Below are 56,033 nucleotides of genomic sequence, written 5' to 3'. Positions count from 1 at the left end.
CGGATGCGTGATGAGATAATGTGGGCAGTTTAACCGTTTGTGGGACGCCGAGCCGATGCCGGACCTTCCCCCGCTGCCGATGCGCCTCGTGCACACGCTGCTGGACGCGTTCTTGCCCTCGTGCTGCGCACTGTGCGGCGGGCATGCGCGGGCGGCGGTGTGCGCCGATTGCGAGCAGGCGTATGTGGCGCCGACGCCGCGCTGCCCCTGTTGCGCCAATCCGACCGGCGCGCTGGACAGCACGCGGCATTGCGGCGCCTGCCTGGCGCAGGCGCCGCCCTTCGACGCCACCTGGGCAGCCTGCGACTACGCCGCGCCTCTCGACAGCCTGGTGCTGCAGCTGAAATTTGGCGCGCAACTGGCGCTGGCGCCATGGATGGCGCGCGTGTTGCATGGAGCGATTTCGTCCATCATGCATCCGGCGCCGGTCTTGCCCGACGTGCTGTGCCCCGTGCCGCTGGGCCCGACCCGCCTGATCGAGCGCGGCTACAACCAGGCGCTCGAAGTCGCGCGTCCGCTGGCCCGTGCGCTGGGCGTGCCGGTCGTCCCGCAACTGCTGCACCGGCTGCGCGAGACTGCGCCACAATCGGGCGCCGCGCCCGGCGACCGGCGCAGGAATGTGCGGGGCGCGTTCGGCGTGGCCGGCACGTTCGATGTACGTGGCCGGCATGTGGGCGTAGTCGACGATGTCATGTCGAGCGGCCACACGCTGGCAGAAATTGCCGCCGTACTGAAACAGGCGGGCGCCGCGCGCGTGACGAACATCGTCTTCGCGCGCACCCCGCCGCATGGATAAGCCTCATCATCAAGGAGAAGCACATTGTTCCACGTCGTCCTGGTCGAACCAGAAATCCCGCCGAATACCGGTAATGTGATCCGCCTGTGCGCCAACACTGGCGTGCAACTGCACCTGATCGAGCCGCTCGGCTTTCCGCTGGACGACGCCAAGATGCGCCGCGCCGGCCTCGATTACCACGACTACGCGACGATGAAGGTGCACAAGGACTGGGATGCGTTCCTGGCGGACGCCCAGCCCGATCCGGCGCGCATGTTCGCCCTGACCACACACGGCTCGGCGCCCTTTGCCGACGCCCGGTTCCAGCCGGGCGACGTGTTCGTGTTCGGCCCGGAATCGCGCGGCCTGCCCCCCGCCCTGCGCGAGACCTTCCCGCCCGCCCAGCGCATCCGCCTGCCAATGCGACCCGACAACCGCAGCCTGAACCTGTCGAATACGGTAGCAGTCGTCGTCTACGAAGCCTGGCGCCAGAACGGCTACGCCGGCGGCACCTGAACCGACGCTACAACTCAAACAGCCGTCGTGTCAAAAGCCGGGGTCAGGTCTGACATTCGGACACGGCCTCGACTGCTCGGAGGGGTACGGCCGCTGGATCACAGTAGAGCTTGTGTCCAAATGTCAGACCTGACCCCGGCTTGTTATCCTTGCCTGTGTGCCAGGCAACGGCGCCACTCACCCGAAGGCGTCGAGCAGACCGGCGCGGGCCAGCAGGTCGATGGCCTCGTCGACCTGGCGGGGTGCGATGGCCTTGAGTTCTGCGCGGTCGTCGCCAACCAGGGCGCGCATCTGCTGCGGCACGATTACCAGGTCGATGAAACGCTGCGCGATGGCCGTGGCCGCTGCAATCTGATCAGCCGACGGCGCAGCCCCGGCCAGCGCATCCACCACGCACGCTATGCCGCTACCGCGCCCAGCCTGATCCACCAGTCGCGACAATTCGGGCAGCCGGGGCGCCGTTGTCAAACTTACGCGCAGCAACGCCACTGATTCTTCCGTGAGCGCTTGCTGCAGTAGATGCAGCCCAACTGCGTGCAGGCGATCCCGCACTGGCATGGCAGGCGGCAAGTCGGGCGCAGGCGGCGCTGCGCGCTCCAGAGCGCGGTGCACGACCGCGCTGAACAACTCGTCCTTGTTGGCATAACGTGCGTACAGCGTCGCCTTGCCGGCGCCTGCCATGGCGACGACCTGGTCGCAGCTCGTCGCATCGAAACCCGCGCGCAGGAACAGTGTCGTTGCCGCATCGAGGATGCGGCGGTCTACTTCACCGGCATGCTCGGCAGACGGCCGCCCACCCCGCTTGCGCGTGGTGGGCGTTTGGTCCGGTTCAGGCAGGTTTGATGTCACGTGCATAGCAAAATAGTCATCATAATAAACTGAACTGAATGGTATAGTTCAGTTTCTGGACTCTCAATCAAAGGTGAAGCGATGGACATGCGTTTGAAATTTCTATCTGACAATATGAGGGCAATTGATTTTGGCATGCTCTCGACCCGCACCGAAGGCGGCGCCTTCGCCAGCCGGCCCATGAGCAACAACGGCGAGGTCGATTATGACGGGGACAGCTATTTTTTCACCTACGACCAGGCCCGTACCGTGGCTGATATCGAGGGCGACGCAGCGGTCGGCCTGACCTTCACTGGTGCTCCCGGCCCCCACGGGCAGCCACCGCTGTTCATCGCGGTACACGGCAACGCGGAACTGATTCGCGACAAGGCCATGTTTGCAGCGCACTGGACGGCCGGGCTCGATCACTGGTTCGAGCAGGGCGTCGACACGCCGGGATTGGTGATGATACGCGTTCGCGCCGCCCGAATCCACTACTGGAATGGCGCCGACCAGGGCGAGATCGTTCTGTAAAACCCAAAAGGACCTGGGCCACGCTGGCCCCAGCCCCATCACCGACTTGACAGGCCCGCCATGCACACTGCAATCGACGCATTTCCCATCCATATTCCAGACGCCGACCTGACCGACCTCGCCGACCGCCTGGCGCGCACGCGCTGGCCCGATGCCGAGACCGTGAACGACACCTCGCAAGGGCCGCAACTGGCGCGCATCCGCGCACTGGTGAAACGCTGGCAGGACGGTTACGACTGGCGCAGCACGGAAGCCGCACTCAACAACTGGGGCAGCAGCCGCACAGTCATCGATGGGCTGGGGATTCACTTCCTGCATATCCGCTCACCGGAACCGAATGCGACCCCACTGCTGCTGACGCATGGATGGCCGGGCTCCGTGCTCGAATTTCGCGAGCTGATCGGTCCCCTGACGCAGCCACAGGCGCATGGCGGCCTCGCGTCCGATGCATTCCATCTGGTCATTCCAGCCTTGCCCGGCTTCGGCTTTTCCGACAAGCCAACCGAGCCAGGCTGGGGCGTGGGCCGCACAGCGCAGGCCTTCGCGGAACTGATGCGCCGCCTCGGCTACGGCGAGCGCTGGGTCGCGCAAGGCGGCGACTGGGGCGCGGCGGTCACGAGCGCCATGGCGCACATGCGCGTGCCGGGCCTGGCGGGCATCCACCTGAACATGGTGATGTTCCATCCAACCGAGCAGGAAATCGCCGACGCGACACCAGAAGAGCAACAGATGCTGGACGACGCCGCGCGCTACGATAAGGAATACTCGGGCTACATGAAGCTGCAATGCACGCGCCCGCAATCTGTCGCATTTGCGCTGGCGGACTCACCGGTGGGCCTGGCCAGCTGGCTGTACGCGCTGTTCCAGGATGTGTCCGATACCGGCGGCCAGCCGGAGCGCACGATCGCACCGGACCGCCTGATCGACGACGTGATGATGTACTGGCTGACCAATACCGGCCCCAGCTCGGCACGTTTTTACTGGGAAGGCGCGCGCGAGATGGCGCGCGGCATGCCCACCGCCCCCCTGCCCCTGCCCGCCGGCATCAGCATGTTTCCAGGCGAGCAGATGCGGCTGTCGAAGCGCTGGGCCGCAGCACGCTTCGCCGACCTGCGCTTCTTTGGCGAAGCGGAGCGCGGCGGCCATTTCGCGGCGATGGAAAACCCGGCCGTACTCATCGAGCATCTGCGCGCGACATTCCGCACGATGCGCTGATCAAATCAGCCCCGATGGCCGAACACGCCATCGGCAAATACCTGCGCATGAAAGCGCTCGCCGATCAGCCGGTGCGTGGCGGCGTCCGGATGCAGCGCATCGGGCAGCGGCAGGTGCGCGTTGTCCTCGGCGCCATACAGCGCGCTGCCATCGAGGTAGTGGATGTGCGCATCGGTCCCGGCCCGCTGCGCGACGATCCTCTGCAACTGCTCGCGGATGACGCCCAGCGTCAGCTTGCCCTGGCGCCGCTCGGCATCATTGCCCATCGCACGGAACAGCAACCGGCCCTGCTCCATCGCCTTGCCATCGAACATGGTCGGCCCCGGCGTCGTTTCGTGGATCGGGCACCAGGTCGGCGAGATCACCAGCAGCGGCGTGCTCCGGTGCCGTCCTTCGCGGATCGTGTCGAGAAACCCGTGCACAGCCGGCCCGAACGCGCGCACGCGCATCAGGTCGGTGTTGACGAGATTGATGCCCAGCTTCAGGCTGATCAGGTCCGCCGGCAGGTCGCGGATCGTGCGCGCCGTGAACGGATCGAGCAAGGCATTGCCGCCGAAACCAAGATTGAACAGATCGACGCCGGCCAGACCGGCAGCCACCGCAGGCCAGATGCCGGTTGGATGCGTCGCATTCGAGCCCTGGCTGATCGAACTGCCGTGATGGAGCCAGCGGCGCTGGCCGCCTGCCAACAGCGGCGACACCGGCGCATCCGCGCACAAGCTCACCAGCTCGGTGGTCTCGTCATGGGGCAGCCAGAGTTCGACGGTCTTGTCGCCCGCCGGCAGATCGGCAAAGCGCAGCCAGTGCGGCTCGCCGGGATGCACCCGCGTTGCGCCGCTGATCATGTCGATGTCAAGGCGCTTGCCGCCCGGCGCGCTCGCCTGGGCAAGCAGCTTCCCATCGACCATCAGATCATAGATACCGTCGGGCCGCGGCGCCATCTTGCCGTAGCGGCGCTTCGTCGGCAGCACCAGCACTTCGACGACACGGGCCGTCGTCCGGAACGCCAGGCGCACGCCGGATGGCTGTGCTGCGGCCAGCGCCAGTTGCACATCCAGGTGCTGCGCGAGCGCCCAGGCCGGCAAACGTTGCGGCAGCAGGCCGGCATCGGTGCGCTCGAGCTCAACCGCGCCATGGATCAGGTCTGCGGGAATCGGCGACAGCGTGTACATGGACGTGCCCGTCATCAGGCACCCGCCGCTTCGCGGGTCAGCACCGTGAGTCCCTCGACCAGGCGATCGAGTTCTTCCACCGTCGTCGTCAGCGCCACCGTGGCGCGCACGAGGCTGGCGTCGCCCACCGGCCGCTCCACCGTGAACACGCCGAAGCGATCCAGCAGCGCCGCCTGCACGTCACGCGCGCGCATGCCGTCGATCGTGAACGCCGCCAGCGCCGTGTCGCCCACCAGCGGGCTCATCAACTGCAGGCCCGGCAGGTCCGCTACGCGCTGCACCCAGTAATTTCTGAGCCACGCGAGCCGTGCGCCTTTGGCTGCCGAGCCGCCCAGCTGCGCATGCACGTCGAGCGCCACCGGCGCAGCCATGATTGCGCTCATCGGCGGCATGCCCGCATGCAGGCGCCCGCGGATATCGTCCGCCGGATAATCGCGGTCGCCGAAGTGCGGCTCGATGCGGTCCAGGCGCGAAGACCGGATGTACGCAAAGCCCAGCCCCGGCGGCGCACCGATCCATTTGTGCAGGTTGAAGCCAGCGAAGTCGATGCCCATGGCCTGCACGTCGACGTCCAGCTGGCCCAGCGCATGCGCGCTGTCGACCAGCACGTCGACGCCGCGCGCCCGCGCCAGTGCGGCGATCTCGCGCACCGGCACCGACTGGCCATTGGCCGGAAATACTTGCGAGAGCAAAAGCAATTTCAGGCCCGGCGTATCGCGGATCGCCGTCGCATACTGTTCCAGCAGCGCGTCGCCGGACAAGGGCAGTGTCAGTTGCAGTTCGGTCGGCACCACGCCACGCCGCCCTTCCAGCCACGCCATCGCATAGCGCATCGCCGGATAATCGAGATTAGTCCACAGAACGCCATCGCCCGGCGCCAGCCGGTGGTACTGGCCGATCAGCACCTGCATCGATTCACTCGCGCTGCGCGTGAGCAGGATCTCGTGCGGTTCGGCATTGATCAGTCTGGCCAGCCGCGTGCACAGCACCGCGCCATACTCAAGGGCTTGCGCGCCCCGCAGGAACGGGCTCAGATGACGATTCAGATAATCAACCGATTCGACCAGCGCCGCCTGCACCGGCTGCGCCATCGCGCCAAAGTAGCCGTGCTCGAGATTGACGATGCCGTCGGGCGCTCGCGGATACAGGCCGGCCAAAGCCGGCATCACAGGGAGCTTGGCCATGCCGGTCAGCCCCGGATCCGCGCCACTAATTTCGTGGTCGAGCGGTCATGCTCGAAGTCGATCGCCACCGCGCGCCCGCCATACGCCAGCACGGCCTGCCCTTCGGGAATCTGGTCCATCACGTAGTCGCCGCCCTTGGCATAGATATCGGGCCGGCCTTCCTGGACCACTTCGAGCGCCGTCTGTTCGTCGAACTCGACCACCAGGCTGACCGATTCCAGCGAGGCCAGCACCGCCATGCGATCGGCCAGGGTGTTGTGCGGGCGATCGTCACCCTTGCCCAACCGCTTGACGGACGCGTCCGTGTTGACTGCCACCACGAGCGAGGCACCCAGCTCGCGCGCCTGCGCCAGATAGGTCACGTGGCCGCGGTGCAGGATGTCGAACACGCCGTTGGTCAGCACCACCGGCTTGGGCAGTGCGGCGATCCGCGCAGCCAGGTCGGCGCGCTTGCAGAGCTTGTTTTCAAATGAAGGCATGGGTATTTTAGTGTCAGTGTTTGGGCGGTTCGTCGTCAGGCTCTTCGTCGAGCGCCATCGACAGTTCGGAGGGCCGCGCCGCGCCGGCCGGCAGCCCCGGCTCCTTGCGCTCGCCCGACAGCTTGACCTGCAGGCGCAGGCCGTTGGCCGAGTCGGCATTGCGGATCGCTTCGTCGTAGCTGATGAAGCCCTTGTTGTACAGCTCGAACAAGGCCTGGTCGAACGTGCACATGCCCAGCTCGCGCGACTTGTGCATGATCTCCTTGATGCTCTGGAAGTTCCCTTTCAGGATCATCTCGGCAATCGTCGGCGTGTTGAGCAGGATTTCAATGGCGGCCTTGCGGCCCTTGCCGTCCTCGGTGCGTACCAGGCGCTGCGAGACAATGGCGCGCAGGTTCGACGACAGGTCCATCAGCAGCTGGTTGCGCCGCTCTTCGGGGAAGAAGTTGATGATCCGGTCCATCGTCTGGTTGGCATTGTTCGCGTGCAGCGTGCCCAGGCACAGGTGGCCCGTTTCAGCGAACGCGATCGCATGTTCCATCGTTTCGGTGTCGCGGATCTCGCCGATCAGGATCACGTCCGGCGCCTGGCGCAGCGTGTTTTTCAGCGCGTTGTGCCACGACAGCGTGTCGACGCCCACTTCGCGGTGCGTGATCAGGCAGTTCTTGTTCTTGTGAACGTACTCGACCGGGTCTTCCACCGTGATGATGTGGCCAGCCGAATTGTTGTTGCGGTAATCGATCATCGCCGCCAGCGTCGTCGACTTGCCCGAGCCCGTGCCGCCCACGACCAGCACCAGGCCGCGCTTGGTCATCACGACATCCTTGAGCACCTCGGGCAGGTCGAGCTTTTCAAAGTTGGGAATCTCGGACGAGATGGTGCGCACGACCATGCCGACGCTCTGCTGCTGCACGTAGACATTCACGCGGAAGCGGCACACGTTGGGCAGCGAGATCGCGAAATTGCACTCCATTTCTGTCTCGAACTCGGCGCGCTGGCGCTCGTTCATCAGCGACACCGCGAGCGCGCGCGTGACTTCGCCGCTCAGGCGCTGCTGGCTGAGGGCTTTCATGGCGCCCTGGTACTTCATGCTCGGCGGGAAATCAGCCGAGATGAAGAGGTCGGAACCGCCCTGGTGATGCATCACCGTGAGCAGTTTATGGATATAGACCTGGGCTTCCGCCGGGCCAAACGTGGTGGACATGCGGGCCTTTCACAAAAGATGCATAGGCGGGGCCTATCAAGAGATTATATCGACTATCATTCTCGCTACACCATTATTTCATGGCGCGCGCCCTGCTGCCCCGCTCTCGCGAGGCACCGGCAGCGCGCCTTGTCGAGACGCCTACCATGACCCTGACCGAGTTGAAATACATTGTCGCCGTCGCCCGCGCCAAGCACTTCGGCCACGCAGCCGAAGCCTGTTTCGTGGCCCAGCCCACGCTGTCGGTCGCCATCAAGAAACTGGAAGACGAGCTGGGCGTGCTGCTGTTCGAGCGCGGCGGCTCCGAAGTGTCCGTCACGCCCCTGGGCGCCCAGATCGTGGCGCAGGCCGAGCGCGTGCTGGAGCAGACCGCTGCCATCAAGGAATTAGCCAAGCAGAACAAGGATCCGCTGGCCGGCCCGCTGCGCCTGGGCGTGATCTACACCATCGGCCCGTACCTGCTGCCGCCGCTGGTCAAAAACCTGATCGACAACGTGCCGCAAATGCCGCTGGTGCTGCAAGAGAATTTCACGCACAAGCTGCTGGAATTGCTGCGCCAGGGCGAGCTCGACGCCGCGATCATGGCGCTGCCCTTGCCCGACCATGGGATGGCGGTGCAGCCGCTGTACGACGAGCCGTTCATCGTGGCGATGCCGAAACACCACCCGTGGGCCAAGCGCAAGGAAATTTCGGCCGAAGACCTGAAAAGCGAAACGATGCTGCTGCTCGGTGCCGGCCACTGCTTCCGCGACCAGGTGCTGGAAGTGTGTCCGGAAATGGCGCGCTTCTCGGCGCCGGGCGGCGGCACCGGCATGCAGCGCACGTTCGAAGGCTCGTCGCTGGAAACGATCCGCCACATGGTTGCCAGCGGCATCGGCCTGACGGTGCTGCCGCGTGCGTCGGTCACCGACCTGAGCGAGTCGAACGGCTTGCTGGCGTATGTGCCGTTTACCAGGCCGGCGCCGTCGCGCCGCGTCGTGATCGCCTGGCGCAAGAGCTTCACCCGCCGCGCCGCGATCGATGCGGTGATGCAGGCGGTGAGTGAATGTCATCTGCCTGGCGTGGAAATGATCACGTACGAGGCGGCGGCGTAGCGTCGGTCCACACGGCTGGCGGCGCTGTAGCGACGGCGTTGTCGGTCTTGTCGGCATCGCTGCTGGCCGCAGCCCCGCCCCTGACTGCCTCGAGCTGCGACGGCGAGAACACGATGGTCTGGGTCGGGAACGCCAGGCTGATGTCAGCCGCTTCCAGCCGCTCGAAGATCGTCAGCAGCAGCTTTTCGCGAATGATCACCTGCGTGTCGAACTCGTGCACATCGATGTGGGAAAACACCTCGATGTTAAAGGCGCGCTCGCTGATGCTGCCCAGGCGCGCGCGGTGCCCTTCTGCCATATTCTTTTCTTCGGCGAGGACTTGCTGGACGATGGAAATCGCTTCCTTCAGCTTGGCCGACGAGTTGCCATAAGCGATCGCGATCACCGGATTGAACAGGAACCGGTCGCGCGCAGCGTAGTTTTCGATCTGGCGCGCCGACAGGTCGCCATTGGGAATCGTCACGACCGTGCGCTCGTTGGTGCGGATGCGGGTCGAGCGGATACCGACGTCTTCCACGGTGCCCACCACGTCGCCGACCTTGATGAAGTCGCCCACCTGCATCGGGCGGTCGGCAATCACGGTCACGCTGCCGACCAGGTTTTCCACCGTCTTCTGGGCGCCCAGCGCCAGCGCGATACCACCGATACCGAGCGCCGCAATCCCCGTCGTGACGTCGATGCCGAAGGTGCTCAGGATCGCAATGCACGAAAACGCCAGCAGGATGACCTTGGCGGCGCGGCGCGCCAGCGTGATGACCGAAATGACCTGGCGCCGCTGGCTGCGCTGCATGCGGGCAATCGCCAGTTCCGAGATCGCATCGACCAGCCGCAGGCCGAACCACACCAGCGCGATGACGGAAACGATGCCGGTGTAGCGCAGCAAGGTCTGGCGCGCCACGATCGACACCGGCAGCTGCTCGGCCCAGTTGTAGAACACCCCGACAGCGATCAACAGGCTCACCGGCGGCAGTGCCGCCTCGAAGAAGCGGTACAGGCCATTGGCTTCCGGATCGGGCACGAGTTTGCGCATGCAGAACACGATCAGCGCCGACAGCATCCACAAGCCGCCGAACACCAGCACGCCAAGGCCCAGCAGCAGCGCCCAGTCCTTCAGCGGCGCGCCGGCGACGACGACCTGGTCGGCCGCAGGTTCCGTGACCACAGGCGCGCGCTTGGTGGCCGCAGTGATCTGGGTCAGCGTCTCGCGCGAGACGCGCCACACCTGATGCTCGCCGTCCTGCCCTTTCGTGAGCAGCACCGGGATTTTCTTGTCCTGGATGGCGATCTCGCCCACGCGCTCCTGATCGACCGGCAAGTCGTCACTCACCTTGCCGTTGGGGTCGTTGGAGAGCGTAATGAAGGTGTCGAGCGTGCCGCCATCGTCCAGCACCGCATGGAACGCGCGCGCCTGCTCCACCGCGTTGGTGCGCTGGCGTGAGCTGGTTGCTGGCGGCAAGTCGAAGTACAGCGCGGTGCGATCGTAGTCGGATTGACCAAGGGCGCCGAGCAGGCCGGAAACCATGGAGCGCGGTGTCTCGCGCTTGAGCGGATCGGGGACGGCAGGTTCGGTGGCAGCGGTTACCTCGGCATCCTGGCCGGCGGCAAACGCCGATGGTTGGGTGAGCCCCAGCAGCAATGCCAGGGACAGTGAGACCAGTAATCTCATCGACAATATTCTATTCAAAACGACTCCTTGCACGTGTTTGATCGCATGACGCATGACGCATGGCGCGGCCCGGGCGGGAGTGACGGTGCGGACACCGCGACATCCGCGGGATGGCAAGCGACTGGTGCGTCGCAATCCTGGCAAGCGCGCACGGGTAATGGCATGCCTGCGGACGCGCAGCGATGGACATGCCGTGCCGGGGCAAACGCGCTGGCCCGGACCTGCGATGCGATCGGTCTGGATGGCCGGGCAGTGGCGCCCGGGAACCAAAGTCTAGCATCCTGCCGATGTCACGCCCGCACTATTGCTGCGATCGCTGGACCAGTCACTGGACGCCTTCGCCATAAGCTGCCTCACGCTGTCGCATCACGCCGTCCAATGCGTGAGATGGTCTGGACGGTTGGCGTTGTTTCTCTGCAGCCGTGATTCTCAACCCGTTCTGGTGCGCCCGGACACGCCCTCGATCACGCCTTCGGCGGAGGCGATCAGTGTCAACGGCTGCTGCGCCAAGGCCGCAATCAGCTTGCGCGCCGTTGTGCTGCGCGTGCTGTCGCGTTCGTCAGCTTCTTCGATCCGACGGATCGTTGAAATCGACACATCGGCCACGTCGGCAAGCTTGCTGGCCGACCAGCCGAGCATCGCGCGTGCTGCACGCAAGGCGCCGGGCGTGATGTCGACGTACGGTGCCGTGGTGCCGTAGGACTCAGGCACAGGCTGCCTGAACCGGTTCAATCCGGCGATGGGGAGCAGGACGCCAATCCATTGCTGGATGTCTCCCTCGACATCCAGGATTGGCACTCCCCGCGCATTGAACCAACGATAAACGCCATCGGCACATCGCACCCGATAGTCGGTGTTGTAATGCGAGCCATGCGCGACGGCTGTCATCCAGGCGGAGCGGACGCGCTCCAGGTCTTCGCCATGGATTGCATTCATCCATCCCTCGCCTTTTATTTCCTCGACGCTCTGGCCGGTCAGGGCAGTCCACTCCGGAATATCGACCACGTATCCGTCCGCGCCAACCGTCCAGGTCGCGGCGCTCGTCTCAACGATCAACGCCAATAGTTGAGGACTGTAAAGATTTTTCATGCGCATATTTTACATTTGGGCATGCATAAAAAGAGTTATTTTTACTCTTTAAGCATGGAATTTACTTAAATTCTGATTCTTTATGATTCATTTGATATGCTCATTGTCCCGGCTTCACCATTGACACTAAAGGAAGCTATTCCATGGGCACTCATCTAGACGGACGACAAATCGCACCGGCGCCGTGTGAAAGTGAACGGATTGCATTTCTGGGTCAGATTCAGCCACATGGCTTCCTGCTCGAGGTATCGCCGGACTGGAACGTCGTTCGCTGTTCCGACAACCTCGGAAATTATCTGCCAACCGAAGTCAGCCAGGCAAGCGGGCGCCCACTCCATGAGCTGATAGGACGGCGCGCGCTGCACGATATCCGCGGTGAATTGCAGGTCATTGGCATGAAAGGTGGCGTGCGACACCTGCTCGATGTCCCGGTCGGTGCCGATGGAATCGACACGCGATTGTTCGATCTGTCGGTGTCGCGTACCGGTGAATCGATCATCATCGAATGCGAACCATCGGTTGCCTCAGGTGACGACGCCTCAGGGCGCATGATTTCATTGCTCAACCAGTTGCGTGATGCAAGCGATATCGACCGCTTCTGCGATGTGCTGGCAGCACAGACGCGCGTACTGAGTGGGTACGATAGAACAATGGTCTACAAGTTTCACGAAGACCTCAGTGGCGAGGTCGTTGCCGAACGCAGCGGTGCAGGCATGGACAGCTTCCTGGGTCTGCGCTACCCCGCCAGCGATATCCCGGCGCAGGCGCGTGCGCTGTATCTGGTCAACCCGCTGCGCGTCGTCGCCAACGTAGGGGCGCAGAACGCGTTCCTGGTGCCGCTCCTCGACTACAAAGGCGACATGCTCGATCTGTCGATGGCGTCCCTGCGCGCCGTCTCACCGGTACACATCGAATACCTGAACAATATGGGTGTGTGCTCCTCGATGTCGGTATCGCTGATCGTCGACGGCAAATTGTGGGGCTTGCTCGTATGTCACCATAATAGTCCCCGCTATCTGGCGGCGACATTGCGGATGGCCCTTGAGTTCTACGGCCAGATGGCCTCGTCCATCATCGAGAACTTTGTCCGCCGTGCGCAGGAGCGCGGCCGCGCGGTGTCCCGCGACACGCACATGCGCATGTTGTCGATGGTGTCACCCAACGCCGTTGGCGAAGATAATCTGTTCGCAATGCTGTCAGACTTGCGAACAAGCCTGAATGCCAGCGGCATGGCCACGTATGTCGACGGCCTCGTGCGAAGGGTTGGATCGACACCTGGCCTGCCCGCCATGATGCGGCTGGTGAAATTCCTGAACGGCGCCACGACCAGCGAAATTTTCACCACGCATTGCCTGGCACAGACTTGCCCGGAAGCGGTGGCCGATTGCCCGGGCGTAGCGGGATTACTGGCAGTTCCCATCTCACGCAGCCCGCGTGACTTCGTGCTGTTTTTCCGCGATGAACTCGTCGCAGAGGTGAAGTGGGCGGGCAAGCCCGACAAAGTCGTTCGTGCCGATGCAGGGGTCTTGCGCTATTCGCCACGCGCCAGTTTCGCGCTGTGGAAAGAACGTGTGCACGAGCAATCGGCGCAATGGAGCGATGCCGACCGTGACAAAGGCGAGTCACTACGGGTTTCTTTGCTTGAAGTCATGCTCAGAATGACCGATACAGCGGAGAAGATGCGCAAGCAAAGTAACGATCAGCAAGACACACTAATCGCCGAGCTCAACCACCGCGTTCGCAATATTCTCAATCTCATTGTCGGGCTGGTACGCCAATGCGGCAACAGCGCGACCTCCGTCACGCAGTTTACCGAAGATATCAGTTCGCGCATCCATGCTCTGGCACGTGCTCACGACCAATTGACCAGTAGCGGATGGCGACCAAAATCGCTGAGCGATATGGTACGCATCGAGGCTGCTGCCTACCTCGGCAACAATGCTGCCAGCGTCATCATCATCGGCAGCGACTGGGCCATTGAGCCGGAGGCGTTCGCCACACTGGCGCTGGTGTTCCATGAACTGATTACCAATTCAGCGAAATATGGCGCATTCAAGCACGAGGGCGGCCATGCCAAATTGCTCCTGGAGCGTGGCGATACGGGTGATCTCTCGGTCCAATGGTCCGAACACGGCGGCAGCAGCGTCGTGCCGCCTACGCGGCGCGGCTTCGGTTCGACCATTATCGAGCGTGCGATTCCCCACGAACTGGGGGGTAAAGCGGCGATCGAATTTGCGCCAGATGGCTTGATAGCGCGCTTCGAGATTCCAGCGCGTTATATTTCAAGCAATGACGACGCACCAGCCACGTCGTACCCAATCATCGCGCACACACCGTCTCCCCTGCTGCCACCGCCTATCGGAAACATCCTGCTGGTCGAGGATAATTTGCTGATTGCAATCGAAACCGAGTCTACGCTGCTGTCGATGGGTGCCGAAAGTGTGCAGGTCGTCTCTACAGTCGCCGCAGCCCTCGAGACACTTCGCCAGTTCACGCCGGACTTCGCCGTACTCGATTACAACCTGGGCCGCGAAACCAGCCTGGCAGTTGCGGAATATCTCAGCGAGCAGAACATACCATTCATGTTTGTCACCGGCTACGGCGACACGGCAATCATTCACCAGCGATTCCGTGGACGCCCCGTCGTCTCGAAGCCGTATGATGCCAGCGCGTTGATTTTGCACATCGCATTGGGCGCGAAGCGGACGTGACTACCGAGGTAATTGAACGACAGGCGAAAACAAGAAGGCTATCGGTCGCTAATCCGGATCTTTTACGCTGATGCCATTCAGGAACAAGTCCACCAGGTGGCCGATACGCGATGTCGATGAACGGTCAGCGTCGATCGCGATCGAAATGGCAGTGACCACACAGATCAAGTCCTCGTAAGTGACATCGCTGCGGATGGCGCCCGCTTCCTGTGCGCGCTGAAGCAAGCGCTGCCCTTCAGCCGTGATCGCATTGCATCCTGGCGTCCCGCATTGGATCACCGTCCCGATCGACGCAGCAAGGCTCTGATAAATGCTGGTGTTGCTGGCAAGTTCTTCAAGATAAGCGCGTACCGCGGCGCCTGGCGTGAGGTCTGCGTCGCGCGCAAGGCTGGTCTGGGCCAGCGACAAGAAACGCTCATTGCTGGTAGCGGCCAACAGCGCTTCACGCGTGGGAAAACGGCGATACAGCGTACCGATACCGACGCCTGCGCGCTTGGCAACATCCTCCAGTGGAACATTCGCGCCTTTTTCAAGGAATAGCGCCTCGGCGGCAACGAGGATCAGTTCGCGGTTTTTTTGCGCATCAGCCCTGAGGGCAGGTTCATCGCTCACTATTTTGCTCTTTCGCTTGTTAAGTGGAGGAACCCTCCGTATTATAAGTGGGGCGATCCTCCACTTTTAAAAAGGGTACCAGAAAATGACGAAGCGTTTTGAAAACAAGGTTGTGGTGATCACAGGCGGAAGCGATGGCATCGGTCTCGCAACGGCGAAACTGTTCGCCATCGAAGGTGCGCACGTGTACATCACAGGGCGCCGGCAAGCATTGCTGGACGACGCCATAAACGAGATCGGGCACGGCGCGGTCGGCGTACAAGGTGACGTCACCAACGCTGCCGACGTCGCCCGGCTGTACGAACGGATCGAACGCGACCACCAACGCGTCGATGTCGTGTTCGCCAATGCAGGCATGTACGAGGTCAAACCACTCGATGCGATCGACGATGCCCATTTCGATTCCATCTTCGACATCAATGTGAAAGGCGTGGTGTTGACTGTGCAGAAAGCACTGCCTTTGATGACGGCGGGAAGTGCGGTCGTCCTCAACGGCTCCATCGCTGGCAGTAAAGGCTTGCCAGGCCAGTCGCTCTATAACGCGAGCAAGGCGGCGGTGCGCTCCTTCGCCCGAAGCTGGACGAATGACCTCAAGCAGCAGGGTATCCGTGTGAATGTGGTCTCGCCCGGTGGCACGGAAACACGCCTGATACGCAGCTATCTCGACGCGCAGCCGGCTGTTGAAGAGGCGCTGAATAAAAGCGTTCCGCTTGGGCGGCTGGCGGAACCGAACGAGGTCGCACGGGCAGTGCTCTTCCTGGCATCAAGCGACAGTAGCTTTGTCGCTGGACATGAACTCTTTGTCGATGGCGGTGTCGCGGCAGTGTAGGCCAGGGGCGAGCGATCCGCGATAGCGAATCGACGGCTTGTCTGAAAGGTGCTATTTTCACCGATGATTTATTTTCGGAAACAACCATGCTGACGACACCGGGCAGGCGTCCCCGCCTCTTCACCTCCCCTACCCTCTGGCTCGTCCTGATGAATATCGGTGCGTGGGTGTATCTGGGTATGCACGGCGTCGACTGGATGTCGCCCAACCCGAGAGACCTGACCGCCTGGGGTGCCAATCTTGGCCCCTACACCCTCACCGGCGACTGGCAGCGGCTCGTGACGTCGATGTTCCTGCACCACGGCGCACTGCACCTGGGCCTGAACATGCTCATGCTGTCGCTGATCGGGCCGTTGTGCGAGGCGGCCTGGGGCCGGATCCGTTTCACACTGATCTATCTGTTGTCCGGCTTGTTCAGTGGACTGGCCAGCGCCTGGTGGTTTGCGAGTCTGGCCGTGCGCAATATGGGCTACGACCTGGTGCCATCGGCGATGGGCTTCACGCCGCACTTCGCGACCACGGTCAGCGCCGGCGCATCTGGCGCGCTGCTTGGCGCGTCCGGCGCCCTCCTGGTGCATGCGCTGTGCGCTGGCAACGCAGCGAAAATCGAATTGAAAGTCATCTTCCAGGTGGTCGCGCTGAATATCGGCATGGGCTTTCTGGTAGCCGGCACCGATAACGCCGGGCACATCGGTGGCGCGCTTGCCGGGATCGCCATCGGCGCCCTGCTGATGCTGCCGGGGCGCGTGTTGCGGATCGGCCCTGCGGTGCAGTCGGCGGTCGTGTTCGCCGTCAGCCTGGGCGTGCTGGTGGTGCTGGTCAGGCAGCCGCCATCCGACCAGGTCAGCCGGATCGCGCAGATCCTGCGCGCATCGGAGGTGCTCGCCGCGCAGCGGGAAGCGGCGCGGGCCGTGCATCCTCAACGCCCGTAATGCCGTCCACGCGGCGCAACATTGGGTTGAACGCGTCGGAGGCATAGCCGGCTCGGCGCCCCCTCCCACCCTACGGATTTGCCGTAGGGTGGGCGGGTACCCCGCCCACGCGTTCAACGCAACCTGCCCGATCAGCCTTGGCGGCGACGGGCCACCATCAGCCCACCCAGCAGCAACGGCAGCATCAGCGCGATCGTCGATGGCTCCGGCACTTCGGCCATGATCGAGAACGTGTCGCCGGCGCGCATGCCGGTGGTATCGAGCAGCCAGTCGCTGCGGCCATTGACGAGCGTCGGGTTCCCGAACTGGAACTCGGCCGGTTCGCCATTGGCGAACGTGATCGCCGCGTTGTAGAACGAGTTGTTGACGCTGAGCGCTTGCGAGAATGCGGACACCGTGCCCGGCGCAGCAAAACGGATGCCCTGCAAGCCAAAGTTAAACTGCGGGAACGACATGCCGCTCAGGTTGAACACCATCGCGCTCAGGCTCAGCGGGCCGCCGATATCGGCTTCCTCGAGCACGAAGTTGAGCGTGGTGCCGCTGAAATTGGCCAGCGCCAGATCGAACGACACGGCGCCGGCGGCGCTGTAGTCGGTCACGGCATTGCCTGCCGCGCTGTTCGAGCTGACCAGCAGCGCAGCGTGAGCCGGCGCCAGGGACGAGAAGGCCAGCGCAGCCAGGCCGGCGGTGATGAATTTGTTGATGGTCATGATGATGATCCTTGAATGAATGCGGTGAGAATTACAGCGGACCCTTGGCCCATGGACCCGAGATCGCGAAGGTGATGCCTGGCGTCTGGATATTGACGAACAGGTAGCGGCCGGTCGGATCGAAGCAGGCACCGGCAAATTCATTGCCGCGGCCATCGCCGGCCAGGGTCGGCGCCTTGCCGGCGGCGGTCAGCTGGGCCGCCGTCAGATTCACATTGTTTTTTGCAAAGATGTACGCGTCACCGGCGCCCGTCAGGCCCATCAGGCGCTGGCCGAAACCGAAGGTGTCGGTAATCGGGCTGGACGAGTCTTCGCAGATCAGCAGGCCATCGCGCGGGCTGACCGCCAGGTTGTCGCCCATATTGCCGATCAGCGGGCTCGGGCTCGAATAGATGCACTTGAGCGTCTGGCTGGCCAGGTCTAGTTCCCAGATCGCGCCGCGGTTGACCGGACCGCCCGACGTGTCCATCACGTACAGCTTGCCTTTGGTATAGAAGATGCCTTCGCCGCGGTTCATGCGCAGCGCGCCCTTGGCCCAGCCCTGGTTGAACGGGCCGGCGGCATTGCTGATCGCCTGGCCATTCAGGCCCACGCTGTTACCGCGGTTGGCGTCCGGATTCGGGATCGACACCCATTCCAGTTCGTACGTCAGGTCGACCGACGCGGTGGCCAGGTTGACGTTGTTGACGCCCTTGACCTTCGCCATTTCGAGTACGCCGCCGCGCGCCAGCGAACCGGCCGCGCCCGTCTTGATGTCCGGCACGTAGCGATAGAAGCCCGACTTGCCCGACGAATCTTCCGTCAGGTAGACATTGCAGTTGGCCGGATCGACGGCGGCGGCTTCGTGCGCGAAGCGGCCCATGTTCACGATCGGCTGGCCGGTCGTCTGGCGCGGATCGACCGTCACTTCGAACACGTAGCCGTGCTTCTTGCCGCCGGCGGTGATCGCGTCGGAACCGACTTCTTCGCAGGTCAGCCACGTGCCCCATGGCGTGACGCCGCCGGCGCAGTTCTGCTGCGTGCCGCCCAGGCTGGGCGTCATGCTGACCCAGTCGCCATCGCGGAACACCAGGTTGGTGGTGCCGCCGCACGAGCGGTTGGTCGTGGTGGTGTTGATCGTGCCGCCATCGTAGAAGCTGTAGGCGTTGATGAAATTGCCAGCTGCACTGCTGGTGATTTCATGATTGCGCACCAACACCTGTTCGGTGCTGCGGCCGACCTTGCGCGTGGCGATCACGCCCATGCCGTCGTGGCCGGCCGGGCATGGCCGGCCGTCGGTCATGGTATCGCCGCGCCAGCCATAGCTTTTATAGCTAAAGCCAGGCGGCAGTTGCAGCAGCGGCAGGCCGGTGCTCAGGTCATTGGTTGGCGCGATCGGGCCATATGGGCTGTCGACCAGCGCGGTAACACCATTGGCGGCGGCAGCTTCACGGGCATGCAGCGCGGCGAAGGCGCCGACGAATGGCAGCGCACTGGCGCCGGCGATGCCCTTGAGCAGGTTGCGGCGCGACGGCGACGTGTCGTGGTTGTTCATGTGTACTTCTCCATTGATTGGACGTGCGAGCCGGTGGACCGGCATCTCGAATGTTGGCAGCGCCTGAGCGGCGGCCCGCCTGTCCTTACCACCCCGGCTTGGACCGATGCATTAAAGCAAACGATCATGTCAAGATAATGACAACAAAAAGACAATTTTTCGGCATACACCGTTGGTCGTGACACATGCCTGTCATGCACATTGCATGCGGCCTGCTGCGGCAAGGGTGCGCCGCGCAGCGTTCGCAAACCGGCTAGAATTGCTGTCTTCCGATCAATATTTTTTGCGACAAAAAAGCGAACACATGAACAAGCTGGCGCTCTACTTTCGCCTGATCCGGGCCGACAAGCCGATCGGCATCCTGTTGCTGCTGTGGCCCACCCTGTGGGCGCTGTGGATGGCCTCCGGCGGCGTGCCGGCGTTCGATGTGCTGGCGATCTTCGTGGTCGGCACGGCGCTGATGCGCTCCGCCGGCTGCGCGATCAATGACTACGCCGACCGCGACTTCGACCGCCACGTCAAGCGCACGGTCGACCGCCCGCTCACAAGCGGCAAGATCCGGGGCTGGGAAGCGGTGATGGTCGCGGCCGTGCTGGCGATCGCGTCGTTCCTGCTGATTTTGCCGCTCAATGCGCTGACTAGGCAGTTGTCGGTGGTGGCCGTGGTGGTTGCTGGCACCTACCCGTACTTCAAGCGCTTCTTCGCCATTCCGCAGGCTTACCTGGGCATCGCGTTCGGCTTCGGCATCCCGATGGCGTTTGCCGCCGTGCAGGGCGCAGTCCCAAGCGTGGCCTGGTGGCTGCTGGTGGCCAACGTGTTCTGGGCGGTGGCCTACGATACCGCGTATGCGATGGTCGACCGCGACGACGACATCAAGCTGGGCATGCGCACGTCGGCCATCACCTTCGGGCGCTTCGACGTGGCGGCGATCATGCTGTGCTACGGCGCGTCGCTGGCCATCTTCCTGCTGTGCGGCTGGTCGCTTGGTCTGCGCTGGTGGTTCGTGGCCGGTGTGGCGGTAGCAGGCGCGATCGCGCTGTATCACTACACGCTGATCCGCCACCGCGACCGGATGAATTGCTTCAAGGCCTTCCGCCATAACAACTGGCTGGGGGCCGCACTGTTCATTGGTGTCGCACTAGACTATGCATTAGGTTAATATTGTCCGAAATGCATTCATCGCTGCTTCGGCAGCGTGATCGACCACCACACCAAGAGGCCCAATATGATCGAAAAAATCCCGACCCAGACCAATACCCGCGACCAGCTGGTCAATGACCTGAAAAGCGTCATCGGCGACGCAGAATCGTGGCTGCGCAACGGCAGCCAGCTGACCGGCGAAGAACTCAAGTCGGCCAAGGCCAAGTTCGAGCAGACGCTGGCCTCGGCCAAGGTCGGCCTGATCAACGCCGAAGAAACCGTGGTCGAGCGCACCAAGGTCGCCGCCAAGGCCACCGACGAATACGTCAAGGACAACCCATGGAAATCGGTTGGCCTGGGCGCTGCCATCGGTGTTGTCATCGGCATGCTGATCGTCCGCAAATAAAATGACGATCCCCGCGACCATTTCGCGCATCGGGGCCACGCTGCTTGCCATGCTGCGCACGCGGCTTGAACTGGCGACGCTCGAACTGCAGGAAGAAACGCACCGCCTGTTCGGCTATGTGGCCTGGGGCATCGCTGCCGCCTTCTTCGGCGTGGTCGCGGTGCTGCTGCTGATCCTGTTCGTGCTGGTGCTGTTCTGGGATACGCACCGCCTGCTCGCCGTTGGCGGCATGACGCTGCTGTTCGCGCTGGGCAGTGTGCTGGCATTCTTCAAGGTCCGTGGCGACCTGACGAACCGTGGACCAATCATGGCTGCCACGCTGGCCGAACTGCGCAAGGATGCGCAAGCTGTCAAAGGAGAGCCGATCGATGACGTCAAAATCTGAACCACTGGCGGTGCGCCGCCGCTTGCTGGCCGCGCAATGCGCCGAACAGCGCGCCCAGATGTCGGCCGACGTGACGCTGCTGCGCACGCCGTCGGCGATGGGCGGCACCACGGGTTACGTGGCGCAGCACAAGAAAGCCATCCTGACCGCCGCCGGCGTCGGGCTGGGCATCCTGCTCACCAAGCCGGCCTGGGTGGTCGGTGCGATCACCGCAGGATTGTCAGCCTACAAGCTGGCGCAGAAGGTGTTGCCGGTGCTGGGGTGGAGGAAGTTCGAGGTACATTGAACCCCGCACTCCCGCATGACACGAAGGGGCGTCCGCATTGGCGGTGCCCCTTTTTTCATGCGCTCAATCCTGAGCCAGCTCGTCCCCGAGCGCCTTGCCACGCGCGGCTGCGGCCTGCATCGCTGTGACGATCGCGCCTTTCACGCCCGCCGCTTCCATGCTCTCGATCGCCGCATGCGTCGTGCCGCCCTTTGACGTCACGCGCGCGCGCAGCACCTCGACCGGTTCCGGCGACTGCGCCGCCAGTTGCGCTGCGCCCGTGAACGTAGCCAGCGCCAGTTCCCTGCCCTGCTCTGCATTCAGGCCCATCGCGCGCGCGGCTTCCTGCATCGCTTCGAGGAAGTAAAACACGTAGGCCGGCCCGCTGCCCGACACCGCCGTCACCGCATCGATCTGCGCTTCGTCGTCCAGCCACACGGTCTTGCCGACCGCGCGCATGACAGCGTCGGCCTGCTCGCGCTGCGCGGCGCTCACGGCCGGCTGCGCCGCCAGGCCCGTCACGCCCATGCCGATCAGCGCTGGCGTATTCGGCATCGTGCGCACGATGGCGTCGTAGCCACCGAGCCAGCGCGTCAGGTCGCTGCTGCGGATACCCGCCGCGATCGACAGCACCAGTTGGCGCGTCAGGTACGGCGCCAGTGCTGTGGCCACTTCGCGCATCTGCTGCGGCTTCACGGCCAGCACCACGACTTCAGCATGCTGGACACCCTCGTCGATGGCGGTCGCGGTGCGCACGCCATACTCGCGCGCCAGGCGCTCCAGTGCTTCGGGATTGCGGTCCACCACGTGAATGTGCGCGCCGGAACCCGCGACCTTCACGAGCCCGGAAATCAGGGCTGCGGCCATATTGCCGCCGCCGATAAAGACGATGTTCATGGTGATCCTGTCAGGTGTAATCGCGTTTGCCAAAGATGGCGCTGCCCACGCGCACGATCGTCGCGCCTTCGGCAATCGCCGGCGCCAGGTCGCCCGACATGCCCATCGACAGCGTGTCCAGTTCCAGGCCTTCAGCGCGCAGCGCGTCGAACAGGGCGCGCACGCGGGCAAAGGCGGCGCGCTGTTCTGCGACATCGGTGGTGGGTTCGGGGATCGCCATCAGCCCGCGCAAGCGCAGGTTCGGCAGTTGCGCGACCTCGCGCGCGAGCGCCGGTAATTCTTCAGGCGATGCGCCGCTCTTGCTGGCCTCACCGCTGATATTCACTTGCAGGCAGATATTCAGCGGGCCCAGTTCGGGCGGCCGCTGCTCCGACAGGCGCTGCGCGATCTTGAGCCGCTCGACCGTGTGCACCCAGGCGAAGCTGGCGGCGATGGGCCGCGTCTTGTTGCTCTGGATCGGGCCGATGAAATGCCACTCGACGGCCGCATCTGGTTGCGCCTGCGCGACGCTTGCGATCTTGTCGAGCGCTTCCTGCAAATAGTTTTCGCCGAACGCCAGCTGGCCGGCGGCCATTGCATCGAGGACCGCCTGCGCAGGGAAGGTCTTCGATACGGCCAGCAACTGGACGTCGCTTCTGGTGCGTTCCGATGCCTTTACAGCATCGGTGATTGTCGCTTCGACAGCTTGCAAGTTCCCGGCGATTATGGACATAATGATTTTCTATAGGAAATATTTTTGAGGCCGTTTGCGGCACTGGGATTATAAATGGACATATCGGAATTACTCGCTTTCTCGGTCAAGAACAAGGCCTCGGACCTGCACCTGTCGGCCGGCCTGCCGCCGATGATCCGCGTCCATGGCGACGTGCGCCGGATTAACCTGCCGCCGCTGGAGCACAAGGACGTGCACGGCATGATCTATGACATCATGAACGACGGCCAGCGCAAGCAGTACGAAGAAGTGCTCGAGTGCGACTTCTCGTTCGCGATTCCGGGCCTGGCGCGTTTCCGTGTCAATGCGTTCAACCAGGAACGGGGCGCCGCCGCCGTGCTGCGCACGATTCCGTCCAAGATCCTGTCGCTCGAAGACCTGAACGCGCCGAAGATCTTCGGCGAACTGGCGTTGAAGCCGCGTGGCCTGGTGCTGGTCACGGGGCCGACCGGTTCGGGCAAGTCGACCACGCTGGCGGCGATGGTGAATCACCTCAACGAGCAGGAATATGGCCACATCCTGACGATCGAAGACCCGATCGAATTCGTCCACGACTCCAAGAAATGCCTGATTAACCAGCGTGAAGTCGGCCCGCACACGCTCTCGTTCAGCAACGCGCTGCGCTCGGCGCTGCGCGAAGATCCGGACGCGATCCTGGTCGGCGAATTGCGCGATCTGGAAACGATCCGCCTGGCGCTGTCGGCCGCCGAGACGGGCCACCTCGTGTTCGGCACGCTGCACACGTCGTCGGCCGCCAAGACCATCGACCGTATCGTCGACGTGTTCCCGGCCGAAGAAAAAGAGATGGTGCGCGCGATGCTGTCCGAATCGCTGCAGGCCGTGATTTCGCAAACGCTGCTCAAGACCAAAGACGGCTCCGGCCGCGTGGCGGCGCACGAAATCATGATCGGCACGCCGGCCATCCGTAACCTGATCCGCGAAGCGAAGATCGCCCAGATGTATTCGGCGATCCAGACCGGCAGCAATGTCGGCATGCAGACGCTCGACCAGAACCTGACCGACCTCGTACGCCGCAACATGATCTCGTCGGTTGCCGCGCGCGGCGCCGCCAAGATCCCCGAAAACTTCCTCGGCTAAGGGCCATCCATGGAACGCGACCAGGCTACCAAATTCATGTTCGACCTGCTGCGCCTGATGGTGACCAAGGGCGGCTCGGACCTGTTCATCACGGCGGGCTTTCCGCCGGCGATCAAGATCGACGGGCGCATGACGCCCGTCTCGAGCCAGCCGCTCACCAGCGGCCACACGGGCGACCTGGCGCGCGCCATCATGAACGACAAGCAGGCGGCCGGCTTCGAGCTCACGCGCGAAGCCAATTTTGCGATCACGCCGGGCGACCTGGGGCGCTTTCGCGTCTCGGCCTTCATGCAGATGGGTTGCGTGGGCATGGTGCTGCGCGTGATCACCACGGCGATCCCGAAGTTCGAGGACCTGAGCCTGCCCGACACGCTCAAGGACGTCGTGATGACCAAGCGCGGGCTGGTGATCATGGTCGGCGCGACGGGTTCGGGCAAGTCGACGACGCTGGCGGCGATGGTCGGCTACCGCAACGAGAACAGCTACGGCCACATCATCACGGTCGAAGACCCCGTCGAATTCGTCCACCCGCACCGGAACTGCGTGATCACCCAGCGCGAAGTGGGCGTGGACACCGACAGCTTTGAAGCAGCCCTGAAAAACTCGCTGCGCCAGGCGCCGGACGTGATCCAGATCGGCGAGATCCGCGACCGCGAGACGATGGAGCACGCCATCGCGTTCGCCGAAACAGGCCACCTGTGCCTGGCCACGCTGCACGCCAACAGCGCCAACCAGGCGCTGGATCGCATCATCAACTTCTTCCCCGAAGAGCGCCGCCAGCAACTCTTGATGGACCTCTCGCTGAACCTGAAAGGCCTGGTGTCGCAGCGCCTGATTCCGAAGAAGGAATCGAAGGGTCGCGTGGTGGCGATCGAGATCCTGCTGAATTCACCGTTGATTTCCGACCTGATCTTCAAGGGCGAAGTTCATGAGATCAAGGAAATCATGAAGAAGTCGCGCGAGCTGGGCATGCAGACGTTCGACCAGGCGCTGTTCGACCTGTACGAGGCCGACAAGATCACCTACGAAGACGCGCTGCGCAACGCGGACTCGGTCAATGACCTGCGATTGAACATCAAGCTCAATAGCAAGCATGCGAAGAACCGCGATTTTTCGAGCGGGACGGAGGCGTTGGGGTTGGTGTGATAGGTTCGTGCAATGGGTTGGTGACGTAGGGTGGGCCGGGACGCGCAGTCGGCTATGCCGCCCACGCGGTGATGGTGAGCGCCAAATTCATCCGGTACGAAATCGGCACCGATACCGATCACCGCGTGGACGGCGCAGCCGTCCACCCTACCCGGTACCGTCAATCGGCCGCATCGATTCACCCGCGGCGATTAAAACCGCGACTCCAGCGTCACCCGCGCCACTGCCTGCCCATCCGCAAACGTCGTCCTGCGCTGCACACCGTTGTCGTCCACGTAGCGCGACTCGGACACCGTATCCTGCGCCAGCAGATTGGTTGCCGCCAGCCGCAGCTGGTAGGTCGGATTGAGCTTCCACAGCGCATACACATCCAGCTCGCGCCGCACGCTCTGGTAGCGTGACTGCTCCACGTTCACGCGCACGTTGCCGCCATTCTTGAAGGCGAAGCTCGCGCCCGTCGTGAGCTTGCCGCCCGGCGTCTTGTAGTCCACGCCCAGCGTGCCCGACACCGGCACCTGCTGGTCGAGCCGGTTGTCCGGCCCCGGCACCGCATCGACGCGCGACCAGTTGCGCGCCAGGCTCGCGCGCAGGTCGATCTCCGGTACGTCCTGCAGCACGGCCGACAGCGGAAACTTTGCCTCGAGCTCCAGGCTGCGCGTGAGCGCGTCGCCATCGTTGACCGGCGTCTGGATCCAGCGGCCATCTTCGACCAGCAGGCCCTGGCGCGTGTAGTCGCTGATGCGCCGTACCGACAGGCTAGCGCTCAGCAGCGCCTTCTCGGCCCAGTAATGTTCGTAGGACACGTCGATGCCGGTCGCCAGTTCAGGCTTCAGGTCAGGATTGCCACGGTAGTCAGGGTCGGTCTGGCTGTTGTTCGGGGTCGTGAAGCGTCGTGGAATCAGGTTGCTGGCCGCCGGCGCCTTGAACGTGCGCGTCAATGCCAGGCGTACCTGGTCGCGGCTGTCTGGCAACTTGTAGAGCGTCTGCGCGAGCGGGCTCCAGACGCTGGAGCGGTTGGTGCTGGTGTCGAACGTATTGCCGCTACTGCGCGTCTCCAGCCCTTCCCAGCGCAGGCCCGCGTACATCGACCATTGCTTGGTGACGTTCCACTCGTCCTGCACGAACAGCGCCAGGCGCTTGAGGGTGGCGTCGTAATCTTCATCGCGGCGCAGCGTGCCGCCCGCGAGCGGGAACAGTTCCACCTCGCCGCGCGCATCGTCGCGCAAGGTATGCCCGGCGTCCCAGCCCATGGACAGCGCGTGGTCCTTCTTCCATGGCCGCGAATACTTGCCCACGGCGGTGATGCCAACTTCGTCAGTGGCACTGAGCACGGTTGAATCGCGCGCCAGACGGTCAACCTCGCCCAGCGTACGGAAATCGTTCTCATGCCAGTTACCGCGGCTGCGCGACCCGTTCACGCCCAGTTTCAGCTCGAACTTGGCGCCTTCTTCCAGGTTATGCATCCAGGTCAGGTCCGAACGCAGCGTCGTGTTGGTGCCTTTGCTGCGCACCTCGCGCTCGTCGTACAGAGGGCGCAGGCCAAGAATGGTCTCGGTCGAAGTGCTGCCCTGGTAGTTGTTGCGCTGGTGCGCAACGAGCGATTGCCAGCTGACCGTATCGCCATTCTCCAGGCTCCAGTTCAGCCGTGGCGTGAGGTTGATGCCTTGCGGGCTGCCACGATCGGTCTGCTCGCTGCGCCGCAAAAAGGCAGGACGCCCGGCCGCATCGACCTGCGATTCTTCGAATGGCGACCGGCGATCGAACTCGTAGCGCCAGGCGCTCGCGGCGAGCGAATACGACATCTTGCCGACGCGGTCCGACATGGTGAGGCTGGCGGAAGGATTGCTCACCTCCCCGCTTTTGCCGTAGCCCACGCGCAGTTCGCGCTGCGCCTTTTTCACCGCGCGCTTGAGGACGATGTTGACGGTGCCGGCGATCGACTGGGTCGAGAACTCGGCGCTGGCGGCGCGCAGGATTTCGATGCGCTCGATCGACTCGGGCGAAAGCTGGTCGATGTCGAAGCCGGCCGGCGCGCGCTCGCCGTTGAGCAGGATCTGCGTGTAGCCGCTGCCCAGGCCACGCATGCGGATCTCGCCACCGCCACGCCCGGCGCCGCCACTGACGGTGATGCCCGGCAGGCGCTTGAACACATCGAGCACCGAGGTGTCGCCATAGCGCCGGATTTCCTCGGTCGAGACGACGATCTTGCTGGCGGTATCGTCGCGGCGCGGATCGTAGCCATTGGCGTCGGCCTTGACTTCGACCTTCTGGACAGTGTCCGTGGAGAGTGCCGGTGCCGCGGTGTTCTGGGCGTAAGCAGGCAAGGCAGACAGGGAAAGCGCGACGAGCGTGGGGCGAAGCATCTGGGGGACAGTCATGGCAGATTCAAAGGTGCCGTATTCTGTCATGCCCCTGCTGCTCCGAACAGCTCGTCGTCAAATTACCCGACCCGCATACGGGTCAAACGCTCACCCGCCCGGTCCCATGCCGCTGCCCGGTGGCCCGAACCCTGGTCCACCGCCAGGCCCGCCCCGCGCGCCATCCGGTCGGCGCCCGCCCGCACCGCCAAAACTGCCAAAGCGGTACGACAGCCCGACATACACGAGGCGTCCTTCCTGGCGGCGGATGCTGTATTCGCGCAGGCGGTCGGTCTCGGTGATCGATTCGGTCTTTTGCGAGTCGAAGACGTCGTTGACGTTCACGACGAGGCTCAGGGCCTGGCTCAGGTTGCGGCGGTAGCTCAGGTCAGCGCTGCGCGTGGGCTGGCGGTAGCCTTCGCCGAACAGCGTCTTGCCCTGCGCATTGAGCACCAGTTGCAGGCTGTTGGTCGGATTGATCTGGTAGCTCACGCGCGCGCGGCCACTGAGCGACGTGGCGCTGCGCTTGTCGTCCTGGCTGTTGCCGAGCACCGACTGCTCGGAATAACCGAGGTTGCCGCTGGCGTTGACCGTCAAGCTGGGCGTGACGCGGCCGCTGAACGTGAATTCGAGGCCGCCCGAGTTGCTGCTGCCAGCGTTCTCGCGCGTGGTAAGCAGCACCGTGTCGGAGATGAAGGTGCGCCGCTCCTGGATCAGGTCGGAGTCGCGCCGCGCATACAGGCGCACATTGGTCTCAACCTTGCCCAGTTTGGTTTCCAGCCCCAGTTCGATCGAGTCGGTCTTGGTGGGCATCAGGTCGGGATTGCCCGACGAGACGTTGGTTTCGTCGCGGTAGACGACGAAGGGATTGAGGTCGCCCGCGCCCGGCCGGCGGATGCGGTGCGCGTAACTCAGGCGCAGCGCCGTGTCGTCCGACAGGTCGTAGGTGAGAAATGCGCTCGGGATCGCGTCAAAGTAATGGTTGTTGGCCTTGACGTTGGTGGTGACCTGGTTCAGATCGAGGTCGGTGTATTCGGTGCGCAGCCCGCCCAGCAAGCCCCATTTTTCGGCCAGGCGCAGCTGATAGGTACCGTACAACGCCACCGTCGTTTCATCGAGCTCGAAGCGGTTGGTGCGCTGGTTGCTGAGGCTTTCGGCCAGCGTCGCCTCATCGACATTGAAAAAGCGCGTGTCGAATACATTGCTGTTCTGCGCGACCTTGTAGCCGGCCTTGAACACGCCCTTCTCGCCCGGCAGTTCATAGTCGCCCGTGAAGTCGATCACGCGCGTTTCGGTCAGGTTGTTCTGGTGCGTGCGTGGCGCAGTCGAATTGGCGGGGCGCACCGTGTAATCGCTGGCAAAGCGCGTGTCGGCCTCGCCCTTGTTGCCCGACAGGCGCAGGTCGACCTTGAGGATTTCGCCGGGCCGCGCGCCCTTGTGATCCAGGCCGCCACTGAGGCTGTAGCTGCGGTTGTCGTTGTCACGCACGCTTGAACGCAGGTAGTCGCCGTCGATGCTGCCGTCGGCGTTGACGCCGCGATAGCGCTCCTGCGACTGCCCGTCGCTGCCATTGGCCGAGAAGCTGGCCTTGGCCGACAGCACATCCTTGTCGCCCAGGTTGTAGGTCAGCGAGCTGTTCATGCCCACGGCCTCGGTATCGGTCTCGCTGTTCGAGCGTTGCGTGCTGCTGGCCACGGCGCCAGTGAGCGGATCGATCCGGTCGCGGTTCGTTTCGCCGTCGCTGCCACGCGTGTCGCGCCGGACGTACACGCCACCCTGCACGCTCATGCGCCCGGTCGTGTAGCTGCCGAAGCTCGACGCATTGGCGCGCCCTTCCGGGCCGACGTTCGCGTTGACGGCGCCGAAGCCGCCCGGCGTGCGCTCGCGCCGCATCACCAGGTTGATGATCGGGCCGCCGCCGCCTTCGTTGCCGAACTGCGCGCCGGGGTTGTTGATCACTTCGACCGAATCGAGATCGGCCGCCGGGATCGCGCCCAGCGCCGCAGCGCGGTTCTCGCCCTGCATCATCGCCGACGGCTTGCCATCGACGAGGATCTGCACATTGCTGCGCCCGCGCAGCGTCACGTTGCCGTCCGCGTCCACCGCCACCGACGGCACCTTGTTGAGCGTGTCGGCCACCGTGTCGTTGGTCGACGCGGCGTCGCTCTTGACGTCATATGCCTGGCGATCGATCCGGTTGGATGAACGCGCGGCCGTCACGGCGACGGTGGAAGCGACGGGGACGTCGGCCGCCTGCAGCGCCGGGGCGGTGGGCGTGACGGCGCCGGTAACGGGATCGGCCGGCCGTACGGCGGTTTCCTGGGCCAATGCGCAGACAGGCGCAAGCAGTGCGAACAACAGAGCGGAAGAACGATGACGTGACATGAATACCTGGGTGACGGGACGTTTGGACGAGCGTGATTGTCGCATGCGTCATGCCCGAAATTTGTTAAGAAATGCTAAGACCGGCGAAATGTCACAGCATTGATCGGCGAACCGACGCCGCCGGAGCCAGCGCTCTGCCGTGCTTCTGCCAGCAGTAGCGTAAACTGCATTGTTTACAACAAGGAGACCTCAAATGAATGCCTACGATTTCAACGCCATTGCCCTCGACGGCCAGCCGGTCGACCTGCAGCGCTACCGCGGCAAGGCGCTCCTGATCGTCAATACGGCCAGCGCCTGCGGCTTCACGCCGCAATACCAGGGCCTCGAAGCGCTGCAGCGCCGCTATGCGGACCAGGGTCTCGTGGTGCTGGGCTTCCCATGCAACCAGTTCGGACACCAGGAACCGGGCGACGAAGCAGCGATCGGCGCCTTCTGCGAAAAGAACTACGGCGTGACGTTCCCGCTGTTCGCCAAGGTCGACGTCAATGGCGACGACGCGCATCCGCTGTTTCGCTTCCTGAAGGGTGAGGCGCCCGGCGTGCTGGGCACCGAGGCGGTCAAGTGGAACTTCACCAAGTTCCTCGTCAACCGCGAAGGCGCGGTCGTCACGCGCTATGCGCCGACCACCAAGCCGGAAGACCTGGGCGGCGATATCGAGAAGGTGCTGAGAGGCTAAGGAAGATTGCTGCGGCGGTTCATGGAAAATGCCGTCTCAACATCGTGATCGTGGCGGCATCCTTGTCGGACATCGTTTCACTACGTCGCCGCCATACTGTGACGCCGTCGTCGTTCGACAGACACGTCAGCGTCGTCGCTAACGAATCGAGGTTGCAGCGGAATGTGCTGCGGCCAGCGGCATCGATACCATTCAGCACATGCGGAACGATGCGCACATGCCGGGTACTGGCATCGAGCGTCAAGCGCACCGGCATGCCTAACGATATGGTTGATAACCTCGAGCGACTCTTGTCCATGCCCTGCATGCGCGCCATGAGTGGCGAAGCGCCGGAGATCATGCCGAAGCCATCAGTTGCGAGAAGCATATCGGTTTGCCGGATGTCGCCCTCGCCGACCGCTTCGGACGTTTGCCAATTCCCCTCGAGCGACGAAGGCAGCGCATCGGCCGCGCTGGCGGCAAGCTGCCAGCATGCGGCGAGTACCAGCAATCCTGCGTGCTTACGGCGCAAGGGCAATCACCTCGTCACCCGGCTGCGGCTCGCAGCTTGCGCCAAGCGGCGTCCAGCCGCGCCGCACGACAATCCGGCGTTCGTCGTGGCAGATTTCCACGCGCTGCGTCTCGGGCGCGCGGCGCTGCACGAAGGCTTCGATCGACGCTGGCACGCTGACCTGCAGCGACAGCGCGTGCAGGTCTTCCACCGGATGGTCATCCACGTGCACGAGCGGCACGAACTGCCCGGCAAACATCGTGAAGTGCGATGGCACCTTGACCGGACCGGGGACGTAATCGTTCGCGCGCAGCCAGGCCTGCGCTGCTTTCCGCGGGTTGCCCTCACCTGGCGCGCCGCCCCAGGCGCTGGCCATCAGCTCGGCCACCCACTGGTTGCAGTTCTGGTACCTGGTGCCGTAGGCATAGGCGTTCGCACTGTATTGACCGGCCAGCAGGGCCAGCGCCAGCGCCTTGTCGCGGGCGGCGCGTTCGAGCGACGCACTGTCGTCATCCGGCAGGAACAACAAGGCGATATGGCCCTTGCCCGGTGCGTCGGCGCCGAGCGCGAAGCCGGCGATGCCCTGGTCGAAGATGTACGGGCGCGCCTCGTCGCACTCGTAGTACAGCTGGCGCACGGCCCACGGGCTGTCCGGCGTGTCGCGCAGCGCGACGCCGGCGTGTGAATACACCAGATTGAAGCGGCTCAGGTCAGTGCCGGCACGCGCGATCAGTGCGACCTTGCCGTTCGAGCGCGCCAGCTCCTGCTTGACGACGCCGGCAAAGCGCAGCACGCGGTCCTGCTCGGTCGCGTTGAGGTCGCGCGAGCGGTCGCAGAAGGTGGGAAAGCCGGCCCAGGCACTGCCACTCGCACACAACAGCAGCGCCAGCGCCAGCGCCGCCTGGCGCACGAGCATCAGATCGTGACTTTGCGCGAGCCCAGTTCGCGGTACCACTCGTCCTGCAGCGCCAGGAAGAATGGCCGCTGGGTGTCGGCGTAGGCGAATTCGTAGCCGTAGGCGCGCTCATTGACCTGGACCACGTCGCCCGCGATCACGGTGCGCGTCGCGAGGGCGCGGTTAGGTACGTCGAGCTCGAACGAACGGGCCTGGCCGGCGGCAGTTGCGCGCAGCGTCAGGCGGGTGGTGTCGGGCTTGTTCGGGGCGTGCGCGATGTTGATCACGCGGTACTGGCCGGCGGCGACCTTGTCATTGTCGCTCGAGCTGTTGCTGGAACCGCTGACCGAATCGGAAATACTGGCCGACGACGCCGAGCCGGCGCTGGAAGCGGACGACGCGAAGCTGTCAGCCTGCGCGGGCGCATTGCAGGCCGCAGCGAACAGGGTCAGGCACAGCGTGCGGGAGAGGATAGGCAAGGTCATGGCACTCTTTCATTTGGCGAGCAGAACGCTCCTATGGTACAAGCCCTTGCGCCGAATGACCATAGGGCAATTTTATCGCGTCTGAATGCGGGCCGCGCCGTGGGTAATGCAGGCGCGGGTGACGTTGTCCAGGAAGCGGATCGCCACATCCATCGACAAACCCGGTGGCAGCAGGTTGCCAAGCCCGGGGTCGTCGTTCAGGCGATCGACGCCATACGCCAGCCGGCGCGAGACGTCGCGCGCCAGCTGGCCATCGCTGTTGTAGAGCGCGTCGTAGACGCCGGCCGCCTCCCATACCGGCACGAGGCCGGGGGTGCTGCTGTCTTCGAAGACGATGGCGCGCGGACTGTCTTCGTCCTCGCGCACGAGTTGAAAGGTAAAGCTCAAGATCGTTCCTGCTGGTGTTCGTTGCTGGGGTCGGGGCGATGCTACCACGGGTGCGCTTGACGCGCCTCGCCTCACGCCGATCCACGCAAAGACACGATATTTACCGCGCTATCCAGTCCGGCGCACCCTTCGATACCTCATGTTCCCTTTCGCGCCTGGGCAAGCGACTTCGCCAGGTGAGCAGCGTTTGCTGGCGTGCCCAATAAGTACATCGTTTCCATCAGGCTGCTGTAATAGTCGAACGACATGACAACCGCGTTTGGGGCATTGCGACGCGCAATCACCATCACGTCGGCATCCTGGACAGCGTGGTCGATAACAGACTCAAGAGTCACATGCGGGTCAGGCAAATTGAAGATTCTCATATGCATTCACGCTTGCATTGGTAGAAAAAAATGCAGATCACGACAGCATCTGCTCCAGCAACTCGATCCAGTGCGTCACGGGCATGCCGGTCCCTCCCTGCAAATGCGCAATGCACCCGATATTGGCCGACACGATCTGCTCTGCCCCGGTCGCGGCCAGGCTGGCCAGCTTGCGCTCGCGCAGCGCGAGCGAGATGGCCGGCTGCAGCACCGAATAGGTGCCGGCCGAGCCGCAGCACAGGTGGTTGTCGGTGCACAGCACCACCTCCACACCGGCCGCCTGCAACACGCCTTCGACCTTGCCACGGATTTGCTGGCCATGCTGCAGCGTGCACGGCGGGTGGTACGCCACGGGCGGGCCGCCCTTCCCTTTTGCCAGCGCGGCGATCCGGTCCTGGAATAGCGCCAGGACTTCCGACAGGTCGCGTGTGATCGCGCTGATTCGTTCGGCCCGGGCGGCATACGCGGGATCGTGCGCCAGCAGGTGGCCGTATTCCTTGACGGTGACGCCGCAGCCCGACGCGGTCATGACGATCGCCTCGACCGCGCCGTTTTCAACGCTTGGCCACCAGGCGTCGATATTGCGGCGCATGTCGTCCAGCCCGCCGTCCTGGTCGTTCATGTGATAGCGCAGCGCGCCGCAGCAGCCGGCCTTGGGCGCCACGGTCAGCTGCACGCCCAGTGCATCGAGCACGCGCGCCGCGGCAGCATTGATGTTGGGCGCCATGCCGGGCTGCACGCAGCCATCGAGCACCAGCATCTTGCGCGGGTGGACGCGTGTCGGCCAGCGGCCGGCGGCGCGCACGGGCGGCAACTTGGCCTGCAGCACTTGCGGCAACAGGGGCCGCAGCAGGCGCCCTGCCCTGAATGCCGGCGTGGCCAGGCCCGCATGCGGCAGGCAGGTCTTGAGCGTCGTGCGCGTGAGCCGCTCGCCCAGGGGCCGCGCCACGCGCTCGTCGACCAGCTTGCGGCCGATGTCGAGCAGGCGCCCGTACTTCACGCCCGACGGGCACGTGGTTTCGCAGTTCAGGCACGTCAGGCAACGGTCCAGGTGCAGCTGGGTCTTGCGGGTCGGCTCGGCGCCTTCGAGCACGTTCTTGATCAGGTAGATGCGCCCGCGCGGGCCATCGAGTTCGTCGCCCAGCAACTGGTACGTTGGGCAGGTGGCGGTGCAAAAGCCGCAGTGCACGCAGGATCGCAGGATCGCTTCAGCCTCGGTGCCCTCGCGCGTGCCCTTGATGAAATCGGCCAGAGTGGTTTGCATGTTTTATGTGCTTTCCTGGTACATGCGGCCCGGGTTGAAGACATGCGCGGGATCGAATGCGTCTTTCATGCGCGCGTGGATGCGCGCCAGCGCGGGCGCGAGCGGCTGGAATACGCCGGCGGACTTGTCGCCGCCCCGGAACAGCGTCGCATGGCCGCCGCAGGCCTGCGCGGTGCGCCGGATCGCCTGCGCGGTACCTGCGTCACCATCGGCGCGCAACCAGCGCTGGGCGCCGCCCCATTCGATCATTTGCGCGCCGCCCAGCACCAGCGCGCCCGTGGTGGACGGCACCGACAGACGCCACAGCGCACCGTCGCCGTCGAAGAACGCCGTGCGTTGTTCGCGCACGGCGCGCCAGAATGCATCGGGCTCCGGCATGACCTCGCCACCCAGACTTCGCACGGCGGCATCGACCGCTGCCTCGGCGCCCGACAGGCGCAGCGCCAGCTCGCCGTCGACCCAGGCACTGGCCGAGATGGGCAAAGGCTGGCCGCCCCACGTGTTCAGGGATCGCAGCGCGTCGATCTCGTTCAATGCAAACCGCAGCGTCGTTTCGGCAAAAGGCCGTGGCAGTACCTTGACCGAGACCTCCAGCAGCACGCCCAGCGTGCCGAGCGAGCCGGCCAGCATGCGCGAGACGTCGTAGCCGGCCACGTTCTTCATGACGCGCCCGCCGAACGCCAGCACGTCGCCGCGGCCATCGAGCAGCGTCGCGCCCAGCACGAAGTCGCGCGCGGCGCCGCTCGTCGCGCGGCGCGGGCCGCACAAGCCGCCCGCAATCACGCCGCCCAGTGTGGCGTGCGGACCGAAATGCGGCGGCTCGAACGCCAGCATCTGGTTGCGTTCGGCCAAGGCGGCCTCGATCTCGGCCAGCGGCGTGCCGCAGCGCGCCGTGATCACCAGTTCGGTCGGCTCGTAGTCGACGATGCCGGCATGGGCGCGCGTGTCGAGGATGACGCCGGCCGGCGCGCCGCCATACCAGTCCTTGGTGCCGCCGCCACGGATGCACAGCGCCTGCCCGCTGGCGGCGGCCGCCCTGACCTGCTGCTGGAAGTGTTCAACGGTGTTCATCAGAAGCGCGGCAGGTCGGGAAACGGCACCTGCCCGTGGTGCACGTGCAGCTTGCCGAATTCGGCGCAGCGGTGCGGCGTGGGGATGGCCTTGTCGGGATTGAGCAGCGCGCACGGATCGAACGCGTGCTTGACGGCGAAGAAGGCGTCGAGCTCCCTGCGCCCGAACTGCACACACATCGACCCGATCTTTTCCATGCCCACGCCATGCTCGCCCGTGATGGTGCCGCCCACCTCGACGCACAGCGCCAGGATCGCCGCGCCAAACGCTTCGGCGCGATCGAATTCTCCCGGCACGCTGGCGTCGAACAGGATCAGCGGATGCATATTGCCGTCGCCGGCGTGAAACACGTTCGAGCAGCGCAGGCCATACGTGACTTCCATCGCCGCGATACCGGCCAGCACGCGCGCGAGCTGTTTGCGCGGGATGGTGCCATCCATGCAGTAGTAATCGGGCGAGATGCGCCCCGCCGCCGGGAACGCATTCTTGCGGCCCGACCAGAAGCGCCCGCGCTCCGCCTCGCTCTGCGAGACAGTAATCGCGGTGGCGCCGGCGCGCGCCAGCACTGCGCTCATGCGGCTGATTTCTTCGGCCACTTCGAGCGCGGTGCCATCGGCTTCGCACAGCAGGATCGCGGCGGCGTCCAGGTCGTAGCCGGCCTTGACGAACGGTTCGACCATGCGCACGGAGGTGCGGTCCATCATTTCGAGGCCGGCCGGGATGATGCCGGCTGCGATGACGTCGGCCACCGCATTGCCGGCCGTGACCACGTCGGCAAACGAGGCCATGATGACCTGCGCCAGCGCTGGCTTGGGCACCAGTTTCACGGTCACCTCGACGACGATGCCCAGCATGCCCTCCGAGCCGATGAACACGGCCAGCAGATCCAGGCCCGGCGCATCGAGCGCGCCCCCGCCCAGTTCGACGATGTCGCCTTCGATCGTGGCCACGCGCACGCGCAGCACGTTGTGGATCGTCAGGCCGTATTTGAGGCAATGCACGCCGCCCGCGTTTTCGGCCACGTTGCCGCCGATGGTGCAGGCGATCTGCGACGACGGATCGGGCGCGTAATACAGGCCGTGGCTGGCGGCCGCTTCGGAAATGGCCAGGTTGCGCACGCCCGGCTGCACGACGGCGGTACGGGCCAGATGGTCGACCCGCTTGATGGCGTTCATGCGCGCGGTTGAGAGCACGACGCCATCGTGGATCGGCAGCGCGCCACCCGACAGGCCGGTGCCCGCGCCGCGCGGGACCACCGGCACGTTCAGTGCGCGGCACACGGCCAGGATCGCCAGCACCTGCTCTTCGTCGGTCGGCAGCGTCACGATCATCGGCAACTGGCGGTAGGCGGCCAGACCATCGCACTCGTAGGGCCGCGTGTCTTCGGGTGCAAACAGGACGCACGCTGCGGGCACGCGCACCAGGAGCGCGGCGACGACCTGCGCACGTCGGTCAGGCAAGGCTGGATTGGGCGAAGACATGGATCGATTGTAAGCAAATCGACAGGTTTTGTCGTATCCTCGTGCCATCGTATTTTCACCCTACTGCATAAGAGAACATCATGGGCAACCGCCTCTCAAAAATAGCAACCCGCACCGGCGACGATGGCAGCACGGGCCTCGGCGACGGCAGCCGCACCGGCAAGGACAGCGCGCGCATCCACGCGCTGGGCGAAGTCGACGAACTCAATTCCTTTGTCGGCCTGCTGCTGTGCGAAGACATGCCGCCGGATCTGCGCGACGAGCTCGTGGGCATCCAGCACGATCTGTTCGACCTGGGCGGCGAGCTGTGCATCCCGGGCTACCAGATGATCAAGGAAGAACACGTGCTGCGCCTGGACACCATGCTCGAGAAATACAACGCCGACCTGCCGGTGCTGAAGGAATTCATCCTGCCGGCCGGTTCGCGCGCGGCGTCCACGGCGCACCTGTGCCGCACGGTGTGCCGGCGCGCCGAACGCGCGATCGTCGCGCTGTCGAAGGCAGAAGAGATCCACGCGCACCCGCGCCAGTACGTCAATCGCCTGTCCGACCTGATGTTCGTGCTGTCGCGCGTACTGAACCGCTTCGCGGGTGGGGATGACGTGCTGTGGAACCACGAGCGCAAGGCCAGATAAGTCATGGACGACTTCATCGGCGTCTACGACGACGCGCTCACCGCGCAGCAGTGCGATGCGCTCATCAAGCGCTTCGACGCCAGCGACAAGGTGGTGCGCGGGCAGACGGGCAACGGCGTCGATGTCGTCAAGAAGGACAGCTACGACATCACGATCAACCAGCATCCCGAGTGGGCCGACGCCACCGGCCTCTTGGTGGACACAATGGCGCGCCACCTGGCTGCCTATGCCGAACGCTACCGGATGCTGCTGATGGGGTCACTCTCGCCCACGCTCGAGCATCCCGTGACGGGCGTGCCAACGGTTCTGTCGATGGCCAACTTCGACGAACTGGGGCGGCCCAACATCGATGAGTTGCTGCGCGTGCTGTACCGGCCCGGCACGATCAATCTGCAAAAATACCTGAGCGGCAGCGGCGGCTATCACCACTGGCATTCCGAGATCTATCCGCAGAACGCAAGCTGCGAATCGCTCCATCGGGTGCTGCTGTGGATGGTCTACCTGAACGATGTGGCCGACGGCGGCGAAACCGAGTTCCTGTACCAGGGCCGCAAGATCGCGCCCAAACAAGGCCGGCTGGTCATCGCACCGGCGGGCTTCACGCACACGCACCGGGGCAATGTGGCGGTCAGTGGCGACAAATACATCGCCACGTCGTGGATCCTGTACCAGCGCGCCGAGACGCTGTTCGCATAAATCACCTTGATCACCGGGAAGGCAAGCATGGACACCAATATCAGTAAAGTTGCCATCGTCACGGGCGCCTCGCGCGGCATCGGCCGGGCCATCGCGCTGCGCCTGGCGCAAGACAATATCGCCGTTGTCGTCAACTACGCCCACCGCGCCAGCGATGCCGATGAAGTCGTGCAGGCCATCGAGGCGGCCGGCGGCAGGGCCATCGCGCTGCAGGGCGATGTGGCCAACGCAAGCGATTGCGCGCGGTTGTTCGACGCGACCGAGGCGGAGTATGGCGGCGTCGACATCGTCATCAACAACGCCGGCGTCATACAGCCCGGCACGACCATGCTGGCCGATACCGACGACACCCTGTACGAGCGCATCTTTGCCATCAACACGCGCGGCACGTTCAACATGCTGCGCCTGGCCGCCACGCGCATGCGGTCCAACGGCCGCATCGTCAATTTTTCCAGCAGCGTGATCGGCCTGGCGCTGCCCGGCTACGCCATCTATGCCGGTTCGAAAGCAGCAGTTGAAACGTTCACCAATATCTTTGCCAAGGAATTGCGCGGCAAGGGGATCTCGGTGACGGCCGTGGCCCCGGGCCCGACGGCGACCGACCTGTTCATGGAAGGCAAGACACCCGAGCTGGTCGAACGCCTGGGCAAGATGGCGCCGCTCGAACGGCTTGGCACCCCGGAGGATATTGCCGGCACGGTGGCATTCCTCGTCGGTCCGCAGGGCGCCTGGGTCAATGGCCAGACGTTGCGGGTCAATGGCGGGATCGTCTGACCCTGCCTGTAGGGTGGACGACTCTGCCGTCCACGCGTCCAAACCAACCTTGCGCCGTAGGGTGGACGGCTATGCCGTCCACGGGTTCAAACCTACGTTGCTCCGTAGTATGCAAAAGCGTGTTGAACGCGTGGACGGGAAACCCGTCCACCCTACGAACATGATGCACACGGCGTGTTCGCGTGCATCGACCACATCAGCCGTTATTCACCACCAGCCGTGGTTCACCAGCCCCCGACAGGCGCGCGCGGATCGATGCCGCGATGCCCTTGGCGTCCAGGCCCACCGACGACAGCAGTGCCACCGGATCGCCCTGGTCGATGAAGGTATCCGGCAAGCCCAGATTGAGCACCGGCTTGGCGATGCCGGCAGCAGCCAGCGCTTCCATCACGGCAGCGCCTGCGCCGCCCATGATGCAGCCCTCTTCCACCGTCACGATCAGGTCGTGCTCCTGCGCCAGGCGCTTGACCAGGTCGACGTCCAGCGGCTTCACGAAGCGCATGTTCGCGACCGTCGCATCGAGTTCGTCGCCGGCCAGGATGCTGTGCGAGACCATCGAGCCGAACGCCAGGATGGCGACCTTCTTGCCGCTGCGGCGCACTTCGCCCTTGCCGATCTCGATCGAGTTCAAAGCCTCGACGATTGGCGTGCCGACACCGGCGCCGCGCGGATAGCGCACGGCCGCCGGGCCAGGATAGTGGTAGGCCGTCGTGAGCATCTGGCGGCATTCGTTTTCGTCCGACGCGGCCATGACGACCATGTTCGGAATGCAGCGCAGATAGGCCAGGTCGTAGTTGCCGGCGTGGGTTGCGCCGTCGGCGCCGACCAGGCCCGCGCGGTCCAGCGCAAACGTCACGTCGAGGTTCTGCAGCGCCACGTCGTGGATCAGCTGGTCGTAGCCGCGCTGCAGGAACGTCGAGTAGATCGCCAGCACGGGCTTGACGCCTTCGGTCGCCATGCCGGCGGCGAAGGTCACCGAATGCTGCTCGGCGATGCCGACGTCGAAGTAGCGCTGCGGGTATTCCTGGTGGAAGCGGACCATGCCCGAGCCTTCGCGCATCGCCGGCGTGATGCCGACCAGGCGCTGATCGGCCGCAGCCATGTCGCACAGCCAGTTGCCGAAGACTTCGGTGTAGGTGATCTTGCCTGGCGCGGTGGCCGGCTTGATACCCTCGAGGTGATTGAACTTGCCGGTGCCGTGGTACAGGATCGGCTCGGCCTCGGCCAGCTTGTAGCCCTGGCCCTTCTTGGTCACCACGTGCAGGAACTGCGGGCCCTTGAGCTTCTTGATGTTTTCCAGCGTCGGGATCAAGGATTCGAGGTCATGGCCGTCGATCGGGCCGATGTAATTGAAGCCGAATTCCTCGAACATCGTGGCCGGGACCACCATGCCCTTCGCATGTTCTTCGAGCTTGCGCGCCAGGTCGAGCACGGGCGCAGGCAGCACGCTCTTGCCCACGTTCTTGGCAGCGGCGTAGAACTGGCCCGACAGCAGGCGCGCCAGGTAGCGATTGAGCGCGCCGACCGGCGGCGAGATCGACATGTCGTTGTCGTTCAGGATGACCAGGAGGTTCACGTCGTCTTCGACGCCCGCGTTGTTCAGCGCCTCGAACGCCATGCCGGCGGTCATGGAGCCGTCGCCGATGACGGCGATGGCGTGGCGGTCTTCACCCTTGATCTTGGCGGCGGCGGCCATGCCGAGCGCCGCCGAGATCGAGGTCGACGAGTGGGCGGTGCCGAACGTGTCGTACTCGCTTTCGTCGCGCTTCGGGAAGCCCGACAGGCCATTCAACTGGCGCAGCGACGGCATGCGGCCACGGCGGCCCGTGAGGATCTTGTGCGAATAGGTCTGGTGGCCGACGTCCCACACGATGCGGTCGCGCGGCGTGTCGTACACGTAGTGCAGCGCGATGGTCAGTTCGACCGTGCCCAGGTTGGACGACAGGTGACCGCCCGTTTTCGAGACCGACTCGAGCAGGAACTGGCGCAGCTCCTTGGCCAGTGGCGTGAGCTGGGTGCGCGGCAGCTTGCGCAGGTCGGACGGGTCGTTGATATTGTCTAGCAGGTTCATTTAGGCCTTCCGCTGCACGATCAGGTCTGCCAGTTCACGCAGCCGCTGTGCTTGTTCTCCGAATGGCGCCAGCGCGTCATGCGCGTCACGCCGCAATTGCTCTGCCAGGTCGCGCGAAGGCGCCAGGCCGAGGATCGACACATAGGTCGGCTTGTTGTCGGCCGCATCCTTGCCGGCGGTCTTGCCCAGCGTGGCCGAGTCGGCGGTCGCATCAAGTACATCATCGACCACCTGGAACGCCAGGCCGATTGCGGCCGAATAGGCGTTCAGGGCCTCGACTTCAAGTGGCGTCAGGTCGCGGCCCGCGAGCGCGCCAAGCAGCACCGACACGCGCAGCATGGCGCCCGTTTTCAACTGGTGCATGCGTTCGAGTTCGTCGCGCGTCAGGGCCAGACCCACGCTGTCGAGGTCAATGGCCTGGCCGCCGCACATGCCGTTCGAACCGGCCGCCTGCGCCAGCAGGCGCACCATCGTCAACAGGCGTGCCGGCGGCACGGTGGCGCATTCGGCCAGCACGGTGAAGGCCTGCGCCTGCAGCGTGTCGCCCACCAGCAGCGCGGTCGCTTCGTCGTAGGCCACGTGCACCGTCGGCTTGCCGCGGCGCAGCGCGTCGTCGTCCATGCACGGCATGTCGTCGTGGACGAGCGAATACACGTGGATCATTTCGACGGCGCTGGCCACCCGCGCGAGCGCGGCCGGGTCGGCATCGAACAGCGCGCCGGCGGCGTACGCCAGCAGCGGGCGCACGCGCTTGCCGCCGCCCAGCGTCGTGTAGCGCATCGCTTCGTGCAGCTTGTGCGGCACCTGGGTGGCCGCTGGCAGGAACGCGTCGAGCGCGCCCTCGACGTCGTGCTGGACCTGGCGGGTCCAGTCGGCGAACGCCGGCGCGCTCATTGCCCGCCCTCGTCGTCGCCCGAGAACGGCTTGAGCATGTCGCCTTCAAGTACCTTGACCTGCGACTCGACTTTCTCGAGCTGCCCTGCGCAGTACTTGACGAGTTCGGAGCCGCGCGCATACGCCGCGACCGAGGCGTCCAGCGGCAAGGCGCCGGACTCCATCTGTGTCACGAGCTGGGCCAGTTCGGCCATCGCCCCCTCGAAGGATTCGGGTGGCGCCGCCCCTGCTGCCGCGCTGCCCGCTGTCATATTCTTTGCCATAAGTCGGTATCGTAAGGGCGTCCAGTTGTGCGCCGTGGGTCAATCCAATCGCGTATTTTAGATCAATCCCACACCACGGGGGGCGCACATTGCACCATTTGCAACATGCAGCCCCGTCCATCGATTGGGCCACGCCCTCCCTCATCATGAAAATCATGCCACGAAGGCAATTTCCCCGCCAGCGCACGCAACAGCCGCGCGCCGGACCAAGACGGTAGAGCTCGTTCCGAAGTATAATCGCCGGTTCTGTCCGAAATACCGTATTCCTTTACTTAAATACTGGTCTTTGGATTCTTTCTCTTCTTTGGATGCTTATTTAAGGGGGGTTGGGATGTCCGATCTGGCTACCCACGCCAAGCTGGCGCGATCCAACGCGCAGCTTCCGGTAACTGTGTATTTTGACGAGGCGCTGCAGAAGCGAGAGATGCAGCAGCTGTTCGTGAATGGCCCGCGTTACGTCGGTCATGAATTGATGGTGCCCGAAACGGGCGACTTCGCCACGCTCGCTGCCGAGCACGAAGGCCGTATGCTGGTGCGTAATGCCAACGGCATCGAGGTGCTGTCCAACGTCTGCCGTCATCGCCAGGCGCTCATGTTCAATGGGCGCGGCAATGCGACGAACATTGTCTGCCCGCTGCACCGCTGGACCTATGACCTGAAGGGTGAACTGATCGGCGCGCCGCATTTTGCCGATACCCCGTGCCTGAATTTGTCGAAGACGCCGCTCCAGAACTGGAACGGGCTGCTGTTCGAGCAGAACGGTTACAACGTGATGGACAAGCTCGGCCAGCTGTCGGTGACGAAAGACCTCGATTTCTCGGGCTATATGCTCGACCACGTCGAAGTCCATCAGTGCGACTACAACTGGAAGACCTTCATCGAGGTCTACCTCGAGGATTACCACGTCGAACCGTTCCACCCGGGCCTGGGCAACTTCGTCTCATGCGACGACCTGAAATGGGAATTCGGCGCCGACTACAGCGTGCAGACCGTGGGCGTGAACCGCGCGCTGCAAAAGGCCGGCTCACCTGCCTACAAACGCTGGCAGGAGCAGATCCTCAAGTTCAACAACGGCGCGCCGCCGAAGTACGGCGCGATCTGGCTCACGCTCTACCCGAACATCATGGTCGAGTGGTATCCGCATGTGCTGGTGGTGTCGACGCTGTGGCCCGATGGTCCGGACAAGACGCGCAACGTGGTCGAGTTCTATTACCCCGAAGAGATCGTGCTGTTCGAGCGCGAATTCGTCGAGGCAGAACGCGCCGCGTACATGGAAACGGCGGTCGAGGACGATGAAATCGGCCTGCGCATGGATGCCGGCCGCAAGATCCTGGTGGCGCGCGGCGTTAACGAAGTCGGTCCGTACCAGTCGCCCATGGAAGACGGCATGCAGCACTTCCATGAGTGGTATCGCAGCAAGATGGCGCTCTAGCCGTGTCGTGACACGGCGCGCTGCGGAGGGTGTGGCCAGTCGGCTGCCCCTCCTTTTTTTATTGGGAATACCATGGCTTCACTCTGGATGCTGTTCGCCAGCTTCGCGTTCGCCGCGATGGGCGCGGGCGTCAAGCTCGCCTCCGAGTTCTACTCCACGTCCGAACTGCTGATGTACCGGGGCCTGATCGGCACCGTCATCCTGCTGGCGATGGTGCGCCATCGTGGCGGCACGTTCAAAACGCCGTTCGCCAGATCGCACCTGATCCGCAGCTTCGTCGGCGTGACCGCCCTGTGGATGTGGTTCTTCGCCATCGGCCGCCTGCCGCTGGCCACGGCCATGACGCTGAACTACATGGCCCCGATCTGGATCGCGGCCTGGATGTTCGCGCTGGGCTGGTGGACGGGCACCAAGCACGCCGAATGGCCACTGGTCGTCGCCATCGGCATGAGCTTCTTTGGCGTGACGATGGTGCTGCAGCCGGCGGTCGAAAGCCAGCAGTGGCTCGGCGCACTGGCCGGCGTGTGCTCGTCGGTGGTGTCGGCGGCGGCCTATATGCAGGTGCGCAAACTGGGCCTCTTGGGCGAACCCGAATACCGCGTCGTGTTCTTCTTTTCGCTCACTACTGCGGTCGTGGGCCTGCTGGCCACGCTGGCTGGCGACGGACCAAAGGGCGCCGTGTTCCACGCCCATACGCCGTATGGCCTGCTGCTCCTGGCCGGCATCGGCGCTGCCGCGCTGATGGCGCAGATGGCCATGACCCGCGCCTACCGCGTCGGCAAGGTGCTGGTGGTGGCCAACCTGCAGTACACCGGCATCGTGTTCTCGTGCCTGTGGGGTCTGCTGCTGTGGGGCGACACGTTCGACTGGCACGTCTGGCTGGGTGTGGGCGTGATCCTGGTGTCGGGCGTGGCCGCGACGTTCTACAATACCCGCAAGACGGCGCGCGGCGCCGTCGTCAAGGATACCGATCCGATCGCCAGCGAAACGTAAAGGAACCGTCATGCACCAGACCCTGATCTCTGCCGCCGACCTGGCCGCCCACATCGACGACCCGGCCTGGGTCGTCGTCGACTGCCGCCACGATCTGATGAACCTGGCCGCCGGCCGCGACGCTTACGAGAGTGGCCACCTGCCGGGCGCGGTGTTTGCCGATATCGAGACGGTGCTGTCGGGCGCCAAGAACGGCGCCGATGGCGTGTTCCTGGGCCGGCATCCGCTGCCCGGCCGGGAAGTGCTGGCCGAAGCCCTGCGCGACTTCGGCATCGACGACGCCACGCAGGTGGTGGCGTATGACGCGCACGGCGGCATGTTCGCGGCGCGCCTGTGGTGGCTGCTGCGCTGGCTGGGGCACGAGGCGGTGGCGGTGCTCGATGGCGGGATGGCCGCGTGGGAGGCCGCCGGGCAGCCCTTGACGACCGAAGTGCGCACCAGGCCGCGCGGCGCCCTGAGCGTCCGGGCGCCGTTCGTGCCGACCGTGACGGTGCGCGAGGTGCTGGACAATCTGGAAAGCGGCAAACGGATCGTGATCGATGCCCGCGCAGCGGACCGCTATCGCGGCGAAAACGAGACCATCGATCCGGTGGGCGGCCATATTCCCGGCGCGAAGAACCGCTTCTTCAAGGACAACCTGGGGCCTGACGGGCGCTTCAAGGATGCCGCGCAGTTGCGAGAAGAATTTGGCGCCCTGATTGATGATCCTGCCGCAGCCATCATGCAGTGCGGCTCGGGCGTGACCGCCTGCCACAACCTGCTGGCACTGGAAGTGGCGGGCTTGCCGGGCGCCGCGCTGTATCCGGGGTCGTGGAGCGAGTGGGTCGGCGATCCTGCGCGGCCAGTCGCGAAGGGATAACCCGTTCTTGCGTCGATGGTTGGCCGTCACGAAAACGCCGCCGCTGCCGATCACCGCGTCCACGTAGGGTGGACGGCTCTGCCGTCCACGCGTCGATGGTTGGCCGCGAAATCATCCGGCATGAACACACCCCCGCCAACGATCACCGTGTTGACATCAAAACGCGTGCAACGCGAAGACGATCGCCACGCCCAGTCCGATCAGCACCACCTGCGGGATCGACTCGCGCAACGTCGAACGCCGCTGCATCTGTGGCATCAGGTCGCTCACCGCGATATAGATGAACCCTGACGACGCAAACACCAGCACGTACGGAATCAGGCCGCTGGCCCGGTCCAGCGTGTAATACCCCAGCAAGCCCCCCGCCACCGCCATCAGGCTGCACAGCAGGTTGAACACATAGGCGCGCAGCCGTGAGAAGCCGGCATTGAGCAGCACGATGAAGTCGCCGATCTCCTGCGGGATTTCATGGGCGACGATGGCCAGCGCGGTGACGATGCCCAGCTCCGGATTGGCCAGGAAGGCTGCGGCGATCAGGATGCCATCGGTGAAGTTGTGCATGCCGTCGCCGAGCAGGATCATCCAGCCGGCCTTGCCCGCTTCACGCGCGTCGTGCCCGTGGGCGTGGTGGTGACCGTCGCCTTCGTGGTGGTGCGAGTGGCGCAGCAGAGCGACCTTTTCCAGCAGGAAGAAGGCCAGCAGGCCGCCCAGCAGCGTGGCGAACAGGCTCCGGGTATTGGCGCCCGAATCGAATGCTTCCGGCAGCGCGTGCAGCAGCGATGTGGCCAGCATGATGCCGACCGACAGGCTGACCATCTTTTCCACCACTTTCGACAGCAGGGCAAACGAGAAAATGGCAGCCCCGGAGATGCTGACGACGCCGGCGACGAGCGTCGCCAGCAGGATCGAGCGCAGGGTCGGGTCGATGAATGGGGCTGAAAACGGGTCGATTTGAAGGCCTCTTGTTCTGTACGTGCGACGAGCCGCAAACCGGGCATTGTACCGCTCCCGGCCTGCGCTCGTCCAAGGCGGCGCCTGCTACATCAGGCGACGCCGTATTTGGCAAACCACGCCAGCGCGCGGTTCCAGCCATCCTGCGCGTCCGCCGCGTTGTACATCGGGCGGTAGTCGGCGTGGAAGGCGTGGCCCGATTCCGGATACACGTGGATCGTCGAGCGGCTGTTGCCCTTGTCGAGCGCGGCCTGCATGCGCTGAACCGATTCGACCGGAATGCCGGTGTCCTTCGCGCCGTACAGGCCCAGGACCGGCACTTTCAGGTTCTGGGCAAAATCGATCGGGTGCTTGGGCGACATGGCGGTTGCCTCGCCCACCAGGCGACCGTACCAGGCGACGCCCGCCTTGACCTTGAGGTTATGCGCCGCGTACAGCCACGTGATGCGGCCACCCCAGCAAAAACCGGTGATGCCCAGTTTTTCGGTGTTGCCGCCGCGCTGGGCGGCCCACGTGACCACGCGGTCGAGGTCCGACATCACTTGTGCATCGGGCGTTTTCGAGACGATGTTCTTCATCAGCTCGGCCGTGCTCGGGGCCTTGGTCGCGTCGCCCTGGCGCACGAACAGGTCGGGCGCGATCGCCATATAACCCTGCTTGGCAAAGCGGCGCACGACGTCCTTGATGTATTCGTGCACACCGAAGATCTCGGAGATCACCAGGATCACCGGCACGCCCGTCTTGCCCTTGGGCTGGGCGCGATACACGGGCACGTCCTGGCCATCGATGACCAGGATGGTGTCGCCGGCATCGAGACCGTCGGTATCGGTCTGGATCTGGGTCTGCGCCATGACCGGCAGCGCGCTGGCGGCAAAACCGGTGCCGATGGCGGCCCGGATGAAGTCACGGCGGCCGACGCCATCGTTGTATGCGCTCGCGCCGAGCAGGCTGCCGGCGTCGTTGACGAGATCTTTCATGGTCATCCCTTCGATCAGTGGTGGACAGGCTTGCGAGTTTAGCATCGGTGCAGCCCGGCACGCTCATCTACACAGATGATGCCGTGATAACACTTTACAAATGAGAATGATTCTCATTATAATTTACCACACCGCTACTGGACCACGCCCTCAGCAATGCTGACGGGCGTGTCCGGTCACCGTCCATTCCCCCATACCGAGAAGACCTGCTCATGCTCCCGCCACGCCCCTTGCTGCCCCGCTGCCTTGTCCTTCGCGCCTGCACCGCCGCCATACTCGGCATCCTGCCGTCCTGGCATGCCCAGGCCGAAGATGCACCAGACACCATCCCGACCACGCTGCAGGCGGTCACCATCACCGGCGCGCGCGACGCAACGACCGAAGGGAGCGGCTCGTACACGACGACCGGCCCATTGACCACCGGCGCGCGCCTAAACCTGACGCCGCGCGAGACGCCGCAGTCGCTCTCGATCGTCACGCGCGAACGCATGGAAGAGCAAGGCCTGCAGACGCTGGCCGAGACCATGCAGCAGGTCACCGGCATCTACGTCAACTACAACGACACCGAACGCGTGACCTACAACGCGCGGGGCTACGCAGTGAACAACTTCCAGGTCGATGGCATGCTGAACCTGTTCGGCAGCTCGCTCAAGGCCAATGGCGACAACGTGGTCTACGACCGCATCGAGGTGGTGCGGGGCGCCACTGGCCTGACCACCGGCGCGGGCGATCCGTCGGCCACGATCAACCAGGTGCGCAAGCGCCCGACCAGGACCTTCCAGGCCAATGCCGCGCTGCGCATCGGCACGCACGAGCTGCGCCGCGCCGAACTCGATGTGAGTGGCCCCCTCGCCTTCGACGGCAAGCTGCGCGGACGCTTCGTCGTGGCCAGGCAGGAAGCCAAGTCGTTCCGCCCGCTGTATGAGCAGAACCTGGGCGCCGTGTACGGCATCCTGGAGGCCGACCTGGGCCCGGCCACGGTACTGGCAATCGGCCACGAGCGTCAGAAGTCCGACCCGCGCGGTTCGACCTGGGGCACGGTCCCGTACTGGAACGCCGACGGCTCGCTGGCGAACATGCCGCATGACCTGAACCTGTCCACGCCGTGGGCTTCGTGGAATCTGCTGGAAGAAAAAACCTTCGCCACGCTCGAACACCGCTTCAACCGCAACTGGCGCCTGCGCGCCGGCTGGACCACGGCCGATCGCGAACAGGATGGCAGCCTGTATTTCGGCTATGGCGGCTACCCGCGGCCCGACGGCAGCGGCATCACGGTGGCCTACGGCCGCTTCCCGGCCGATGAAACGATGGACGTCCTCGAATGGAACATCGACGGCAAATTCAACCTGTTCGGTCGCCAGCACGACCTGGTCTTCGGCTGGGGAAAGGCCGAGCGCGAAACGGTCTCGCCGCGCATCACGCTCGGCGCGGTCCCGGCGGGCTATGGCGCGATCCCCGACTGGCGCAGCTGGAGCGGTGACGTGCCTGAATTTCCGACCACGGTCGGCGCGGTCCCGACCAGCATCGGCCAGGTTGACCAGAAGGCGGCTTTCCTGGCCACGCGCCTGAATCTGTCCGATGCGCTCAAGGCCGTTGTCGGCGTGCGACATGGCAAGTACACGACCAATACCCGCAACTTCAGCCCCGCCGGACCCGTCACGAGCACCACCGGCTTTACCAACGACGATATCGTCACCCCGTATGTCGGCCTGCTGTTCGACCTGAACCAGCAATGGACTGCCTACACTGCTTACACGAGCATCTTCCAGCCACAGAATTTCCGCGATGTGGGCAATGCACTCCTCGATCCGGTCGAGGGCAACAATATCGAGGCGGGGGTGAAGGCCGAACTGTTCGACCGGCGCATGAACCTCTCCGCAGCGATCTTCCGCAGCAAGAAAGACAACGTCGCCGAAATCGACGACAGCGTGCCCCCCAATTCGCTGCCGGGCGCGGTGCAGGCATACCGCTCCACCGGCAAGGGCAATGTAGTCGATGGTATCGAGGTCGAAGCATCAGGCCAGATCGTGCGGCAATGGAATCTGACGGCGGGCTACAGCCATACGCGCTCGCGTAACGCGCAGGGCGGGGCCATCAATACGGTCATTCCACGCAACCTGCTGCGGGTGTTTACCAGTTACCGCTTCGGTGCCGACAGCCAGTATGCACTCGGGGGCGGCGTGAACTGGCAGAGCAATCTGTGGAACACCGCGCAGAAGCCGACCGGCAGCTACAACGCCAGCGGGGCGCCGGTCACGAGCCTGTCGCGCATCGAACAAGGGTCGGTGTGGCTAGCCAATCTCATGGCCAGCTACCGGATCAGCAAGAACCTCACGGCCAGCGTCAATCTGAACAACGTCTTCAACAAGATCTACTACAACCGGGTGGGCTTTTATAACGGCCTGCACTACGCCGAGCCACGCACGGCATCGGCCACGCTGCGCGCGACGTTCTAAGCGCTGTCCCGGACGCGGGCAGAGCAGACTTCGCCCAGGATCGCGTACAGCTTCTGCATGTCGACCGGCTTGACCAGATGGTGGTTGAAGCCGGCGGCCGCAGTGCGCGCGCGATCGTGCTCCTGGCCGTAGCCGGTGATCGCGACCAGCACCGCGCGCTGCGCGCTGGCCCGGGCGCGCAGGCGCCGTGCCAGTTCGATGCCATCGAGGTCGGGCAGGCCGATATCGAGCAGGTACACATGCGGCGCCGCGTGCTCGGCTGCGGCCAGCGCCGGCAACGCCGCATGCTCGACGCGCACCTCGTGCCCGTTCGCTTCGAGCAGCAGCGCGAGCATCGTCGCGGCGTCCACGTTGTCGTCCACCACCATGATGCGAAGATGGTCGGACGGCGCGGGTGCGCTCGCCTTGCCAGCAGCCGGGGACTCGGCGACAGGCGCCTCGCTGTCCAGGCGCGGCAGGCACACCGTGAAGGTGCTGCCCTTGCCCTGCCCCGCACTCTCGCAGGCGACGCTGCCATGATGCAGGCCGACCAGGCTTTTTACCAGCGCCAGGCCCAGTCCCAGTCCGCCCAGCGACCGGTCGGACGAGCGCTCGGCCTGCGAAAACAGCTCGAACGCGCGCGCGACCAGGTCGGGCGCCATGCCGATGCCGTCGTCGGCCACCCGCAGCAGCACGTGCGTGGCGCGCACTTCGGTGCTCAATGTGATGTGGCCACCTTCGGGCGTGTACTTCGCCGCATTGCTCAGCAGGTTGGCCAGCACCTGCACCAGGCGCTTGTGGTCGCCCTCGACCAGCGGCGCTTGCGGCGGCAGTTCGAGCGCCAGGTGATGGCGGCGGGCGTGGATCAGGGGCGTGACCTGCTCGATCGCGTCGTTCACGATATGCCGGATGTCCAGGCGCCCGGTGTGCAGCGCCACCAGGCCGCGCGTGACGCGCGAGACGTCGAGCAGATCGTCGACGAGGCTCGTCATGTGGCGCACCTGGCGCCCGATGACCTGGCTGGTCTTGCGCACCTGTGCTTCATCGAGCCGCGCCCGTTGCAGCAGGTCGGCGGCCGCGCCGATGGGCGCGAGCGGATTGCGCAGCTCGTGCGCCAGCATCGCCAGGAATTCGTCCTTGCGCCGGTCGGCAGCAGTGAGCTTCTCTTGCGCTTCGCGGCGCTCGGTGACATCGCGGAAGAAGAACGCGATGCCGCCATCGAGCGAGCGGTGGGTGCGCGTTTCGATCCAGGCCTGGCGCCCGTCCGGCATGCGGTGGGCCAGCTCGAGAATCCCCGGGGCGCCGGTGCTCATCACGCGCCGGAACACCGCGTCCGCTGGGGTAGCGCGCAGTTCGGGCCAGACTTCCCAGTGGTTGTGGCCGATGACATCTTCGGCGCGGCGCTGCGTCAGGCGCAGGCCTTCGGCGTTCATGCGCAGAATGGTCCAGTCCTTGTCGAGCACCGCGAAGCCCTCGCCCATGCTGTCGAAGATGCTCTGGCTCTGGTCGCGTTCACGGCGCAGCGCCGCGTGCGCGCGCGCCGCTTCGACCGCCGACCAGGTGCGCTCGGCGGTTTCCTGCGCCATCCGTATCTCGGCCTCGCGCCACCGGCGCGGCGCGGCATTCTGCACCGTCAGCACGACCTTCATCTTGCCGGCCTTGATGTACGGGACCAGCAGGTCGGCACCGACGCCGATCTGCGCATAGATGCCGGTATTGCCCGCGGTGCGGCTGTCCTGCGCGACATCGTGGTTGACGACGGTCTGGCCGGCGCGCAGCGCAGCGATCATCGGCGGGCCGAAATCGTCCATGACCATGACCTTGCCGGCCAGGCTCGCCACGCCCTGGGCGGTCCAGTCGCGCACGATCGCAACGGTGCCGGCGGCGTCGTCGATCTGGGCATACAGCACGCGCGATGCCTGCAGCGCGCGGCCCAGCAGCTCGCAGGCTGCCTCGGTCACGTCATCGGGGTCGGCAAATTGCCGGATGCGGTCGGCCAGTGTGAGCTGGAAGGTCTGGTTTTCGCGGACCTCTTCGAGCTGCTGGACTTTTTCGAACAGCGCCTGCGCCGCGTGATAGGCCTCGGTGACGTCGCTGCCCTGGGCGAAGATGCCCGTCACCTGCCCGTCGTGGCCGAAGATCGGCTGGCACAGCAGATCGACGTAACGTTGTTCCAGCGCGCCATCCGGCCGGCGCTGCAGCGAGATCAATGAATCGCGCAGCACAACCGGTTTGCCGCTGGCGAAGACGCCATCGAATACGCGGCGCACGCCCTGCGCCGCCAGCTCCGGCAATGCGTCGAGCAAGGGTTTGCCGATCAGCTCCCGGCGCCCGACCAGCTGGTAATACGCTTCGTTGGCCATCTCGAAGACATGGTCAAGGCCGGTGAGCACCGCGATGAAACTTGGCGCCTGGTTGAACATCGTCTGCAACTGGCTGCGCTCCAGGCTCAGGATGCGCGTCATCGCCTCGTGCATCTGCGGCCGGGTCATCTGCGGCATGTCGGACACCACATGCGCGCCATGCCTGAGATGGTAGGCGCAGCTGGCAGCGTCGAAGCGGTATAGGTCCGTGACATCGATGGCGTTTTGCGCCACGAAGGCGACCTCGCCGGCAGCATCGAACACCGGCGTATGGATCGCGCTCCAGTAACGCTCGCCGAACACGTGGCCGCCGGGCGTCTCGCGCGGCACCGCGTACCGCAGCAGCGCGCTGGTGTGCGGCTGCTTCGTCGCAAAGGCTTGTTCGATCGATCGGCGCACCTCGTCGACGTTGGTCGATGCGGGATCGTCCGGATCGGCCGGAAACGCCTCGAAGATATGCTGGCCGACGATTTGCTGCGCCGTGCGCCCGGTCGACTCCAGATACGCGGGATTCGCACCGATGATGATGAAATCCCGGTTGATGAGCAGGTAAGGATACGGCGAGGCCGCGAACAGTGCCGCGTAGTCAGGTTGCGTAAACATCACTTATTCTCACATATAAATTGCGAGAAAAATACGCGTTCTGTAACGGATTTTATGGGTCAACGCGTGGACAGCGTAGCCGTCCACCCCACGGTTCAGTGTGCCTTTTCCCAGTTGTCGCCGATGCCCGTTTCGGCCACCAGCGGCACCTTCAGCGTTGCCACGCCGGCCATCAGTTCGGGCAGCTTCACCCGCACCAGCTCGAGTTCAGCCTGCGGCACCTCGAGCACCAGTTCATCGTGCACCTGCATGATCATGCGCGTGCCCAGCTGTTCAGTTTCGAGCCAGCCCTGCACGGCGATCATCGCCAGCTTGATCAGGTCAGCCGCCGTGCCCTGCATCGGCGCATTGATTGCGGCCCGTTCGGCGCCGGCGCGGCGCGGGCCGTTCGGCGAATTGATCTCGGGCAGCCACAGGCGGCGGCCGAACACCGTTTCGACATAGCCGCGCGCCTTGGCCTGCAGGCGCGTCTCGTCCATATACTGCTTCACGCCCGAGAAGCGCGCGAAATAGCGTTCAATATAATTGGCCGCCGCGCTCCGTTCGATGTTCAGGTTGGCCGCCAGGCCGAAGGCGCTCATGCCGTAGATCAGGCCGAAGTTGATGACCTTGGCGTAGCGGCGCTGTTCGCTCTGCACGTCCGCTGGCGGGATGCCGAAGATCTCGGCGGCCGTCGCGCGGTGGATGTCTTCGCCATCGGCAAAGGCCTTGAGCATCGCGGCGTCGCCCGAGATATGCGCCATGATGCGCAGCTCGATCTGCGAATAGTCGGCCGAGACGATCACGCTGCCCGGCGGCGCGATAAACGCTTCGCGGATACGGCGCCCTTCAGCGTTGCGCACCGGGATATTCTGCAGGTTCGGCTCATTGGACGACAGGCGCCCCGTGATCGCCACCGCCTGCGAGTAATTGGTGTGCACGCGGCCCGTGCTGGCATTGACCATCTTCGGCAGCTTGTCGGTATAGGTCGACTTGAGCTTGGACATGCCGCGGTGCTCGAGCAGGATCTTCGGCAGCGGGTAATCCTCGGCCAGCTTTTGCAGCACTTCCTCGTCGGTCGATGCCGCACCGGTGGCGGTCTTCTTGATCACCGGCAGGCCGAGTTTGACGAAGAAGATTTCGCCGATCTGCTTCGGCGAACCCAGGTTGAACGGGCCGCCGGCCAGTTCGTACGCCTGCTGCTCGAGTTCGAGCATGCGCTTGCCCAGTTCGTTCGATTGCACGCCCAGCAGGTCGCTGTCGATCAGCACGCCGTTGCGCTCGATCTTGTGCAGCACTTCCATCGTCGGCATCTCGATGTCGCGGTAGATGTAGGTGAGGCCCTTGTCGGCTTCGACGTGCGGCAGCATCGATCCGTGCAGGCGCAGCGTGATATCGGAATCCTCGGCCGCGTACTCGGTGGCGCGGCCCAGTTCGACCTGATCGAAGCAGATCTGGTTGACGCCCTTGCCGCACACGTCGACGAACGGAATGGTCGTGTAGCCCAGGTGGCGCATGGCCATCGTGTCCATGTCGTGCGGCTTGTGCGACTCGAACACATACGACTGCAGCAGCGTGTCGTGCACGATGCCCTTCAGGGTGATGCCATGGTTGGCGAAGATGTGCATGTCGTACTTGAGGTTCTGGCCGAGCTTGGGCTTGGCCGGATTTTCCAGCCAGGCGCGCATCTTTTCCAGCACGTGTTCGCGCTCGAGCTGGTCAGGCGCGCCGGCGTAGCGGTGCGCCAGCGGGATGTAGGCGCCCTTGCCCGGTTCGACCGACAGCGAAATGCCCACCATCTGCGCCGTCATCGGATCGAGCGACGTCGTTTCGGTATCGACCGACGTGAGTGCGGCAGCATCGATCAGCGCCAGCCACGCGTCCAGCTGCGCGTCGTTCAGAATCGTCTCGTACTCGCCCTTGATGACCGGCATGCCATCGAGCGTGGCCTGCGCGCCTTCCGGCGAATTGAGCGGACCGCCGCCCGGCGCGCTGCCGGCCGCCGGGCGCACGCTGCCGTCACCGGCTTTGGCGCCACCCAGGTCGCGCAGCATCGTCTTGAAACCGTAGCGGCTGAAAAATTCGCGCAGCGCGTCGGCGTCTTCCGGTCGGCCCACCAGCGTTTCCTCGAACGACACCACGTGCTTGACCAGGTCGCAGTCGGTTTTCACGGTGATGAGTTCACGGCCTTTTGGCAGCCAGTCCAGCGCCGCGCGCAGATTTTCACCCACGGCGCCGCCGATACTGCCGGCGTTTTCCATCACGCCATCGAGCGAGCCGTGCAGCGTGAGCCACTTGACGGCTGTTTTCGGTCCGCACTTGGGCACGCCCGGTACGTTGTCGACGGTGTCGCCGACGAGCGTCAGGTAATCGATGATGCGGTTCGGTGGCACGCCGAACTTGGCCAGCACGCCGGCGTCGTCCAGGCGCTCGTTGCTCATCGTGTTGATCAGCATGACCTTGTCGTTGACGAGCTGGGCCAGATCCTTGTCGCCTGTGGAGACGACTGTCTTCATGCCGCGCGCGGTGGCCTGCACGGCCAGCGTGCCGATCACGTCGTCGGCCTCGACGCCGTCGACCATCAGGATCGGCCAGCCCATGAGCCGCACCACTTCGTGGATCGGCCCGATCTGCTTGCCCAGGTCTTCCGGCATCGACGCGCGCGTGGCCTTGTATTCGGGATACAGGTCGTCGCGGAAGGTCTTGCCCTTGGCATCGAACACGCAGGCGATGTAGGCGGCCGGGAAGTCGGCGCGCAGGCGGCGCAGCATATTGACCATGCCGTGCATGGCGCCGGTCGGGAAGCCATCCGGGCTCCTCAGGTCGGGCAATGCATGGAAGGCGCGGTAGAGATAGCTGGAACCGTCGACGAGCAGAAGGGTATTGTCCATAGGGGGCGAAAATCAGGTAAGCATGCGGCGTCGAGAGTGGCGCCAGGGTCGCTGCCATTATCGCAGAATCCGCAGGATGAGCAGCGCCCGCTCCAGCGTCTCAATTCCTCGCAGCAATCATGGGATGTGGCACACGTTTCACAGGGAGGCGATACTGTTTGCTACAATGGACTAAACGACATTAGGTGACCATCATGCTGCGCTCGACACCCCGCTTTGCCCTCCTGA

Annotated in this window: 52 protein-coding genes (1 of these 52 running past the window's edge); 23 read left to right on the top strand and 29 right to left on the bottom strand. The window is 64.4% G+C overall.

The window, feature by feature from the left end:
• Nucleotides 1-55: 55 nt before the first annotated feature.
• Both AC56LV_RS18995 and trmL read left to right on the top strand, forming a co-directional pair.
• On the top strand, nt 56-796 hold the full coding sequence (locus tag AC56LV_RS18995) for a ComF family protein (protein ID WP_499559951.1): 741 nt from the start codon (nt 56-58) through the stop codon (nt 794-796).
• A gap of 24 nt (nt 797-820) precedes the next feature.
• The gene (gene trmL / locus AC56LV_RS18990; protein ID WP_499559949.1) at nt 821-1,291 is read left to right on the top strand and encodes a tRNA (uridine(34)/cytosine(34)/5-carboxymethylaminomethyluridine(34)-2'-O)-methyltransferase TrmL; all 471 of its coding nucleotides are present in this window, start codon (nt 821-823) and stop codon (nt 1,289-1,291) included.
• A gap of 177 nt (nt 1,292-1,468) precedes the next feature.
• Here the strand turns inward: trmL and AC56LV_RS18985 are convergent, their stop codons facing one another.
• A complete protein-coding gene (locus AC56LV_RS18985; protein ID WP_499559947.1) occupies nt 1,469-2,146 on the bottom strand; it encodes a TetR/AcrR family transcriptional regulator in 678 nt (225 codons plus the stop codon).
• A 75-nt stretch (nt 2,147-2,221) separates the two neighbouring features.
• On the opposite strand from AC56LV_RS18985, the gene AC56LV_RS18980 reads away from it, so the two are divergent.
• Together AC56LV_RS18980 and AC56LV_RS18975 are read left to right on the top strand one after the other, a co-directional pair.
• Nucleotides 2,222-2,653, top strand: coding sequence for a pyridoxamine 5'-phosphate oxidase family protein (locus tag AC56LV_RS18980; RefSeq protein ID WP_499559945.1), 432 nt, complete (start codon nt 2,222-2,224; stop codon nt 2,651-2,653).
• A gap of 60 nt (nt 2,654-2,713) precedes the next feature.
• A complete protein-coding gene (locus AC56LV_RS18975; RefSeq protein ID WP_499559943.1) occupies nt 2,714-3,868 on the top strand; it encodes an epoxide hydrolase family protein in 1,155 nt (384 codons plus the stop codon).
• Between the two features lie 5 nt (nt 3,869-3,873).
• Here AC56LV_RS18975 and AC56LV_RS18970 read toward each other — a convergent pair whose 3' ends face one another.
• Genes AC56LV_RS18970 through AC56LV_RS18955 form a run of 4 tightly spaced genes read right to left on the bottom strand, consistent with a single transcriptional unit; the run spans nt 3,874 to nt 7,907 of the window.
• Nucleotides 3,874-5,055, bottom strand: a complete 1,182-nt coding sequence (locus AC56LV_RS18970; protein ID WP_499559941.1) for an SGNH/GDSL hydrolase family protein — start codon at nt 5,053-5,055, stop codon at nt 3,874-3,876.
• The gene (locus AC56LV_RS18965) at nt 5,055-6,224 is read right to left on the bottom strand and encodes an aminotransferase class V-fold PLP-dependent enzyme (RefSeq protein WP_499559939.1); all 1,170 of its coding nucleotides are present in this window, start codon (nt 6,222-6,224) and stop codon (nt 5,055-5,057) included. Before AC56LV_RS18965 ends, AC56LV_RS18970 begins: the two co-directional genes overlap by 1 nt.
• A gap of 5 nt (nt 6,225-6,229) precedes the next feature.
• Nucleotides 6,230-6,703 (bottom strand): D-glycero-beta-D-manno-heptose 1-phosphate adenylyltransferase, encoded by a 474-nt coding sequence (gene rfaE2 / locus AC56LV_RS18960; RefSeq protein ID WP_499559937.1) that lies wholly within the window; start codon nt 6,701-6,703, stop codon nt 6,230-6,232.
• A 13-nt stretch (nt 6,704-6,716) separates the two neighbouring features.
• Nucleotides 6,717-7,907, bottom strand: coding sequence for a PilT/PilU family type 4a pilus ATPase (locus tag AC56LV_RS18955; protein ID WP_499500925.1), 1,191 nt, complete (start codon nt 7,905-7,907; stop codon nt 6,717-6,719).
• Nucleotides 7,908-8,053: 146 nt separating this feature from the next.
• Here AC56LV_RS18955 and AC56LV_RS18950 point away from each other — a divergent pair, with 146 nt between their 5' ends.
• A complete protein-coding gene (locus AC56LV_RS18950) occupies nt 8,054-9,001 on the top strand; it encodes a LysR substrate-binding domain-containing protein (protein ID WP_258836589.1) in 948 nt (315 codons plus the stop codon).
• Here the strand turns inward: AC56LV_RS18950 and AC56LV_RS18945 are convergent.
• Nucleotides 8,979-10,667, bottom strand: a complete 1,689-nt coding sequence (locus AC56LV_RS18945) for a mechanosensitive ion channel family protein (protein ID WP_499559935.1) — start codon at nt 10,665-10,667, stop codon at nt 8,979-8,981. The two genes, AC56LV_RS18950 and AC56LV_RS18945, sit on opposite strands and share 23 nt — an antisense overlap.
• A 429-nt stretch (nt 10,668-11,096) precedes the next feature.
• Entirely contained in the window at nt 11,097-11,756 is a 660-nt protein-coding gene (locus AC56LV_RS18940; RefSeq protein WP_499559933.1) for a PAS domain-containing protein, read from the bottom strand.
• Between the two features lie 143 nt (nt 11,757-11,899).
• Here AC56LV_RS18940 and AC56LV_RS18935 point away from each other — a divergent pair, with 143 nt between their 5' ends.
• Nucleotides 11,900-14,467: an HWE histidine kinase domain-containing protein gene (locus tag AC56LV_RS18935; RefSeq protein ID WP_499559931.1), complete on the top strand. Its 2,568-nt coding sequence runs from the start codon at nt 11,900-11,902 to the stop codon at nt 14,465-14,467.
• Nucleotides 14,468-14,515: 48 nt separating this feature from the next.
• Here the strand turns inward: AC56LV_RS18935 and AC56LV_RS18930 are convergent, their stop codons facing one another.
• On the bottom strand, nt 14,516-15,079 hold the full coding sequence (locus AC56LV_RS18930) for a TetR/AcrR family transcriptional regulator (RefSeq protein WP_499559929.1): 564 nt from the start codon (nt 15,077-15,079) through the stop codon (nt 14,516-14,518).
• An 85-nt stretch (nt 15,080-15,164) separates the two neighbouring features.
• Between AC56LV_RS18930 and AC56LV_RS18925 the strand changes: the two genes are divergently transcribed.
• Both AC56LV_RS18925 and AC56LV_RS18920 read left to right on the top strand, forming a co-directional pair.
• On the top strand, nt 15,165-15,908 hold the full coding sequence (locus AC56LV_RS18925; protein WP_499559927.1) for an SDR family NAD(P)-dependent oxidoreductase: 744 nt from the start codon (nt 15,165-15,167) through the stop codon (nt 15,906-15,908).
• 86 nt (nt 15,909-15,994) lie between these two features.
• Entirely contained in the window at nt 15,995-16,840 is an 846-nt protein-coding gene (locus AC56LV_RS18920; protein ID WP_499559925.1) for a rhomboid family intramembrane serine protease, read from the top strand.
• 131 nt (nt 16,841-16,971) lie between these two features.
• Here AC56LV_RS18920 and AC56LV_RS18915 read toward each other — a convergent pair whose 3' ends face one another.
• The gene (locus AC56LV_RS18915; protein ID WP_499559923.1) at nt 16,972-17,550 is read right to left on the bottom strand and encodes a PEP-CTERM sorting domain-containing protein; all 579 of its coding nucleotides are present in this window, start codon (nt 17,548-17,550) and stop codon (nt 16,972-16,974) included.
• A gap of 31 nt (nt 17,551-17,581) precedes the next feature.
• A complete protein-coding gene (locus tag AC56LV_RS18910; protein ID WP_499559921.1) occupies nt 17,582-19,084 on the bottom strand; it encodes a PhoX family protein in 1,503 nt (500 codons plus the stop codon).
• 304 nt (nt 19,085-19,388) lie between these two features.
• Here AC56LV_RS18910 and ubiA point away from each other — a divergent pair, with 304 nt between their 5' ends.
• The 4 genes from ubiA to AC56LV_RS18890 all read left to right on the top strand — a co-directional run bounded on the left by ubiA (nt 19,389) and on the right by AC56LV_RS18890 (nt 21,301).
• The gene (gene ubiA, locus AC56LV_RS18905) at nt 19,389-20,243 is read left to right on the top strand and encodes a 4-hydroxybenzoate octaprenyltransferase (RefSeq protein WP_499559919.1); all 855 of its coding nucleotides are present in this window, start codon (nt 19,389-19,391) and stop codon (nt 20,241-20,243) included.
• Nucleotides 20,244-20,309: 66 nt separating this feature from the next.
• Nucleotides 20,310-20,630: an ElaB/YgaM/YqjD family protein gene (locus tag AC56LV_RS18900; RefSeq protein ID WP_332532988.1), complete on the top strand. Its 321-nt coding sequence runs from the start codon at nt 20,310-20,312 to the stop codon at nt 20,628-20,630.
• 1 nt (nt 20,631) lies between these two features.
• On the top strand, nt 20,632-21,015 hold the full coding sequence (locus AC56LV_RS18895) for a phage holin family protein (RefSeq protein WP_499559917.1): 384 nt from the start codon (nt 20,632-20,634) through the stop codon (nt 21,013-21,015).
• Entirely contained in the window at nt 20,999-21,301 is a 303-nt protein-coding gene (locus AC56LV_RS18890; RefSeq protein WP_499559915.1) for a hypothetical protein, read from the top strand. Before AC56LV_RS18895 ends, AC56LV_RS18890 begins: the two co-directional genes overlap by 17 nt.
• Nucleotides 21,302-21,364: 63 nt before the next feature.
• Here AC56LV_RS18890 and proC read toward each other — a convergent pair whose 3' ends face one another.
• Both proC and AC56LV_RS18880 read right to left on the bottom strand, forming a co-directional pair.
• Nucleotides 21,365-22,177, bottom strand: coding sequence for a pyrroline-5-carboxylate reductase (proC, locus tag AC56LV_RS18885; RefSeq protein ID WP_499559913.1), 813 nt, complete (start codon nt 22,175-22,177; stop codon nt 21,365-21,367).
• 10 nt (nt 22,178-22,187) lie between these two features.
• Nucleotides 22,188-22,889, bottom strand: a complete 702-nt coding sequence (locus tag AC56LV_RS18880; protein ID WP_499559911.1) for a YggS family pyridoxal phosphate-dependent enzyme — start codon at nt 22,887-22,889, stop codon at nt 22,188-22,190.
• A gap of 54 nt (nt 22,890-22,943) precedes the next feature.
• Here AC56LV_RS18880 and AC56LV_RS18875 point away from each other — a divergent pair, with 54 nt between their 5' ends.
• Both AC56LV_RS18875 and AC56LV_RS18870 read left to right on the top strand, forming a co-directional pair.
• Nucleotides 22,944-23,987, top strand: coding sequence for a type IV pilus twitching motility protein PilT (locus tag AC56LV_RS18875; RefSeq protein WP_367610518.1), 1,044 nt, complete (start codon nt 22,944-22,946; stop codon nt 23,985-23,987).
• Nucleotides 23,988-23,996: 9 nt separating this feature from the next.
• Entirely contained in the window at nt 23,997-25,133 is a 1,137-nt protein-coding gene (locus tag AC56LV_RS18870) for a PilT/PilU family type 4a pilus ATPase (RefSeq protein WP_367610517.1), read from the top strand.
• Between the two features lie 191 nt (nt 25,134-25,324).
• Here the strand turns inward: AC56LV_RS18870 and AC56LV_RS18865 are convergent, their stop codons facing one another.
• Nucleotides 25,325-27,511, bottom strand: a complete 2,187-nt coding sequence (locus tag AC56LV_RS18865) for a TonB-dependent receptor plug domain-containing protein (RefSeq protein WP_499559909.1) — start codon at nt 27,509-27,511, stop codon at nt 25,325-25,327.
• A gap of 90 nt (nt 27,512-27,601) precedes the next feature.
• The gene (locus AC56LV_RS18860) at nt 27,602-29,875 is read right to left on the bottom strand and encodes a TonB-dependent receptor domain-containing protein (protein ID WP_499559908.1); all 2,274 of its coding nucleotides are present in this window, start codon (nt 29,873-29,875) and stop codon (nt 27,602-27,604) included.
• Nucleotides 29,876-30,068: 193 nt separating this feature from the next.
• On the opposite strand from AC56LV_RS18860, the gene AC56LV_RS18855 reads away from it, so the two are divergent.
• Nucleotides 30,069-30,551, top strand: coding sequence for a glutathione peroxidase (locus AC56LV_RS18855; protein WP_499559906.1), 483 nt, complete (start codon nt 30,069-30,071; stop codon nt 30,549-30,551).
• Nucleotides 30,552-30,570: 19 nt separating this feature from the next.
• On the opposite strand, the gene AC56LV_RS18850 is transcribed toward AC56LV_RS18855, so the two are convergent.
• The 8 genes from AC56LV_RS18850 to AC56LV_RS18815 all read right to left on the bottom strand — a co-directional run bounded on the left by AC56LV_RS18850 (nt 30,571) and on the right by AC56LV_RS18815 (nt 36,989).
• Complete coding sequence (locus AC56LV_RS18850) at nt 30,571-31,062, bottom strand: hypothetical protein (RefSeq protein ID WP_499559904.1); 492 nt, start codon at nt 31,060-31,062, stop codon at nt 30,571-30,573.
• Nucleotides 31,052-31,957: a DUF2145 domain-containing protein gene (locus AC56LV_RS18845; RefSeq protein ID WP_499559902.1), complete on the bottom strand. Its 906-nt coding sequence runs from the start codon at nt 31,955-31,957 to the stop codon at nt 31,052-31,054. The genes AC56LV_RS18850 and AC56LV_RS18845 overlap by 11 nt, the downstream gene beginning before the upstream one ends.
• Nucleotides 31,957-32,421, bottom strand: a complete 465-nt coding sequence (locus AC56LV_RS18840; protein ID WP_183556956.1) for a hypothetical protein — start codon at nt 32,419-32,421, stop codon at nt 31,957-31,959. The genes AC56LV_RS18845 and AC56LV_RS18840 overlap by 1 nt, the downstream gene beginning before the upstream one ends.
• Before the next feature lie 72 nt (nt 32,422-32,493).
• Nucleotides 32,494-32,808, bottom strand: coding sequence for a hypothetical protein (locus tag AC56LV_RS18835; protein ID WP_499559900.1), 315 nt, complete (start codon nt 32,806-32,808; stop codon nt 32,494-32,496).
• 137 nt (nt 32,809-32,945) lie between these two features.
• The gene (locus AC56LV_RS18830) at nt 32,946-33,173 is read right to left on the bottom strand and encodes a type II toxin-antitoxin system Phd/YefM family antitoxin (protein WP_499560222.1); all 228 of its coding nucleotides are present in this window, start codon (nt 33,171-33,173) and stop codon (nt 32,946-32,948) included.
• 37 nt (nt 33,174-33,210) lie between these two features.
• Nucleotides 33,211-34,437, bottom strand: a complete 1,227-nt coding sequence (gene glcF, locus AC56LV_RS18825) for a glycolate oxidase subunit GlcF (RefSeq protein WP_499559898.1) — start codon at nt 34,435-34,437, stop codon at nt 33,211-33,213.
• A gap of 3 nt (nt 34,438-34,440) precedes the next feature.
• Nucleotides 34,441-35,508: a glycolate oxidase subunit GlcE gene (glcE, locus tag AC56LV_RS18820; RefSeq protein WP_499559896.1), complete on the bottom strand. Its 1,068-nt coding sequence runs from the start codon at nt 35,506-35,508 to the stop codon at nt 34,441-34,443.
• Nucleotides 35,508-36,989: an FAD-linked oxidase C-terminal domain-containing protein gene (locus tag AC56LV_RS18815; RefSeq protein ID WP_499559894.1), complete on the bottom strand. Its 1,482-nt coding sequence runs from the start codon at nt 36,987-36,989 to the stop codon at nt 35,508-35,510. The genes glcE and AC56LV_RS18815 overlap by 1 nt, the downstream gene beginning before the upstream one ends.
• Before the next feature lie 80 nt (nt 36,990-37,069).
• Here AC56LV_RS18815 and AC56LV_RS18810 point away from each other — a divergent pair, with 80 nt between their 5' ends.
• From AC56LV_RS18810 to AC56LV_RS18800, 3 genes are read left to right on the top strand one after another with little or no spacing between them, the layout of a single operon-like run.
• The gene (locus AC56LV_RS18810; RefSeq protein ID WP_499559892.1) at nt 37,070-37,624 is read left to right on the top strand and encodes a cob(I)yrinic acid a,c-diamide adenosyltransferase; all 555 of its coding nucleotides are present in this window, start codon (nt 37,070-37,072) and stop codon (nt 37,622-37,624) included.
• Nucleotides 37,625-37,627: 3 nt separating this feature from the next.
• Nucleotides 37,628-38,320, top strand: coding sequence for a 2OG-Fe(II) oxygenase (locus AC56LV_RS18805; RefSeq protein WP_499559890.1), 693 nt, complete (start codon nt 37,628-37,630; stop codon nt 38,318-38,320).
• 27 nt (nt 38,321-38,347) lie between these two features.
• Nucleotides 38,348-39,094: an SDR family oxidoreductase gene (locus AC56LV_RS18800; protein ID WP_499559888.1), complete on the top strand. Its 747-nt coding sequence runs from the start codon at nt 38,348-38,350 to the stop codon at nt 39,092-39,094.
• A gap of 196 nt (nt 39,095-39,290) precedes the next feature.
• Here AC56LV_RS18800 and dxs read toward each other — a convergent pair whose 3' ends face one another.
• The 3 genes from dxs to AC56LV_RS18785 are packed head-to-tail and all read right to left on the bottom strand — an operon-like array spanning nt 39,291 to nt 42,322.
• Nucleotides 39,291-41,165, bottom strand: a complete 1,875-nt coding sequence (gene dxs, locus AC56LV_RS18795; RefSeq protein WP_499559887.1) for a 1-deoxy-D-xylulose-5-phosphate synthase — start codon at nt 41,163-41,165, stop codon at nt 39,291-39,293.
• Entirely contained in the window at nt 41,166-42,059 is an 894-nt protein-coding gene (locus AC56LV_RS18790) for a polyprenyl synthetase family protein (protein ID WP_499559885.1), read from the bottom strand. It lies immediately after the preceding gene.
• Nucleotides 42,056-42,322, bottom strand: coding sequence for an exodeoxyribonuclease VII small subunit (locus AC56LV_RS18785; protein ID WP_499559883.1), 267 nt, complete (start codon nt 42,320-42,322; stop codon nt 42,056-42,058). Before AC56LV_RS18785 ends, AC56LV_RS18790 begins: the two co-directional genes overlap by 4 nt.
• A gap of 331 nt (nt 42,323-42,653) precedes the next feature.
• Here AC56LV_RS18785 and AC56LV_RS18780 point away from each other — a divergent pair, with 331 nt between their 5' ends.
• The 3 genes from AC56LV_RS18780 to AC56LV_RS18770 all read left to right on the top strand — a co-directional run bounded on the left by AC56LV_RS18780 (nt 42,654) and on the right by AC56LV_RS18770 (nt 45,606).
• The gene (locus AC56LV_RS18780) at nt 42,654-43,754 is read left to right on the top strand and encodes an aromatic ring-hydroxylating oxygenase subunit alpha (RefSeq protein WP_499559881.1); all 1,101 of its coding nucleotides are present in this window, start codon (nt 42,654-42,656) and stop codon (nt 43,752-43,754) included.
• A 72-nt stretch (nt 43,755-43,826) separates the two neighbouring features.
• Complete coding sequence (locus tag AC56LV_RS18775; RefSeq protein WP_499559879.1) at nt 43,827-44,747, top strand: DMT family transporter; 921 nt, start codon at nt 43,827-43,829, stop codon at nt 44,745-44,747.
• Nucleotides 44,748-44,757: 10 nt separating this feature from the next.
• The gene (locus AC56LV_RS18770; RefSeq protein WP_499559877.1) at nt 44,758-45,606 is read left to right on the top strand and encodes a sulfurtransferase; all 849 of its coding nucleotides are present in this window, start codon (nt 44,758-44,760) and stop codon (nt 45,604-45,606) included.
• Nucleotides 45,607-45,762: 156 nt separating this feature from the next.
• Here the strand turns inward: AC56LV_RS18770 and AC56LV_RS18765 are convergent, their stop codons facing one another.
• Both AC56LV_RS18765 and AC56LV_RS18760 read right to left on the bottom strand, forming a co-directional pair.
• Nucleotides 45,763-46,461, bottom strand: coding sequence for a ZIP family metal transporter (locus tag AC56LV_RS18765; RefSeq protein ID WP_499560220.1), 699 nt, complete (start codon nt 46,459-46,461; stop codon nt 45,763-45,765).
• A 188-nt stretch (nt 46,462-46,649) separates the two neighbouring features.
• The gene (locus tag AC56LV_RS18760; RefSeq protein ID WP_499559875.1) at nt 46,650-47,534 is read right to left on the bottom strand and encodes a dienelactone hydrolase family protein; all 885 of its coding nucleotides are present in this window, start codon (nt 47,532-47,534) and stop codon (nt 46,650-46,652) included.
• Nucleotides 47,535-47,746: 212 nt separating this feature from the next.
• On the opposite strand from AC56LV_RS18760, the gene AC56LV_RS18755 reads away from it, so the two are divergent.
• Complete coding sequence (locus AC56LV_RS18755; RefSeq protein WP_499559874.1) at nt 47,747-49,990, top strand: TonB-dependent siderophore receptor; 2,244 nt, start codon at nt 47,747-47,749, stop codon at nt 49,988-49,990.
• Here the strand turns inward: AC56LV_RS18755 and AC56LV_RS18750 are convergent.
• Both AC56LV_RS18750 and polA read right to left on the bottom strand, forming a co-directional pair.
• Nucleotides 49,987-52,935 (bottom strand): hybrid sensor histidine kinase/response regulator, encoded by a 2,949-nt coding sequence (locus AC56LV_RS18750; protein WP_499559872.1) that lies wholly within the window; start codon nt 52,933-52,935, stop codon nt 49,987-49,989. The genes AC56LV_RS18755 and AC56LV_RS18750 overlap by 4 nt on opposite strands.
• 95 nt (nt 52,936-53,030) lie before the next feature.
• Nucleotides 53,031-55,805: a DNA polymerase I gene (polA, locus tag AC56LV_RS18745; protein WP_499559870.1), complete on the bottom strand. Its 2,775-nt coding sequence runs from the start codon at nt 55,803-55,805 to the stop codon at nt 53,031-53,033.
• Nucleotides 55,806-55,999: 194 nt separating this feature from the next.
• Here polA and AC56LV_RS18740 point away from each other — a divergent pair, with 194 nt between their 5' ends.
• Nucleotides 56,000-56,033, top strand: the 5' end (the start) of a protein-coding gene (locus AC56LV_RS18740) for a hypothetical protein (protein ID WP_499500878.1). The gene runs 509 nt beyond the window's last position; only the first 34 of its 543 coding nucleotides appear in the window; its start codon is at nt 56,000-56,002; the stop codon falls past the right edge of the window.

It is taken from the genome of Telluria sp. RB2R28 (assembly GCF_059685835.1).
The sequence above is the reverse complement of the archived record's forward strand: the minus strand, read 5'-3'. Positions and strand labels throughout refer to the sequence as shown.

What these genes read in the sequence shown, in the direction of transcription:
- rfaE2 (WP_499559937.1), bottom strand. Translation starts at nt 6,703, where the DNA reads ATGCCTTCATTTGAAAACAAGCTCTGCAAGCGCGCCGACCTGGCTGCG.
- AC56LV_RS18785 (WP_499559883.1), bottom strand. Translation starts at nt 42,322, where the DNA reads ATGGCAAAGAATATGACAGCGGGCAGCGCGGCAGCAGGGGCGGCGCCA.
- AC56LV_RS18965 (WP_499559939.1), bottom strand. Translation starts at nt 6,224, where the DNA reads ATGGCCAAGCTCCCTGTGATGCCGGCTTTGGCCGGCCTGTATCCGCGA.
- AC56LV_RS18840 (WP_183556956.1), bottom strand. Translation starts at nt 32,421, where the DNA reads ATGACCTTGCCTATCCTCTCCCGCACGCTGTGCCTGACCCTGTTCGCT.
- AC56LV_RS18950 (WP_258836589.1), top strand. Translation starts at nt 8,054, where the DNA reads ATGACCCTGACCGAGTTGAAATACATTGTCGCCGTCGCCCGCGCCAAG.
- AC56LV_RS18865 (WP_499559909.1), bottom strand. Translation starts at nt 27,511, where the DNA reads ATGACTGTCCCCCAGATGCTTCGCCCCACGCTCGTCGCGCTTTCCCTG.
- AC56LV_RS18760 (WP_499559875.1), bottom strand. Translation starts at nt 47,534, where the DNA reads ATGAAAGATCTCGTCAACGACGCCGGCAGCCTGCTCGGCGCGAGCGCA.
- AC56LV_RS18935 (WP_499559931.1), top strand. Translation starts at nt 11,900, where the DNA reads ATGGGCACTCATCTAGACGGACGACAAATCGCACCGGCGCCGTGTGAA.
- glcF (WP_499559898.1), bottom strand. Translation starts at nt 34,437, where the DNA reads ATGCAAACCACTCTGGCCGATTTCATCAAGGGCACGCGCGAGGGCACC.
- AC56LV_RS18890 (WP_499559915.1), top strand. Translation starts at nt 20,999, where the DNA reads ATGACGTCAAAATCTGAACCACTGGCGGTGCGCCGCCGCTTGCTGGCC.
- AC56LV_RS18775 (WP_499559879.1), top strand. Translation starts at nt 43,827, where the DNA reads ATGGCTTCACTCTGGATGCTGTTCGCCAGCTTCGCGTTCGCCGCGATG.
- AC56LV_RS18880 (WP_499559911.1), bottom strand. Translation starts at nt 22,889, where the DNA reads ATGTCCATAATCGCCGGGAACTTGCAAGCTGTCGAAGCGACAATCACC.
- AC56LV_RS18855 (WP_499559906.1), top strand. Translation starts at nt 30,069, where the DNA reads ATGAATGCCTACGATTTCAACGCCATTGCCCTCGACGGCCAGCCGGTC.
- AC56LV_RS18940 (WP_499559933.1), bottom strand. Translation starts at nt 11,756, where the DNA reads ATGAAAAATCTTTACAGTCCTCAACTATTGGCGTTGATCGTTGAGACG.
- AC56LV_RS18770 (WP_499559877.1), top strand. Translation starts at nt 44,758, where the DNA reads ATGCACCAGACCCTGATCTCTGCCGCCGACCTGGCCGCCCACATCGAC.
- AC56LV_RS18780 (WP_499559881.1), top strand. Translation starts at nt 42,654, where the DNA reads ATGTCCGATCTGGCTACCCACGCCAAGCTGGCGCGATCCAACGCGCAG.
- AC56LV_RS18925 (WP_499559927.1), top strand. Translation starts at nt 15,165, where the DNA reads ATGACGAAGCGTTTTGAAAACAAGGTTGTGGTGATCACAGGCGGAAGC.
- AC56LV_RS18915 (WP_499559923.1), bottom strand. Translation starts at nt 17,550, where the DNA reads ATGACCATCAACAAATTCATCACCGCCGGCCTGGCTGCGCTGGCCTTC.
- AC56LV_RS18995 (WP_499559951.1), top strand. Translation starts at nt 56, where the DNA reads ATGCCGGACCTTCCCCCGCTGCCGATGCGCCTCGTGCACACGCTGCTG.
- AC56LV_RS18750 (WP_499559872.1), bottom strand. Translation starts at nt 52,935, where the DNA reads ATGTTTACGCAACCTGACTACGCGGCACTGTTCGCGGCCTCGCCGTAT.
- AC56LV_RS18830 (WP_499560222.1), bottom strand. Translation starts at nt 33,173, where the DNA reads ATGAGAATCTTCAATTTGCCTGACCCGCATGTGACTCTTGAGTCTGTT.
- proC (WP_499559913.1), bottom strand. Translation starts at nt 22,177, where the DNA reads ATGAACATCGTCTTTATCGGCGGCGGCAATATGGCCGCAGCCCTGATT.
- AC56LV_RS18805 (WP_499559890.1), top strand. Translation starts at nt 37,628, where the DNA reads ATGGACGACTTCATCGGCGTCTACGACGACGCGCTCACCGCGCAGCAG.
- AC56LV_RS18975 (WP_499559943.1), top strand. Translation starts at nt 2,714, where the DNA reads ATGCACACTGCAATCGACGCATTTCCCATCCATATTCCAGACGCCGAC.
- ubiA (WP_499559919.1), top strand. Translation starts at nt 19,389, where the DNA reads ATGAACAAGCTGGCGCTCTACTTTCGCCTGATCCGGGCCGACAAGCCG.
- dxs (WP_499559887.1), bottom strand. Translation starts at nt 41,165, where the DNA reads ATGAACCTGCTAGACAATATCAACGACCCGTCCGACCTGCGCAAGCTG.
- AC56LV_RS18845 (WP_499559902.1), bottom strand. Translation starts at nt 31,957, where the DNA reads ATGCTCGTGCGCCAGGCGGCGCTGGCGCTGGCGCTGCTGTTGTGTGCG.
- AC56LV_RS18900 (WP_332532988.1), top strand. Translation starts at nt 20,310, where the DNA reads ATGATCGAAAAAATCCCGACCCAGACCAATACCCGCGACCAGCTGGTC.
- AC56LV_RS18870 (WP_367610517.1), top strand. Translation starts at nt 23,997, where the DNA reads ATGGAACGCGACCAGGCTACCAAATTCATGTTCGACCTGCTGCGCCTG.
- AC56LV_RS18910 (WP_499559921.1), bottom strand. Translation starts at nt 19,084, where the DNA reads ATGAACAACCACGACACGTCGCCGTCGCGCCGCAACCTGCTCAAGGGC.
- polA (WP_499559870.1), bottom strand. Translation starts at nt 55,805, where the DNA reads ATGGACAATACCCTTCTGCTCGTCGACGGTTCCAGCTATCTCTACCGC.
- AC56LV_RS18895 (WP_499559917.1), top strand. Translation starts at nt 20,632, where the DNA reads ATGACGATCCCCGCGACCATTTCGCGCATCGGGGCCACGCTGCTTGCC.
- AC56LV_RS18920 (WP_499559925.1), top strand. Translation starts at nt 15,995, where the DNA reads ATGCTGACGACACCGGGCAGGCGTCCCCGCCTCTTCACCTCCCCTACC.
- glcE (WP_499559896.1), bottom strand. Translation starts at nt 35,508, where the DNA reads ATGAACACCGTTGAACACTTCCAGCAGCAGGTCAGGGCGGCCGCCGCC.
- AC56LV_RS18810 (WP_499559892.1), top strand. Translation starts at nt 37,070, where the DNA reads ATGGGCAACCGCCTCTCAAAAATAGCAACCCGCACCGGCGACGATGGC.
- AC56LV_RS18815 (WP_499559894.1), bottom strand. Translation starts at nt 36,989, where the DNA reads ATGTCTTCGCCCAATCCAGCCTTGCCTGACCGACGTGCGCAGGTCGTC.
- AC56LV_RS18790 (WP_499559885.1), bottom strand. Translation starts at nt 42,059, where the DNA reads ATGAGCGCGCCGGCGTTCGCCGACTGGACCCGCCAGGTCCAGCACGAC.
- AC56LV_RS18985 (WP_499559947.1), bottom strand. Translation starts at nt 2,146, where the DNA reads ATGCACGTGACATCAAACCTGCCTGAACCGGACCAAACGCCCACCACG.
- AC56LV_RS18860 (WP_499559908.1), bottom strand. Translation starts at nt 29,875, where the DNA reads ATGTCACGTCATCGTTCTTCCGCTCTGTTGTTCGCACTGCTTGCGCCT.
- AC56LV_RS18970 (WP_499559941.1), bottom strand. Translation starts at nt 5,055, where the DNA reads ATGACGGGCACGTCCATGTACACGCTGTCGCCGATTCCCGCAGACCTG.
- AC56LV_RS18800 (WP_499559888.1), top strand. Translation starts at nt 38,348, where the DNA reads ATGGACACCAATATCAGTAAAGTTGCCATCGTCACGGGCGCCTCGCGC.
- AC56LV_RS18945 (WP_499559935.1), bottom strand. Translation starts at nt 10,667, where the DNA reads ATGAGATTACTGGTCTCACTGTCCCTGGCATTGCTGCTGGGGCTCACC.
- AC56LV_RS18980 (WP_499559945.1), top strand. Translation starts at nt 2,222, where the DNA reads ATGGACATGCGTTTGAAATTTCTATCTGACAATATGAGGGCAATTGAT.
- AC56LV_RS18875 (WP_367610518.1), top strand. Translation starts at nt 22,944, where the DNA reads ATGGACATATCGGAATTACTCGCTTTCTCGGTCAAGAACAAGGCCTCG.
- AC56LV_RS18955 (WP_499500925.1), bottom strand. Translation starts at nt 7,907, where the DNA reads ATGTCCACCACGTTTGGCCCGGCGGAAGCCCAGGTCTATATCCATAAA.
- AC56LV_RS18755 (WP_499559874.1), top strand. Translation starts at nt 47,747, where the DNA reads ATGCTCCCGCCACGCCCCTTGCTGCCCCGCTGCCTTGTCCTTCGCGCC.